41 protein-coding genes (1 of these 41 running past the window's edge) are annotated in these 57,671 nt (G+C 57.6%); 14 read left to right on the top strand and 27 right to left on the bottom strand.

All coding sequences use genetic code 11. From position 1 onward, the window contains the following. Nucleotides 1-82: NAD(P)(+) transhydrogenase (Re/Si-specific) subunit beta (locus J7380_RS20420; RefSeq protein ID WP_247742633.1), on the top strand; the 82-nt coding region annotated here is incomplete at its 5' end. Nucleotides 83-151: 69 nt separating this feature from the next. On the opposite strand, the gene J7380_RS17955 is transcribed toward J7380_RS20420, so the two are convergent. Continuing rightward, a complete protein-coding gene (locus tag J7380_RS17955) occupies nt 152-853 on the bottom strand; it encodes a response regulator (protein ID WP_209197304.1) in 702 nt (233 codons plus the stop codon). Nucleotides 854-971: 118 nt separating this feature from the next. Here J7380_RS17955 and J7380_RS17960 point away from each other — a divergent pair, with 118 nt between their 5' ends. From J7380_RS17960 to J7380_RS17975, 4 genes are all read left to right on the top strand, one after another. Further along, the gene (locus J7380_RS17960) at nt 972-2,150 is read left to right on the top strand and encodes a NapC/NirT family cytochrome c (RefSeq protein ID WP_209197313.1); all 1,179 of its coding nucleotides are present in this window, start codon (nt 972-974) and stop codon (nt 2,148-2,150) included. Further along, entirely contained in the window at nt 2,143-2,772 is a 630-nt protein-coding gene (locus J7380_RS17965; RefSeq protein WP_209197321.1) for a molecular chaperone TorD family protein, read from the top strand. The genes J7380_RS17960 and J7380_RS17965 overlap by 8 nt, the downstream gene beginning before the upstream one ends. Nucleotides 2,773-2,895: 123 nt before the next feature. Beyond that, a complete protein-coding gene (gene torA, locus J7380_RS17970; RefSeq protein WP_209197323.1) occupies nt 2,896-5,355 on the top strand; it encodes a trimethylamine-N-oxide reductase TorA in 2,460 nt (819 codons plus the stop codon). Nucleotides 5,356-5,461: 106 nt separating this feature from the next. Continuing rightward, on the top strand, nt 5,462-6,034 hold the full coding sequence (locus J7380_RS17975; RefSeq protein WP_209197325.1) for a hypothetical protein: 573 nt from the start codon (nt 5,462-5,464) through the stop codon (nt 6,032-6,034). 5 nt (nt 6,035-6,039) lie between these two features. Here the strand turns inward: J7380_RS17975 and J7380_RS17980 are convergent, their stop codons facing one another. The 5 genes from J7380_RS17980 to J7380_RS18000 all read right to left on the bottom strand — a co-directional run bounded on the left by J7380_RS17980 (nt 6,040) and on the right by J7380_RS18000 (nt 13,480). Beyond that, nucleotides 6,040-8,379, bottom strand: coding sequence for an ATP-binding protein (locus tag J7380_RS17980; RefSeq protein ID WP_209197327.1), 2,340 nt, complete (start codon nt 8,377-8,379; stop codon nt 6,040-6,042). A 442-nt stretch (nt 8,380-8,821) separates the two neighbouring features. Then, on the bottom strand, nt 8,822-9,790 hold the full coding sequence (locus J7380_RS17985; protein WP_209197335.1) for an enoyl-CoA hydratase/isomerase family protein: 969 nt from the start codon (nt 9,788-9,790) through the stop codon (nt 8,822-8,824). 18 nt (nt 9,791-9,808) lie between these two features. Continuing rightward, entirely contained in the window at nt 9,809-10,582 is a 774-nt protein-coding gene (locus J7380_RS17990; protein WP_209197823.1) for an enoyl-CoA hydratase-related protein, read from the bottom strand. Nucleotides 10,583-10,679: 97 nt separating this feature from the next. After that, nucleotides 10,680-11,957, bottom strand: coding sequence for a CoA transferase (locus tag J7380_RS17995; RefSeq protein WP_209197337.1), 1,278 nt, complete (start codon nt 11,955-11,957; stop codon nt 10,680-10,682). 23 nt (nt 11,958-11,980) lie between these two features. Continuing rightward, a complete protein-coding gene (locus tag J7380_RS18000; protein WP_209197339.1) occupies nt 11,981-13,480 on the bottom strand; it encodes a CoA-acylating methylmalonate-semialdehyde dehydrogenase in 1,500 nt (499 codons plus the stop codon). A gap of 93 nt (nt 13,481-13,573) precedes the next feature. Here J7380_RS18000 and J7380_RS18005 point away from each other — a divergent pair, with 93 nt between their 5' ends. Further along, nucleotides 13,574-14,491, top strand: coding sequence for a LysR family transcriptional regulator (locus J7380_RS18005; protein ID WP_170356418.1), 918 nt, complete (start codon nt 13,574-13,576; stop codon nt 14,489-14,491). Between the two features lie 116 nt (nt 14,492-14,607). Here the strand turns inward: J7380_RS18005 and J7380_RS18010 are convergent, their stop codons facing one another. From J7380_RS18010 to J7380_RS18035, 6 genes are all read right to left on the bottom strand, one after another. Beyond that, nucleotides 14,608-15,384 (bottom strand): enoyl-CoA hydratase, encoded by a 777-nt coding sequence (locus J7380_RS18010; RefSeq protein ID WP_209197341.1) that lies wholly within the window; start codon nt 15,382-15,384, stop codon nt 14,608-14,610. A gap of 41 nt (nt 15,385-15,425) precedes the next feature. After that, entirely contained in the window at nt 15,426-16,403 is a 978-nt protein-coding gene (locus J7380_RS18015; RefSeq protein WP_170356416.1) for a nitronate monooxygenase family protein, read from the bottom strand. 214 nt (nt 16,404-16,617) lie between these two features. After that, complete coding sequence (locus J7380_RS18020; protein WP_209197344.1) at nt 16,618-18,480, bottom strand: AMP-binding protein; 1,863 nt, start codon at nt 18,478-18,480, stop codon at nt 16,618-16,620. A 167-nt stretch (nt 18,481-18,647) separates the two neighbouring features. Further along, entirely contained in the window at nt 18,648-20,099 is a 1,452-nt protein-coding gene (locus J7380_RS18025; RefSeq protein WP_209197346.1) for a coniferyl aldehyde dehydrogenase, read from the bottom strand. Between the two features lie 314 nt (nt 20,100-20,413). Then, complete coding sequence (locus J7380_RS18030) at nt 20,414-21,700, bottom strand: Hint domain-containing protein (RefSeq protein WP_209197348.1); 1,287 nt, start codon at nt 21,698-21,700, stop codon at nt 20,414-20,416. A 271-nt stretch (nt 21,701-21,971) separates the two neighbouring features. Then, nucleotides 21,972-22,649 (bottom strand): type 1 glutamine amidotransferase domain-containing protein, encoded by a 678-nt coding sequence (locus J7380_RS18035; protein WP_209197351.1) that lies wholly within the window; start codon nt 22,647-22,649, stop codon nt 21,972-21,974. A gap of 255 nt (nt 22,650-22,904) precedes the next feature. On the opposite strand from J7380_RS18035, the gene J7380_RS18040 reads away from it, so the two are divergent. Then, nucleotides 22,905-23,486 (top strand): TetR/AcrR family transcriptional regulator, encoded by a 582-nt coding sequence (locus J7380_RS18040; RefSeq protein WP_209197353.1) that lies wholly within the window; start codon nt 22,905-22,907, stop codon nt 23,484-23,486. Between the two features lie 8 nt (nt 23,487-23,494). Here J7380_RS18040 and J7380_RS18045 read toward each other — a convergent pair whose 3' ends face one another. The 7 genes from J7380_RS18045 to J7380_RS18075 form a co-directional block, all read right to left on the bottom strand. Then, nucleotides 23,495-24,148: an NAD-dependent epimerase/dehydratase family protein gene (locus J7380_RS18045; protein WP_209197355.1), complete on the bottom strand. Its 654-nt coding sequence runs from the start codon at nt 24,146-24,148 to the stop codon at nt 23,495-23,497. A gap of 157 nt (nt 24,149-24,305) precedes the next feature. Then, nucleotides 24,306-26,819, bottom strand: coding sequence for a CoA transferase (locus tag J7380_RS18050; protein WP_209197365.1), 2,514 nt, complete (start codon nt 26,817-26,819; stop codon nt 24,306-24,308). Between the two features lie 100 nt (nt 26,820-26,919). Further along, nucleotides 26,920-28,575, bottom strand: a complete 1,656-nt coding sequence (locus J7380_RS18055; RefSeq protein ID WP_209197367.1) for a GMC family oxidoreductase N-terminal domain-containing protein — start codon at nt 28,573-28,575, stop codon at nt 26,920-26,922. Between the two features lie 16 nt (nt 28,576-28,591). Next, nucleotides 28,592-30,091, bottom strand: coding sequence for a CoA-acylating methylmalonate-semialdehyde dehydrogenase (locus tag J7380_RS18060; protein ID WP_209197370.1), 1,500 nt, complete (start codon nt 30,089-30,091; stop codon nt 28,592-28,594). A gap of 198 nt (nt 30,092-30,289) precedes the next feature. Then, complete coding sequence (locus J7380_RS18065; RefSeq protein ID WP_209197379.1) at nt 30,290-31,096, bottom strand: crotonase/enoyl-CoA hydratase family protein; 807 nt, start codon at nt 31,094-31,096, stop codon at nt 30,290-30,292. Nucleotides 31,097-31,213: 117 nt separating this feature from the next. Continuing rightward, nucleotides 31,214-32,869, bottom strand: a complete 1,656-nt coding sequence (locus tag J7380_RS18070) for a BCCT family transporter (RefSeq protein ID WP_209197382.1) — start codon at nt 32,867-32,869, stop codon at nt 31,214-31,216. Nucleotides 32,870-33,064: 195 nt separating this feature from the next. Next, a complete protein-coding gene (locus tag J7380_RS18075; protein WP_209197384.1) occupies nt 33,065-34,690 on the bottom strand; it encodes an AMP-binding protein in 1,626 nt (541 codons plus the stop codon). A 286-nt stretch (nt 34,691-34,976) separates the two neighbouring features. Here J7380_RS18075 and J7380_RS18080 point away from each other — a divergent pair, with 286 nt between their 5' ends. The 4 genes from J7380_RS18080 to J7380_RS18095 all read left to right on the top strand — a co-directional run bounded on the left by J7380_RS18080 (nt 34,977) and on the right by J7380_RS18095 (nt 38,808). Further along, entirely contained in the window at nt 34,977-35,867 is an 891-nt protein-coding gene (locus J7380_RS18080) for a LysR family transcriptional regulator (RefSeq protein WP_209197386.1), read from the top strand. A gap of 294 nt (nt 35,868-36,161) precedes the next feature. Further along, nucleotides 36,162-37,721, top strand: coding sequence for a caspase family protein (locus tag J7380_RS18085; protein WP_209197389.1), 1,560 nt, complete (start codon nt 36,162-36,164; stop codon nt 37,719-37,721). Next, on the top strand, nt 37,691-38,392 hold the full coding sequence (locus tag J7380_RS18090) for a hypothetical protein (protein WP_209197405.1): 702 nt from the start codon (nt 37,691-37,693) through the stop codon (nt 38,390-38,392). The genes J7380_RS18085 and J7380_RS18090 overlap by 31 nt, the downstream gene beginning before the upstream one ends. An 11-nt stretch (nt 38,393-38,403) precedes the next feature. Further along, the gene (locus J7380_RS18095) at nt 38,404-38,808 is read left to right on the top strand and encodes a hypothetical protein (RefSeq protein ID WP_209197408.1); all 405 of its coding nucleotides are present in this window, start codon (nt 38,404-38,406) and stop codon (nt 38,806-38,808) included. A gap of 4 nt (nt 38,809-38,812) precedes the next feature. Here J7380_RS18095 and J7380_RS18100 read toward each other — a convergent pair whose 3' ends face one another. After that, nucleotides 38,813-40,276, bottom strand: a complete 1,464-nt coding sequence (locus J7380_RS18100; protein WP_209197411.1) for a caspase domain-containing protein — start codon at nt 40,274-40,276, stop codon at nt 38,813-38,815. A 150-nt stretch (nt 40,277-40,426) separates the two neighbouring features. Between J7380_RS18100 and J7380_RS18105 the strand changes: the two genes are divergently transcribed. Further along, nucleotides 40,427-41,482, top strand: coding sequence for an OmpA family protein (locus J7380_RS18105; RefSeq protein ID WP_209197414.1), 1,056 nt, complete (start codon nt 40,427-40,429; stop codon nt 41,480-41,482). Nucleotides 41,483-41,484: 2 nt separating this feature from the next. Here the strand turns inward: J7380_RS18105 and J7380_RS18110 are convergent, their stop codons facing one another. The 4 genes from J7380_RS18110 to J7380_RS18125 form a co-directional block, all read right to left on the bottom strand. Beyond that, nucleotides 41,485-43,419, bottom strand: coding sequence for a caspase family protein (locus J7380_RS18110; RefSeq protein ID WP_209197417.1), 1,935 nt, complete (start codon nt 43,417-43,419; stop codon nt 41,485-41,487). A 19-nt stretch (nt 43,420-43,438) separates the two neighbouring features. Then, complete coding sequence (locus tag J7380_RS18115; protein WP_209197421.1) at nt 43,439-47,050, bottom strand: filamentous hemagglutinin N-terminal domain-containing protein; 3,612 nt, start codon at nt 47,048-47,050, stop codon at nt 43,439-43,441. Continuing rightward, a complete protein-coding gene (locus tag J7380_RS18120; protein ID WP_209197426.1) occupies nt 46,977-48,716 on the bottom strand; it encodes a ShlB/FhaC/HecB family hemolysin secretion/activation protein in 1,740 nt (579 codons plus the stop codon). Before J7380_RS18120 ends, J7380_RS18115 begins: the two co-directional genes overlap by 74 nt. 174 nt (nt 48,717-48,890) lie before the next feature. After that, nucleotides 48,891-49,646 (bottom strand): M15 family metallopeptidase, encoded by a 756-nt coding sequence (locus J7380_RS18125; protein ID WP_247742627.1) that lies wholly within the window; start codon nt 49,644-49,646, stop codon nt 48,891-48,893. A 250-nt stretch (nt 49,647-49,896) separates the two neighbouring features. Here J7380_RS18125 and J7380_RS18130 point away from each other — a divergent pair, with 250 nt between their 5' ends. After that, nucleotides 49,897-50,472, top strand: coding sequence for an OmpA family protein (locus J7380_RS18130; protein WP_209197444.1), 576 nt, complete (start codon nt 49,897-49,899; stop codon nt 50,470-50,472). A gap of 36 nt (nt 50,473-50,508) precedes the next feature. Further along, complete coding sequence (locus J7380_RS18135) at nt 50,509-52,692, top strand: serine/threonine protein kinase (protein WP_209197486.1); 2,184 nt, start codon at nt 50,509-50,511, stop codon at nt 52,690-52,692. Nucleotides 52,693-52,700: 8 nt separating this feature from the next. On the opposite strand, the gene J7380_RS18140 is transcribed toward J7380_RS18135, so the two are convergent. The 3 genes in view from J7380_RS18140 to tssM are tightly spaced (each overlapping or abutting the next) and all read right to left on the bottom strand, a layout consistent with a single transcriptional unit that may run on beyond the window. Next, the gene (locus J7380_RS18140; RefSeq protein ID WP_209197489.1) at nt 52,701-53,423 is read right to left on the bottom strand and encodes a protein phosphatase 2C domain-containing protein; all 723 of its coding nucleotides are present in this window, start codon (nt 53,421-53,423) and stop codon (nt 52,701-52,703) included. Next, complete coding sequence (tagF, locus tag J7380_RS18145; protein ID WP_209197508.1) at nt 53,420-54,106, bottom strand: type VI secretion system-associated protein TagF; 687 nt, start codon at nt 54,104-54,106, stop codon at nt 53,420-53,422. The genes J7380_RS18140 and tagF overlap by 4 nt, the downstream gene beginning before the upstream one ends. Next, on the bottom strand, nt 54,106-57,671 hold the 3' portion of the coding sequence (gene tssM, locus J7380_RS18150; RefSeq protein ID WP_247742628.1) for a type VI secretion system membrane subunit TssM. It continues 7 nt past the right edge of the window; only the last 3,566 of its 3,573 coding nucleotides appear in the window; its start codon lies off the right edge, out of view; its stop codon occupies nt 54,106-54,108. Before tssM ends, tagF begins: the two co-directional genes overlap by 1 nt.

Consider the following 57,671-nt stretch of genomic DNA (forward strand, 5'->3'; position numbering starts at 1 on the left):
GCTGTTCTTCAAGGAAAACACCCGCATGTTCTATGGCGACGCCAAGCAGTCGCTGGACAAGCTCCTGCCCATGATCGACTGATCCAAAGCACATAAAACACAAAAAGGCGCCCAAACGGGCGCCTTTTCGCGTTTAACGGTAGGTTAAGGGCTAAGCCCCCATGAACACGTAACCTACCCCGTGAACGGTCACCAGAATTTCGGGCGCTTTTGAATTCTCTTCAATTTTGTTCCGCAGCCGTCCAATGATCACATCTACGGTGCGATCAAAGGGTTGCCAGTCGCGACCTGATAGACAGTCCAGCAACTGATCTCGTTGCAGCACGCGTTTGGGGCGTTGGGCGAGATAGCTAAGCAGTTCAAACTCGCCGCGCGTAAGGTGAACGTCTTCTCCATTTGCTGCTGTCAACGTGCGTGCGCCGCGATCAAGAGTAAGCCCATTGAACTCGAGCACCTCATCCTGTTCCGAATGAGGAACAGCAGGCATTGCGACCCTGTGCAGTATGTTCTTTGTCCGCACCAACAATTCGCGCAGGTTGACGGGCTTGTGCAAATAGTCATCAGCACCAATCTCCAACGCGACGATCCTGTCCACGTCCTCGCCGCGCGCACTGGCGACAATTACGGGTACATCCGATTCTGCCCGCAATTCACGCAAAAGGGTCAGCCCGTCCTTTCCGGGCAGGCGAATATCCAGGACAACCAGATCAATCACATGCCGCTTAAGTTCGCGCTCCATTTCGTCGCTGTCGTGGGCACGGACGACCCGGTAGCCTTCGACTTCATAATATCCTGCCATCGCCTCAAGGCTGGTCGGATCGTCCTCGACGATCAGGATTTGCTTGGCTTGCATGTTGTTTGGCTCCGCGCGTTTACATGACGTTTACATACTTTTACCAACCGTTCAAAGACCAAAAAAACCGTGTTTACAGCCCCCGCCTATGCTGACCGCATAATCGGAGGCGAAACAGATGATTGGACGAATCTGGCGAAAATTCTGGGGCCCTGCAGGTGCCCTGTCTTTTGGCTTCATCATGATCGGCGGCTTTATTGCCGGGGTCATTTTCTGGGGCGGTTTCAACACCGCGATGGAAGCCACAAACGAAATGGAGTTCTGCATTTCGTGTCACGAAATGCGGGACAATGTATACAAGGAATACAAGGAATCCCCTCACTTTATGAACGCATCCGGCGTGGGTGCGGTCTGTTCTGACTGCCATGTGCCGAAAAAGTGGTTCCCCAAGGTGATCCGCAAAATTCAGGCATCGCAGGAGCTTTACGGCCATTTTGTAACGGGCGTTATCGACACACCTGAAAAATTCGAAGCCCACCGGGCCGAAATGGCGCAAAGCGTCTGGGCCACGATGGAGGCCAACGATTCGCTGGAATGCCGCAACTGTCACGCGGTCGAGCATATGGACTTCAAACTGCAAAGCCCCAAAGCGGCCGAGCTGATGCAGGCCGGGTTCGAACGGGGTGACACCTGTATCGACTGTCACAAAGGCATCGCGCACAAACTGCCCGACCTGTCGCAAGGGTATAAGAAGAAATTCGAAGACCTGACAGCCGAAGCTGCCCATGGCGCATCCGGTGACGATCTGTACCCGATCAAAACTGTACCGCTCTATGAAACCGCTGCGGATGCGGCCGCAGGTGAAAACGTCATCGGTCAGGTTCTGGCTGCAACCCATATGCATGTGAAAGATCGCAGCAAGGGGGCGGTTAACATCCAGGTTGAAGGTTGGCAGCAGGATGGCGTCGGACAGGTTGTCTATGCTCTGCGCGGTCAGCGGATCTTTGAGGCGACGGTGAAAAAGGCCAAGATTGACCTGGTTCAGAACCATGGCACCGAAACCGACCCGGACACCGATCTGGTCTGGCACAAGGTCAGCCTGGACGGCTGGGTGGCTGACAAGGATCTGATCTCGGACGTGGACCAGCTGTGGACATATACATCCGAGATGTATTCCGCCAGCTGCGGCACCTGCCACTCGAAACCTGATCCGGGACACTCGTTGGCGAACCAGTGGATTGGCTCTTTGAAAGCAATGAAACGGTTCATCACGCTGGACAAGGAAGAATACCGTATTCTTCAGAAATACCTCCAGCTGAACGCCAAGGACACAGGCGGAGCGGGTAGCCATGGCTGATCGTTCCGAACCCCTGCCCCGCAGCGCAGCCTATCGGTGGTTGGCACAGCTTCTGCTGTGCCCCCCGACCCGGCCCGAACTACTGGCTTATCGCAGCGACGATGGTCTGAGGTTCCTGGCAGAATGCGCCACCTATCCCGCGCTGAAGCCTCTGGTGCAGTGGATCACTGACGAGATGGCCGAAGGACAAGACCTGGACGCACTGCATGATCGGATCGTCCGCGCCTACAGCCGGATCTTCGACATGGGCGGCAAGCACGGGGCTCTGCCTTATGCCTCGATCTACCTCAGTGACAGCGGGCGGCTGTTTCAAGAACCCGCCCGCGACATGGCCGCCCTTCTGCAAGAGATGGACATGCGTCTGCCCACCGATCTGAAGGAACCCCCTGACCATCTGGGCGTTCAGCTTCAGGTCATGGCCGAGTTGCTGGACCGCGCCGATCAGGAGGACGACCTGCCACTGACACCGTCAGAGTTCCTGGACCGATACGTCCTGACCTGGCTGCCCCAATTCGCGCATCGCTGTGAGCAGCAGCGCGACCCCGCCCTGATCGCGGAAACCGCCCGCGCCGCTCTGGCGCTTGGTCGGGACGACGCACAGGCGGCCCAAACCGCAGCGTGACCCGACCTGAAGGTCGGATCAGCCACACCACACAGCGATCCCCTACACCCAAGACGGGGGGCCGCATCAGAAACCCGAAAGGCCAGTCCTTTCGACCCGTTTGACGAAGTAATGGAGGGAAGAATGTCCATTAATACATCCACCAAACTGTCACGTCGCAGTCTGCTGAAAGGGGCCACATCGCTGGGTGTCTTCAGCGCGTTTGCTCCGGCATTGTTGCGTGCAGGTGCGGCCCATGCCGCGACCTCGGGTGAAGTCCTGTCGGGCTCGCACTGGGGAGCGTTCTACGGCACCGTTGAAGACGGCGTCTGGACCAAAATCCGCCCCTGGGAACAAGACCCCCATCCCAGTGAAATGCTCGAAGGTGTCATGGACAGCGTTTATTCGCCTTCGCGCATCAAATACCCGATGGTCCGCAAGGCCTATCTGGAAGGTGGCGCAGGTGCGAACCCCGAAGGCCGCGGCAACGAAGAATTCGTGCGCGTCAGCTGGGATCAGGCGCTGGAACTGGTCACCAATGAACTCAAACGCGTCAGCGACACGTATGGTCCGACCGGCGTTTATGCGGGTTCGTATGGCTGGAAAAGCTCGGGCAAGCTGCATAACTGTCAGAACCTGCTGCGCCGTGCGCTGAACGTCGGTCTGGAAGGCAAGTTCGTAAACAGCTCGGGCGACTATTCGACCGGCGCCAGCCAGATCATCATGCCGCACGTGATGGGCACGCTGGAAGTGTACGAACAGCAAACCGTCTGGCCTGTGCTGATCGAAAGCACCGACGTGCTGGTCTTCTGGGCCGCCGACCCGGTCAAAACCAACCAGATCGGCTGGACCGTGGCCGACCACGACACCTATCCCTACTACGAAGAGTTCCGCAAAACCGGCAAGAAGGTCATCGTCATCGACCCGATCCGCACGGAAACAGCCAAGTTCTTCGATGCCGAGTGGATTCCGATCCGCCCGCATACCGACGTCGCCATGATGCTGGGTATCGCGCATGAGCTGTATGCGCAGGGCCTGCATGACGCTGACTTCCTGGACGAATACACCGCAGGCTTTGAAGACTTCCTGCCCTATCTGACCGGCGAAAGCGACGGCGTTGCCAAGACACCGGAATGGGCTGCGGAAATCTGCGAAGTCCCTGCCGAGCAGATCAAGGAACTGGCTGCCCTGTTCGCCAGCAACCGCACCATGCTGGGTTCGGGCTGGTCGATCCAGCGTCAGCACCACGGCGAACAGTCGCACTGGATGCTGGTCACTCTGGCCTCGATGCTGGGTCAGATTGGTCTGCCGGGGGGCGGCTTTGGCCTCAGCTACCACTATGCCAACGGTGGCGCACCGTCGGCGGACTCGGTTGTTCTGCCGGGTATCTCGGATGGCGGCGCAGCGGTCGAAGGCGCAGCATGGCTGACACAGGCCGGCGCAGCCTCGATCCCGGTCAGCCGGATTGTCGAGATGCTGGAACGTCCGGGCGAAGAGTTCGACTTTAACGGCACCCGCACCACCTTCCCCGAAGTGAAGATGGTCTACTGGACCGGCGGCAACCCGTTCTCGCACCAGCAGGACCGGAACCGTATGGTCGAAGCCTGGCAGAAACTGGAAACGGTTGTTGTGCAGGACTTCCAGTGGACCGCAACCGCGCGCTTTGCCGACATCGTTCTGCCCGCCACCACATCCTACGAGCGCAACGATATCGAGCATATCGGGGACTACTCGCTCAAGGCGATCCTGGGCATGAAGAAGATCGTCGATCCGGTGTTCGAATCCCGCACCGACTTTGACATCTTCACCGAGATTGCCACCCGTCTGGGTGCTGGTGACGCCTTTACCGAAGGCAAGGACGAGATGGGCTGGATCCAGAGCTTCTACGAAGACGCCGCCAAACAGGGTCCGGGCAAAGGCATTGACGTTCCCAGCTTTGACGAGTTCTGGGACGCTGGTGTGGTGGTCTTCGACATCCCCGAAAGCGCCAAGCAGTTCGTCCGCTATGCTGATTACCGCGACGATCCGCTGCTGGAGCCGCTGGGCACGCCGACCGGTAAGATCGAGATCTTCTCACGCAATATCGAGAAGATGGGCTATGACGACTGTGGTCCGCACCCGACATGGTACGAACCCGAAGAGCGTCTTGGTGGCAACGCGCCTTACCCACTGCACATTGACTCGGCCCACCCGCAATTCCGTCTGCACTCGCAGCTGTGCGGCACGGTCACCCGCGAGAAATACGTGGTTGGCGGACGTGAGCCCTGCATGATCAACACGCAGGACGCCGCCGCCCGTGGCATCGCGGATGGGGATATCGTGCGCGTCTTCAACGATCGCGGTCAGGTTCTGGTGGGGGCCATCGTCTCGGACGATATCCGCCCCAGCGTGATCCGCATCTTCGAAGGCGGCTGGTACGATCCGGTCAATGGCGGTGAGCTGGGCTCGCTGGACGCATATGGCGACGTCAACTGTCTGACTGTTGGTCGCGGTACATCCAGCCTGGCGCAGGGTAACTGCGGTCACACCGGCATGGCAGAAGTCGAGAAATACACCGGCGAACTGCCCGAGGTGAACGTCTTTACCGCCCCGGCAGAGGGCTGATCCTAACCTCCCTACTGGCGCGCGCTTTCGGGCGCGCGCCTTTTTCCCTTCAGGTGCCGAAATGTTTAGTCTGTACCGACTCCTTATTCTTTGCGCGGCTCTTGGTTTGACCGAAGTCGCACAAGCCGACCCCGATCTGCAGTATCTGGATCAGATGGGCGCCATCCACCTAACCCCTTCAACCGATGGCAAGCCCGGCCGGGTCTTTGTTGCGACACCGCTACAGGTTCTGAGCCGTCAGGACGATTGGGTACAGGTCCGTATCACCGGCTGGACCCAGTCCGGGGCTGAACGCGTGATCTATGCAGCCCCCGGCATTCGTGTGCTGTCGGCCACGGTGCCAAAATCGGCAGTGGGCGATCTGATCCTGACCGACACGCAGGAGGATCCGGAAACCGGGCTGACATGGACCCGGACCGAGTTGCGCGGGTGGCTACACGACCCCGCGCTGCAATCCGATCTGAACCAGATCTGGGCGCGCGCCGAGCCACTGTTCGCCAAGCGCTGCACCGCCTGTCATCAACGCCGCATTCCCGATCACTACACCGCGAACCAGTGGTCCAGCCACCTTAAGGTGATGGGGCCCCGAACCGGCTTGCCGAAAGACGATCAGTTCCTGATCCGCACCTATCTGCAGCATCATGCGAAGGACAGCGCACGACTGACGCAAAACCCATAATTCAGTCAGGCCCCTGCTTTCGGGGCGTTCGACAATTCCTGCACCAGCTCATGCAACGCCTTGGTTGCGCGCAGACTTTCGGTCTCGACCTCATGCAGCTTTTGCTTGATGGACGTTGCATCGTCGGTATTTTTGCTGCGTTGGTTCAGCTCTTTCGCCAATGCAACCAACCGAATGGCACCAACAAATCCTGCAGCTCCGGTCAATTGGTGGGTTAATTCGGCTATGCCCGAGTGGTCACCCGCAATCAATGCAGCATTCAATTTGGAAACCAAATCGGGACAGCTTTCAAAGAACCTGTCCGCAACCGCGCACCCCCTTTGCACACCAAGATCGGCAAAGATTTGCCTTAGATTTGCATCTGCAATCGGGTTTTGAATCGAGGCAGTTTCCGATTGCGTATCATCAGCAGCAATAGCGCCGGATAGAGCAGATCCAAGTTCAGCCTTGGTAAATGGTTTCTCCAGAAAACGGCTGATACCCGATTTACGCAACATATTCAGCCCATCTTGCGGCAAAGCTGCTGTTGCGACAATTACTGGAATGCTATGGCCGTAATTCGCACCGACAGACTTGACATGCTGCGCCACATCCAGCCCCGTATGCGAGCCCAATTGAAAGTCGGTGATTACAACATCAAAATTTGGATTCTTCAGAACGTCTCTGGCCTGAGCGAAACTGCTGGCTGTAACCACGTGATTTCCTAGCTCGCTCAGATAGCCCTCTATCACAGTGGCATTCAGCGGGTCGTCTTCGACAACAAGAACCTTACGGCCACTGGGTTGGCTGGGGGTCTTTCCCGTTAGCACCCGCATTTCAATCGCAAATGTAAAGATACTGCCGCCCGTGGGATTCGGCAAATATTCCAACCGTCCGCCCAGAAAACTCACCAATCGGTGGCTGATCGCCAGCCCCAACCCTGTCCCCGTATTCAGCCCCAATTTGTCGCCCTGCGCGATTTGCGTAAACGGCTCAAAAAGATCGGATACGGCGCTTTCCGGAACTCCGGGACCGGAATCTACAATTTTGAACATCAGGCGTGTTCTATCAGGTGCTCCGCAGCCCTCAGCCGTGACATTGAGAACCACCTCGCCCTCGCCCGCGTATTTGCGCGCATTGGACAACAGGTTCAACAAAACCTGCCGCAACTTGTGCATATCACCGTTCAAATGCCGCGATACTTCGGGAGCGATCCGCAGCTTGAACTGTGACTGCTCCGAAGGCTGATGCACCCAAACAATCTGCGCAATAGAACTGCAAAGTTCATCAAGGTCGAAATCCTGATCCACGCGTTGCAATGCGCCGTTTTCCGCCTTGGACAGACCCAGCACATTTTCAATCAGTGAGGCCAGAACCGTACCCGACGCCCGGATACTGAGTAGCTTGTCGTTGGTAGCCGGAGCCAAGTCTTCTTCCAACAGGCGGGTCAAGCCCAGAATACTGTTGATCGGAGTTCGGATTTCATGGCTGATCGTATTCAGAAACACGGTCTTGGCGCGGTCGGCCTCGCGAGCGGCATCTATGGCTTTCAGGTAGTCTGTGATGTCTTGCAGAATAATAACGCGCCCTGCAAATTTCTCACTGACATCAAGCATTTCCTGGATAGCAACATCGAAAGAGCGGGCGCCGTGTGGGGTATCAAGCACAACAGGCTCCAGCGACGGACCACGGGCGCTCAACAATTTCGCAACGATCTGCGACAAAGCCACCGACTGAATTTCGGTGTAGTATCCAGCACCGGATTGCATCTGACCCAATAGAAGACGATTGGCCGCGACATTGACATGTGTGGGTTTGTTCTCGCTGTCCAGCAAGATCGCGGGCTCAGCTATACTCTCGAACACGGTCAGGTATTTGTTCTTTTCGTTACTCAACGATCGGTTAAGCGTCTGAAGTTCTTCTAGCCGATCAGAACTGTTCGTCGCTTGCCACGTCTTGATCAGACCGGTCTCCATAGCATCAAAAAGTTCCAAAATCAGGTTGCGCAGCTCCTCGCGCTGATTGTCCGGGTTGGATTTTTCGACCACCAAATCCAGATAGGCGTTTCGGTACAGCTTCATCAGCCCGACGAAGTCCACTATGTTTATTCCACGCGCCCGATGTTTGAGCCCCTGCTGCACCCCAAACTCAGAAGCGTGATCCAGCATAGCTTCATGAGGCAGCGTTTTAGAATGAGCGGTTTCAATCAAATCGACCAGAGGTTCGCTTAGCCCGATGACCGAAATCCTCCAAGCTTCACGCAGGGTGGATGAGAACTGAGTATAGTCCCTTTTATGCGCATAGTGGATCACGCGGTCGGTCAGCCACTCGGTATGGGAATTTATCAGGTTTGAGACTTGCAGCATCACTCATTCCGGCTGTTCTTAGGCTCCGGTTTCATTGTACCTACAGACAATGCCACGGGTCCATGCGCAGGATAGTCACAGCCCATGAACTCAATCACGCGCCGTGTTTCATATCCGACAAGTAGCCGGCTCGGTGCACATCGTCCCAACCGTACTGCGGTTCGTTCAGCGCGAGCGCGATCAACCCATCCTGCCCCGGGCCCTGACGCCACAATCGGTCGGGGGACTACTCATGTAACACAAATAACCGACGAGGATTTACGTCCAGATACAGGTATTCTTGCCCACCCTTGAGCAGTACACCTTGTTCTGAGGGTTTTTCGAAGAGCGATTAGCCAAATCACATTTGGCCAAACCGTCCGCCGCGATCACGCAGTTTAAATCTTCTGAGCCTTGCGTCATCGCAGTCCTTCCTGTTGCCGGAAGGTCAGCGCCCTTAATATTAGTTACTGCGCGAATGCCAGTTCGGGCTGTGATCCTTGTCCACCAGCACTGCCCGGACACCTTCTATAAGATCGGGGTGGCGTATGGCCATCCGCATAGCTTCGAATTCCTGTTCCAGACATTCGGATAAAGTCAGGTGTTTTCCATTGCGCAACAGGTTCAGGGATTCCAGCAAGCTACGCGGAGACGCCTTTCGCAGAGCCCTAAGAGCCGCCTCTTTGCGTTTACTGGGGCGTTTTTGAAGGCATTCGGCAATGGTGCTTAGTGAAAGGGGACTGAAACAGCCGGTCGTATCGGACAACATCAATATACTTGGTTGGTTTACGTTCGTGACGCACAAATCAGTTAGGATATCGTCGATCGAGTGATCTGAATGACACAAGGCCTTCATCAGTGCAGGCAGGGATTCTGTCCCCGTCATATGGGTCGAAATCCCAAGACCGTGCGCATCAAACCCACGAACCGAGGCCCCGGTCAGGCCCATCCAGACACCGCAATGATGCGGCATACGTGACAGGAAATAGCTGCCGCCCACATCGGGAACGAACCCGATTGCGGTTTCCGGCATGGCAAACAGCGCACGCTCTGTCGCGATACGGTAAGCTCCGTGCACCGACAAGCCCATTCCGCCGCCCATGCAAATCCCATCAATCACCGAGATATAAGGTTTAGAAAACCCGGCGATCCGTTCGATCAGGGCGTACTCCTCCCGAAAGAACTGCTCGGCTTCGTCCAGCTGGTCGGCGAGAACCAGCTCGCGCACCCGGCGCATGTCGCCCCCGGCACAAAAGGCCCGGTCGCTGGAGGATGTCAGAACCACGCAGAACACGGCTGGATCGTCCTGGAACTGGTCCAGGGCCGCGTCTATCTGGCGGATCATCTCAAGATTCAGGGCGTTCATCGCCTCGGGGCGGTTCAGGCAGATGATGCCTGAACGCCCTTGTTTTTCAACATTGACCAATGACATGGCTTGTTTCGCCATGCCTCAGCGGTTGCGGAATACGGGTGCCCGCTTGGCGATAAACGCCGCCATGCCTTCTTTTTGGCCATCGGTCGCGAACGCGGCCTGGAACAGGCGGCGTTCATGCAGCACACCCGGGGTCAGCCCTGTCTCAAGCGCGTTGTTCACTGCTTCTTTGGCCATTGCCACGGCAGGGGCGTTCAGACCGGCGATCTGATGTGCAGCCTCCAGTGCAGTTTGCAGCAGATCTTCGGTAGGAACCACGCGGGCGACGATGCCCGATTCCTTGGCTTCGGCCGCGCCAATTGTCCGCCCGGTCAGGATCAGGTCCATCGCAAAGGCTTTGCCAATCGATTTGGTCAGGCGCTGAGAACCCCCAATACCCGGCAGAATGCCCAGTTTGATCTCTGGCAGACCAAATTGCGCGTCTTCGCTGGCGATGATGAAATCGCACATCAGCGCCAGTTCAAACCCGCCACCCAGCGCAAAGCCGCTGACCGCTGCAATCACCGGTTTCTTGATGAACCGCATCTGATCCCAGTCGGCAAAGATGTCATTTGCCAGCAGGTCCACCAGGTGCTTTTCGGCCATTTCCTCGATATCGGCACCCGCAGCAAAGGCGCGGGGGCTGCCGGTGATGACCACGGCACCGATGCGGTCATCGGCGTCGAATTCCTTGAGGGTTTGCATCACCTCGGCGGCCAGTTGCAGGTTCAGTGCGTTCAGGCTTTTGGGCCGGTTCAGCGTGATCAGGCCAACACTTTCGCGACGCTCGACAATGATCTCCTCCAGCGCGATGCGATCGGATTTGGCTGCGGGTGCGGCTTTTTTGGCAGTGTCGGCGGCTTTGGCCTTGGTCTTGTTGGTCGTCATGAGTTTTCTCCCGGAATCTGATTCAGTTCTTGAGACCAAAATCGGTCCAGTTGGTGCCCTCGGCGGGCGCTTCATCGCTGTGCTTGACCTTGGCCGAGCGGTTCTGATCGTAGGATTCGAAATCCGCCATCTTTTCGGCCAGAATTGCTTCGCGGTGCTGGTTCAGCCCCGGCGCGACCTGCGCCTGGTCAGGGTCCATATCCTTGTAGGCCGACAGCTTGATCGGATTGCCAGCGGTGCGGAACGGCTTTTTGCCCTTGCCCTCGACCTGCACGATCATGTTGCGCGACAGCAGTTGCGGATGGTCCAGCAGCTTGTCGATGGTGTTGACCGGGCCGCAGGGCACACCGGCCTCGTTCAGCGCGTCCAGCCAGTGTTCCATCGGCATTTTGGTGGTAACGGCTTCGATCGCCTCAACCATTTTGGGACGGTTGCGCACCCGCAGGTCGTTGGACGCAAAATCCGGGTCCATCGCCAGATCGGGCGCGTTCAGCGCATCGGCCATCAGCAGGAACAACTGGTCGTTCCCGGCGGCGATGACAAAGCGTTCATCCTTGGCCTGAAACGTCTCGAACGGGGCCAGCGAGGGGTGGCAGTCGCCGGTGCGCGTCGGCACGACGCCTTCGACATCATACCGCGCCAGCGCGGTTTCCATCAGCGCGGCCTGACAGTCCAGCATGCCGATATCGACCCGCTCGCCCTGTGCGTTCTTGGTGCGTTTATACAGCGCCGACAGGATGCCGATCACACCGAACAGGGCCGCGCCCAGATCGCCAAAGCTGGTGCCGACGCGCGCCGGGCGTTCGCCGGGCCAGCCGGTCAGGCTCATGACGCCGCCCATGGCCTGCACAACCATGTCATAGCCGGGCAGATCGGTCATCGGACCGGAATGGCCAAAGCCCGAGATCGAGGCATAGATCAGATGCGGATGCGTCTTGGCCAGCCGTTCCGCGCCATAGCCGAGGCGATCCATCACGCCGGGGCGGAAGTTTTCGACCAGAACATCGGATGTGTCCAGCAGGCGCTCCAGCAATTCACGGTCACGGGGTGATTTCACATCCAGAACGATGCTTTCCTTGCCCCGGTTGAAGCACATGAAATAGGCGCTTTCAGCGTCGATAAAGGGGGGGAAGGCGCGCGTGTCGTCGCCTGTCCCGAACTTTTCAACCTTGATCACCCGCGCGCCCAGATCGGCCAGCACCATGGTGCAATACGGCCCTGCCAGTACGCGCGAGAAGTCAAGAACGGTGATCCCCGACAGGGGACCGCCTTCCAGTTTTTCGTCTTCGGGTTTTTGCATGGTTCCTCCTCCCAACCAGACAATCAGCGCGCGACGGGCATTGTGAACTCAGCGCCTTTTGAGATGCTTTCAGGCCAGCGCTGCATGATCGACTTCTGCTTGGTGTAGAAGCGGACGCCCTCTTCGCCGTAAGCGTGGGTGTCGCCGAACAGGCTCTTCTTCCAGCCGCCAAAGCCGTGCCAGGCCATCGGCACCGGGATCGGCACGTTCACACCGACCATGCCCACCTGAATCTGACGCCCGAACTCGCGCGCGGCGTTGCCGTCGCGGGTGAAGATGCTCACACCGTTGCCGAACTCGTGGTCGTTGATCAGCTGCACGCCCTCGGCAAAGCTGTCGACGCGGATACAGGACAGAACCGGGCCAAAGATTTCCTCTTTGTAGATGGTCATGTCCTTGGTGACATTGTCGAACAGGCTGCCGCCCATCCAATAGCCATCCTCGTGACCTTCAACCGTGTAGCCACGGCCATCGACCACCAGATCAGCGCCTTCTTCGACACCTTTGGCGATGTAGCCGGTGATCCGTTCATGCGCGGCCTTGGTGACGATCGGGCCCATCTCGGCGTCCATCTCGACCCCGTTCTTGACCTTCAGCGAGGCCAGACGTTCCGCGATCATCGGCACGATCTTGTCGGCCACGTCGCCCACCAGCGTGGCCACCGAGATCGCCATGCAGCGCTCGCCGGCCGAGCCATAGGCCGCGCCCATCAGCGCGTCGACGGCTTTGTCCAGATCGGCATCGGGCATCACCAGCATGTGGTTCTTGGCCCCACCCAGCGCCTGCACGCGCTTGCCGTGACGGGCGCCGGTCTCGTAGATGTAATTCGCAATCGGGGTCGAGCCGACGAAGGAAATCGCCTGCACGTCGGGGTGCTCCAGCAGCGCGTCCACGGCCACCTTGTCGCCCTGCACCACGTTGAAGACGCCATCGGGGAAGCCGGCCTCTTTCATCAGTTCGGCATACATCAGCGACGGTGTCGGGTCGGTCGGCGAGGGCTTCAGGACAAAGGTGTTGCCTGCAGCGATGGCGACCGGGAACATCCACATCGGCACCATGACCGGGAAGTTGAACGGGGTCACGCCCGCCACCACGCCCAGCGGCTGGCGCAGGGTCCAGTTGTCGATGCCGGTCGACACCTGATCGGTGAAATCGCCCTTGAGCAGCTGCGGGATGCCGCAGGCGAACTCGACGATATCAATGCCGCGCTCAACCTCGCCGCGGGCGTCGGTGAAGACCTTGCCATGCTCGGCGGTGATGGCGCGGGCCAGCTCGTCCTTGTGCTCGTTCAGCAGGTTCAGGAACTTGTTCATCAACCGCGCGCGGCGGATCGGAGGCATGTTCGACCAGGCCGGAAACGCAGCCTTCGCCGCCGCAACCGCCTTGTCCACATCCCCAACCGAGGCCAGATCAACCTGCCCCGTCAGAGCCCCCGTCGCCGGGTTGAACACGTCCTGAGTGTTGGTGCGCGCACCACCATAAACCTCGCCATTGATATAGTGGCCAATTGCAGTCGTCGTCATGGATGCCTCCTCCTTGGGTTGACCTCAATCTGCCAAATCCAAACAAAACAAATCCAATGACTAATCATACCAAGTGATATAAGCAGAGTTAATATGAGACCAATTACCGACATCCGCATTTTGAACGCCTTCGTCGCCGTTGCGCAGGAAGGCAACATCTCGCGCGCGGCAAAGCGCCTGCACCTGACCCAGCCAGCCGTCAGCCTCCAGCTTAAAAGACTGGCCGAAGACACCGGGTTGGAATTGTTTCACCGAACCTCCAAGGGGGTTGAACTGACACGCGACGGTGAAGCGCTTGTGGCCAAGGCCGAGAAGGTTCAGAATGCGATATCGGAATTTGGCCAGACTGCGCGGCGGATCAATGGCAATGTACGCGGGTCCTTGCGTCTGGGTACAATCGTCGATCCCGATTTCATTCGCTTGGGTACGTTCCTGGCTGCCTTGGTAGATGGGTACCCTGATCTGCAGACCAAACTGGTTCACGGGATAAGCGGAGATGTGATCAATCGGCTGATCAACGATCAGCTGGATGTCGGCTTTTTTCTTGGGGAATTGGAAGAATTTGAGCCCAAGACCGAAGACCAGACCGGCTCGCTTTTTTATCAGCGAGAACTGACCAAGTTCACTTATCGCGTCATCGCGCCCGCTGGATGGCGAAACCGTATTCAGGGAAAAGATTGGTCCGAATTGGCCACAATGCCATGGATTGGGACGCCCCAGAATTCCGTACATCAACGGCTGCTTACCAGAATTTATGGTGACCTCGACACCCAACCCGAACCGGTTTGCCTTGTCGATCAGGAGCCTTCGATGCTGGCAATGGTTCGGTCCGGCATTGGCCTCAGCCTGTGCCGAGAATCCATTGCACTGGAAGAAATGCAAAACCGAGGGCTGGCCGTTTCAGATCGCGTGAGAATCGAAACCTGTCTGCGGTTTGTGACATTGTCCGCCAAGAAAAAGGACCCGAATGTCGAAGCGGCCTTCGACGCCCTTGACTCGACTTGGAGCTGACCGCTGCATCTTCACGATTGCGCGACGACATGTGCAGCCACAGATAAAGATACCCATGCGGCCGCACACGCCCGAATCGCGCGGGATACGTCGCCCGCTCCCCGGCAACGCTTGGCTTATTTGAAGACCGGTTTGCGCTTTTCTACGAACGCCGAGAAAGCTTCGCTGAATTCATCGTTTTGCAGCGCTTCTCCGAAGTCTACCAACTCTTCCGTCACCCGGCTCCAAAGGTCGCCAGTCAGAGGGCGACGCAACAGTGCTTTGGTTTTCATAACCGCATTGGGTGGCAGCTCGCCGAGTTCAGCAACAGCCGCGGCCACGGTTGTTTCCAGATCTTCCGGGCTGACGACCCGGCTAACCAGTCCTGTTTCCAACGCTTCCTGCGCCGAGAACATCCGGCCCAGCAAAAGCAACTCGGCAGCTTTAGCCTGCCCCATCAATCGCGGCACGATATAGCTGGAACCAGCTTCGGGCACCAACCCAAGGTTGACGAAGGGCATACGAAACAGAGTTTCTTCGGCCACGTAGATCAGGTCACAATGCATCAACATGGTGGTCCCGACACCGATGGCGACACCCTCGACCTGAGCAACGATCGGCTTGGGAAACTTAATCAGCGCTTCCAGAAAAGCGACGACCGGAGGATGATCGCCGGACGCAGAATTGTGGAAATCGCTCACCATGTTGCCGCTGGTAAAATCCCCATCCGCGCCCCGCAGCCAGACCACCCGGATGTCCGGGTCGTTCGCCGCGTTGGTCAGCGCGTCGGCCAAGCCAAGATACATCGCACGGTCGATCGCGTTTTTCTTGCCCGGATTCGACATGGTCACACGAAGGGCTGATCCCAGCTTTTCCGTGATTACACCTGGCTGGGTTGCGTTTTCGTCGGTCATTCTGCGCTCCTACCGCTGGTTGGTTTCTTATGCCCGGTCTATTAGGCGTTGTTATACCCGGCGAGGCGATTGGCGATGATTTGATCAGCCTCGGACATAATCCGATCCAGCAGCTCCTGACAGGATGGGATGTCATTGATCAGGCCCACAACCATGCCACAGGACCAGGCGCCAATATCCATGTCCCCGTCCTGCATGACACGCGGGTAGACACCAGCCACTTCATCAATGATGTCCTCGAATTGGATGGCATCGCCCTTTGCCTTTTCAGTGGCCAGAATACGTTCGACCGCCGGGTTGGTCAGAACCCGTTCCGTGTTGCGCAGCGGACGCATGACCAGGCGTGTGTCCAGCTCGGTCGCGGCGACGATGGCATCTTTGACGTTCTGGTGCACGGGAGCTTCTTTAGTGGCCACAAAGCGAGTGCCCAGATTGATACCCGACGCGCCCATCGCCAGCGAGGCCACCAGCGAGCGGCCATCGGCCTGACCGCCGGATGCAACAAAGGGGATTTCCAGCTCATCTGCAGCGCGGGGCAGCAGGATCATGTTGGGCACGTCATCCTCACCCGGATGGCCGCCGCATTCGAACCCGTCAACCGAGACGGCATCGCAGCCGATTTCCTGCGCTTTCAGCGCATGACGGACCGAGGTGCATTTGTGGATCACCTTGATCCCGGCATCCTTGAGATACGGCATCACCTGCGACGGGTTGCGCCCGGCGGTTTCAACCACGGTGACGCCACCTTCGATGATCGTCTTGATGATGGCCGGATAGTCCGGCGCATTAACGGTGGGCAAAAAGGTCACATTCACCGCGATGGGCTTGTCGGTCATGTCCTTGCAGCGCGCGATCTCATTGGCCAGATCGGCGGGTGTTTTCTGGGTCAGCCCAGTGATCGTGCCAAGCCCGCCCGCATTCGAGACAGCAGCAGCCAGTTCGGCAAAGCCCACATAATGCATACCGCCCTGCAGGATCGGGCGTTCGATACCAAAGAGTTCGGTGATTTCGGTTTTCATGGCCGCAGCCTCCGTGATGATTCTGGCGCTTGTTTTGGTTTGAGTGCGAGAAAACACGTGGCGTCCCGCGATAAAAGCGCCTGAAAGTTGAACGTTACGTCGAGAGGGGTATCGACTTGGGTGTTGGGGAATTCCGTTTGCGTTGTGATTTGGAACAGGTTGGGTGCTGGCATGGGGAAGGCGCCGTACGACGCCTTTCCCCGGCTGGTTTGGGTTATCCGATTTCGACCGTCGCCGAGAACAGATATTCGGCCAGGGCATCCTGAACCTTTGGGATATCCGCGCGGTTCTGCTCGGGCAGCGTCACCGTCACATGCATCCCGCGCGCGCCACCATCGGTGACGGCAATCTGCGCCTCGGGCAGATTGTGTTCATAGCGGACCAGTTCGGCCACGGCGCGTTTCGCCGCCTCAAGGCGCAGGGTGGGCTTGTAGATTTTGCCCACCGTGGTCAGCGGAACCTCATCCACGATGTAGATCTGCTTGGGCCAAGCCGGGCGCTCGTCAATATGCGCGTGGGCGTGTTCCTGCAGCTCGTCCATCGTAACCTCGGCCCCGTCGATCAGCTGCACGAAACATACCGGCAGCTCTCCGGCATAGGCGTCGGGTTTGCCCACGGCGGCGGCGATGGCCACGGCGGGGTGGTCGGTCAGGACATTTTCGATCATGGCCGGATCGATGTTGTGACCGCTGCGGATAATCAGATCCTTGGACCGGCCCGCAATGTAAATCCGCCCGTCCGCGTCCTTGTATCCCAGATCGCCCGAGTTCAGGTATCCGCCCTCAAACACGCCCGCATTCTGGCTCGCGTCGCGATAGCCGGGCGAGACATGCGCGCCTTTGATGGCGATCACGCCGATCTCACCCACGTCGCAGGTATCGCCCAACGCGCCCTCTGCTGTCAGGCGCAGGATATCCACCTGAGAATAAGGCAGCGGCCAGCCGACCGAACTGACGGCCCCGGTGCCCGACAGCGGATCAATACTGACCAGCCCCGAAGCCTCGGTCATGCCCAGAAGTTCAAACAAGGTCGCACCTGTCACCTCGCGGAAATGCGCTCCGACCGCAGGGGGCAGCAAGGCCGCCCCAGTCAGACCGGCCCGCACGCGGCTGAGGTCATACCCGTCGGCCGGAACCTGCAGAACCGCACCCAGCGCGGTCGGAACACCGCCAACCAGCGTGACCTTATGCTGTTCCACCAGACGCCAGAACCCGGACACAATCGTCGGCGTACGCAGCCCGCCCGGCGACATCACCACCAGTTCGACACCGCACATGAACGCGCTGAGCCCGGCGGCAATTGTTCCGGCCACATGGAACAGCGGCAATGTTGCGGTCAACACGTCGTCGGGGCGGTATCCGCACATGGTTGCGCCGCCAAAGGCCGCCACCAGTTGCCCGCGATGGGTATGAGCCACCAGCTTGGGCACGCCCGTCGTGCCGCCCGTATGGAAATAGGCCGCCACATCATCGCCCGAACGCGCTGCGCCAAAGGTCAGGTGATCCATGGGTTGGCCCTGGATGGCTTCAGCGAAATCCACCACACCATCGACCGGCGGCGTCCCCGGAGGCGCGATGCGCACCAGGATCAGGCCGGGGATCTGGTCCCGGATTTCCAGCGACTTTTCCCAGATATCCAGTTGCGGATGCGGCCCGAGCGTCACAAGAATTTTCGCCTCGGAGGCACGCAGCAGGTCAACGATGCTCTCGACCTGCAGCAAAAAGTTGATCGGAACCGCGTAACCGGCGGTTTCGGCGCCCCAGAGGGTCACGTAGGTCTCGATCAGCGAGGGCAGCATATAGGCAACGCCGGGCGCGGGGCCGCCAAGATCGGCAAACATATTGGCCGCGCCCCGGATCAGCCCCAGCAACTGACCATAGGTGACCCGCCGCGCCTGTTCGTCTTCGGCACCGGTCATCAGCATGGTCAGGGCGGTCTTGTCGGGATAGGCGGCGGCGCTGGCCTCGAACACCTCAAGAATACTGCGTTCGGGTAGGCGTTGATCCAGGGTCAGATCGGTTTCCAGCCGTTTGATATCCTCAAGGGTTCGAACGGGTTGATCACTGAATACAGCCATAGTCTGTGCTCCTCCAAAACACGGTGTTTTTGTCAGGCGGCGGCTTAGTGCCACCGCTATGTCTTTTGGTTGCCGCACCCTGTGACAGCGCTCAGAGCACAGCCTGACCGCGCCCCTAAACGCCTTTGATAGGGGTCAGAACATATCGCAGGGTTGGAAGGCCGCGGTTAGGGCTTTTTGAAGCGGCGCAGCTGGAAATTGACCAGCAGTTTGAACATCTTGTTGTCCCACGGCGCGCCGACAAACTGGTTACCGTCCAGCTTACCCTTACGCACAACGCCCTTGGCTTTCGAGAAGTTCAGGAACCCTTCCTTGCCGTGGTAATGCCCCATCCCCGACGGACCAACGCCGCCAAAGGGCATGTCATCAACGGCCACATGGGTGACAACCTCGTTGATGCAGACACCGCCCGAGTGGGTTTCGTTCAGAATCTTCTCGCCGCGGGCTTTGTCCCAATCGAAGTAGTACAGCGCCAGCGGGCGATCACGGTCATTCACATAGGCAATCGCGTCGTCCAACGTGTCATATGAAATGACCGGCAGGATCGGACCAAATATCTCTTCCTGCATCACACGCATGTCTTCCGTCACGTCTGTAACCAGATGCATCGGCAGTTTTCGCGTACCTTCAAAGTTGTCATTCGACGGGTTGATCGCTGTGACTGTGGCCCCTTTGGCCTTGGCGTCCTCGATATTCTCTAACAGCCGGTCGCGCTGGCGCTCGGTGATGATCGAGGTATAGTCATTGTTCGCCGCAAGCGTCGGATAACGGCGCGAAAACGCTTTGACGAACGCTGCAACAAAGGCGTCAACCTTGCCACGCGGGACCATCACATAGTCGGGGGCCACACAGATCTGACCCGCGTTCAAACCCTTGCCAAACACGACCCGCTTGGCGGCTTCCTCGATTTCAAACTCATCATGAATGATGACCGGAGACTTGCCCCCCAACTCCAGAGTAACCGGCGTCAAGTTCTCGGCTGCGGCGCGCATTACGATGCGCCCAACTGGGGTCGAGCCGGTAAAGACCAAATGGTCGAAAGGCAGCTTGGTAAATTCCGTGGCAACGCTGACATCGCCATTGATCACCACGACCTCTTCATCGGTGAAATGCTTAGAGATCATCTCGGTCAGTGTGTCAGCGGTATTAGGCGCAAATTCCGACGTCTTGATCATCGCCCGGTTGCCCGCGGCCAGCGCACCCACCAGCGGCGAGAGTCCGAGGAATACGGGGAAATTCCACGGCACCACGATGCCAACCACTCCTAACGGTTGATAGTGGACCTTGGCATGCGCCCCCATCAGCATCAACGGCAGATGGCGCTTGGACTGACCCATCAGCTTGCGCAGGTTCTTGCGGTAATATCTGATGCCTTCCAGAATTGGCAGGATTTCAGCCAGCATCGTCTCGGCATGGGCGCGGCCGTCGAAGTCCTGATCGACCGCGTCGATGATCTTGTCTTTGAATTCCATCAAACCGGCGTGCAGCCGGCTCAGTCGGTCTACCCGCTGCTCGTAGCTTGGTGCAGGATCAGCACGGTAAGCCGCCTGCAGCTTGCCAAGCACCCCAGAAAGAGCAGGTCCGACCGGTTCGATTTCAACGACGTTTTGAACAGACATGAGCTTCGTCCTCCGTTAGCACTGCCGAGATCATTTATTGAGTTTGGCCTCGTAAATATTGGGCAAACGTCGTAACTCGTTAAGAGTTCGGCAGGACAGATTGTTGTCCGCTCGGGACAAATTCACAACTAAGACCTACACCAGACGATTGTGGGAAATAGGGCATCCGTGCTTTCAGCGACCTCGGTACACGGCGTACCACACCTCGACTGTTTTCGTTTAATAGCCGATTGGTCGCATCTTTGCACAGTTCCGGCCTGAGACACTGGCAAGACAATCAGATCGCACCGACGGACCGCCAATATCCTTAGGTATCAGAACGTCAAAATAGGTTTTTCGTTCCTACCATGCCGCTCAACAATGCGCTTTTGATGCTGAGCCGACGGAATAGGAAACGCTGGCTGCCAATGACCAATCTCGAGGGACAGTTCCGGAAAGATCGTCAAGATTTCCTCACGTTGAGCAGCGGTCAGTGAAAGCATTGCTTGGGCGCCCGGCAACATCGTCTCGGTCGGTGCGCTTTCGGCAAATATCACCTCATGCCGATCGCAAAGGATATGGAAATAGCTGACCTCTTTTACGTCGTCGGCCACTTCGATACCGGGCAATTCTGTCAGTCGGAACGCCGGAATCAAGACATCCTGACTCTCAGTTACCCGCTGTGCAATCTTCGATGAGACCTTCATCCGATGCTGTCGCGATACCAAAAGGTCTTTTACGGGCAAGGCTCGCCCAAGAGCACCAGCTCGGATGCGGACCGGCAAAAGCTTGGGATTGGCCAAAAGCTCTTCCAGTTTCACGACACGTGAACCTATCCACCGGATCGCTTCGTATTCACCCGAGTCGGTCAGGACCCGATCCCCCACTGAGAGGTCCTTTATCGCTATCTGGCCTTGGTCCGTCGCAATCATCGCGTCGCCTTGAATGCAGACAAAAGTAGCCGTGAGCGTCGCATCCGAAATCTGAGTATCGCCATCAAGAAAATTACCCGAAGTCAGCCCGATAAAAACCGAACGGTCGTCAGTCAGAAAGCTGTCTAGCTCCGCCTCAGTGAATGTTCGTGAACCGACCTGTGTCCCGTCAATTGACCATGTCATTGTTCGCGAACTGGCATCCCAGCTGATAACGTATGAGTGTTCATTCCCATCATTCAGATCGACAGGCAGCGCATTGTTCGGCGCCGAAATATCACTGGAGGATTGAAAAATGTTTCCGTCTGTGTCGACGATATGGCTATGGTTATCCGAAGTTTCGTCACCTCCGGTTACGGCGTCATTTAAAAACGTGTCAAATTCGATCCCAATACCATCGTCAATTCCCCCAGTACCGATTTGCCGACCAACCCCACCCAATGCGTTCACACCGTCAGCGTCGTTGTGAAGCACAACAGCAAACCCATCTGCACCCGTTAAGGTAGCATTCAATGTGAACGTAAAATCTTCGTTCAAGGAAATCTGCTGATTGTAAAAGGCGGATCCAATAGACGGATCACCACCAGGTTCTTCAACAGAACCATCCAGCAAATCCAGATCATCACCTGCGCCCGTGGCGTCCCCGTTCAAGGTACCATTTTCAGTGTTCAAAATGATCGTCGAGGGCATGTGTTTCTCCTCACTGAAGGGCGCTGCGAAAGGCGGCTCTGAGTTTTTACAACGCAGTTTCTATCGATTACTGCGACTTGGATAAAATACAATTCTGAAAATACACTTACGCTGTACTCTAAGTGAACCGACGAACCCATGCAACTGACGAAAACGAGATTGGTGAACAGGTCGCAATCTGGCGAAAGTCCGGGCGTCATAGAATGACTTAAGAAACAGTCAGACGGAACAAAAGTATCAGGGCCGTCCGAAGGCGGCCCTGAAGAAATGGTTAGCTTACAGCAGCCAACAAAATTGCTGCCGCATCTTCCGATGACGCAGGATTTTGGCCAGTGATTAACAACCCATCTTCGACGACATGCGGCATCCAATCCTCTCCGGAAGAAAATTCAGCACCGTTTTCCTTGAGCATATCTTCAACTAAAAAGGGTACGATTTCAGTCAATTCCACAGCAGCTTCTTCAGAGTTTGTGAAGCCCGTCACAGTCTTGCCCGCGACCAGCGGCTGGCCATCAGGGCCTTTGACGTTTTTCAAGACGCCGGGGGCATGGCAAACCAACGACACAGGTTTACCAGCACCATGGAACGCTTCGATCAGGGCAATCGACTTCGCGTCTTCGGCAAGATCCCACAACGGACCGTGGCCGCCGGGATAGAAGAGCGCATCATAGTCTTCTGCATTGACGTCCGCCAGCTTTTTAGTCGTCGCCAATTGAGCCATTGCCTCTGCATCTGCCTCAAATGCCCGTGTGGCATCTGTCTGGAAACCTTCATCTGCGCTTTTGGGGTCAAGAGGCGGCACTCCGCCCTTGGGAGACGCCAGTGTGATCTGAGCTCCTGCGTTTTTGAAAACGTAATACGGAGCCGCCAGCTCTTCGAGCCAAAACCCGGTTTTCATCCCGGTATCTCCGAGTTTGTCATGCGAAGTGAGAACCATCAGGATTTTCATGATTATGATCCATAAATGTTGCTTATATGTGTGTCCGCCCTTCCCTGGCTTGCAGCAACGAGAGGAGTGAGTCGCCGCAGGGTAAGGTCGGTGAGCACTTCCACTATACTTTATTAGACCGGTCGTCTAGTCATTACTTTTTGACTCCCACCATACTGGCATAGAATATTTTGTGGCCAACTGAGACATTGCGAACAGAGAAGATTGTTATTAGACTGTTCGACTAGTGAAATCAAATTCGCCTGAAGTAAACACATGAACACACGGTCTAATATCGTTACAGCGGGCCAGACCTTGATCGGCCAAAAAGGTTTCAGCGCCGTAGGGCTTGCCGAAATCCTGAAGTCAGCTGGCGTTCCCAAGGGGTCATTCTATCATTTCTTTGCGTCTAAGGACGCATTCGGTGCCGCCGTATTAGACGATTACTTTGATGCCTATCATGCCGAAATGGACGAGATGTTTGGCATGCAAGGGCTCACGCCGGGCGAAAAACTCATGCTGTATTTTGCCAATTGGCGCGAACACCAGAGGTTTAACGACTGTCAGGGCAGATGCCTGGCCGTCAAATTGGGAGCAGAGGTTTCAGACTTCTCAGAGACCATGCGTCATGCGTTAAAGCAAGGAACTGACGGTATTATCTCGCGCCTTGCAAATGTAATCGAAACTGGAAGAGAAGACGGTTCGCTGCGCCCTCCATCGTCCAGTGAAGATGCCGCCGCCAATCTGTACGCTCTTTGGGTCGGCGCGAGCATCATGGTCAAAATCTCACGTGAGCAAGACGCCTTCGACGCGGCGCTGTTAAACACGCGGCAGATGTTGAAAATGGCTGCGAGCTGACACAGGCCTCAGATACTTTCTAGCTTGTCACTGGTGTACACGGTGACTCCGTTCGCGGCGGTATGGGCGATTGTGCCCATTGCCCGCGCGACCTGGCTGGCCTTGATAGGTCGATATTTTTTGAGTGGACCACATAGAAGAAAATTAAAGTGAGGCATAATGCGACCGGCCCATTTTTCTTTGAACCGATGGTCCAAGCGATCACCCAGCAACAAAGACGGTCTAAGTATATCGACAGCAGGATACCCAATCCTGGCGAGGTCACGTTCTGTCTCGCCTTTGACATGTGCATAGTAACTGATAGACCCGATCCTTGCTCCCATTGAAGATACTAAAAGAAACCGCGTGGCCCCCTTTCGATACGCAATTCGGGCGCATTGCAGGACATAGTCATGGTCGATCTCGCGGAATGCCTCACGACTCCCGGCCACTTTCTGAGTTGTTCCAAGGCAACAAAACACTGTGTCCGCGCAAAGGTTCGTGGCGACCGCTTCGATAGAACCCTTGTCCGCCAGAACCTGGACAACCTTATGTCCTTCGTACCTAATTGGCTTGCGATCGACACAAACAACGCGTTCCCAGCGTTCGTCACGTATTAGCAAGTCGACAAGCGCTCTGCCGACAAGTCCGGTTCCTCCAAAAACAAGAGCAGTCCCCGACATACTCGGAACCTCCAGCATCCATGGTTTGGGTTATGGCTTTCGTTCGACAGACGATCGCCGGTCAACCCAAGAAATTTGTGACGCTAAGGAATAACCGAACATCGGCGCGCGAACCTAAGCAGCACCTCGGGATCAAGGTGCCGCTTAGGTCATTTTGTTAACTGGGCAGGTATTCCCTGCTCCAGCTTTCACTGATCGTGCCATCGTTTAACATTCCGTCAATGGCCGCGTCGTCATAGCCCAGCTCCTGCAGAACCGCCCGCGTGGACGTGCCGAATTTCTCAGCCGGGTCCAGAGCATAAACCGTTCCGCGCACAGGACGGATGGCAAAGGGGTCCAGCTGCGTGACCGTGTGACCGCTGGGGTGATCTTCGCGCACCGAGAAGGAATAGCTGCCCCGGTCGATCCCCGGCGTGCCATCCGCAGGCCGCGCGTTGTAATAGCGCAGCGACTCGATGTTTTCGCAGATGGTTCCGCCCACATCCGCCGCCTGCAGACGTTCGGCCCAGTCGCTGGCGCGGGCCTGATAGAAGGCGTTGGCCAGAAAGGCGTCGCGATCTTCGGGGGCGACCTCATCAAATCCTTCCAGACCCTCGACCGAGGCCAGACGGGGCACATCGTGCTCATAGGCGCTCAGCAGGATGAAACGGTCGGACGAGGTATAGTAGAAGCGGGTCAGCGCGTCATAGCCGTTAAACTCACGTCCCGCCGGTTCATCAAACAGCCCCCGGCGTTCATGGTCATAGCAATAGGGGATCTGAGCCAGACCGGAGAGTGCCGCCAGCGAGGTGCGCGGACGCCCGACCTGACCGGTTTTCAGCTTTTGATACAGCGCCGTCGCCACACCAAGCGAGCCGCCAAAGCCGCACATGACGTCGATCGTGCCCACATGCGCGTGTTCCTCGGGCGTCTCCATCGAGCCGCCAAAGCGCAGCATGATGCCCGTGGTGGCCTGCACCAGATCGTCATAGCCCAGATAGTTCGACCGCGGGCCCCGGCGGACGCCGCCAAAGCAATCCATCTTGCAGAAGATCGCATCGGGGTTCAGTTTGGCCAGGTTTTCACGGTCCAGACCCATCGACTGCACCTGCGCGTCGGTTGCGTTCCAGACGATGACATCGACGGATTTCACCAGTTTCTCAAAAATCTTGCGACCTTCGGGCGATTTCATATCCGCCAGAACCGAGCGTTTGCCCGATCCGTGCGTCATGCTGAAGATCACCGTGTTCCAGCAGTCATAAAACGGCTTGGCCGGGTCCAGCTTGATCACCTCGGCCCCGAACCGGGCCAGATAGGACACCGAATGCGGCCCGGCAATCACGTTGCACAGGTCCAGAATGCGGACGCCGTCCAGCCAGCCGGTTTTCTCTTCTTCCGGCACCGGGTCGGGCACCACGGTTTCATGCGCGTGCAGCGAGGCCAGAGCCGTGTCGAAATCCACCCATTCCCGGCCGCGCGGTTCGAGCATTTCTTCGCCGCTTTCCTCCAGCCAGACCATCGGGCCGGGCTGGATCATGGTGCCAAACTCGGGGTCTTCGACCTCGACCATCAGACCGGCGGTTTCGGCGTGGTCATCGTGAATCCACTCCTGCAGCCACCGCTGCGGGGCACCGGGGAATTTGCCGCGGCCGAAAATCCGCTCCCATTCCTTTGAGGTGCGGGTCAGGAACACCTCTTTCATCCGCTCGGCGATCTTGTCGGCCCATTCCTTGGGCAGGGGATAGACGCCCAGCGACACGTCATTCTTCCACTCGGACATGGGCAGGTAAGTGTCTTCTTCCTCGGTCAGCCCTTCCTCGACCAGCTCATCGTAGATGCCCAGTTTCTTGAGGCAGCGCTTGGCGTGGTCCTTGTGGCTGGGGCAGACCACATAGAACATCCGCCCGTCCTTACACTTGTAGGACCGATAAAACGGGTCCAGCAATTCCTGCAGGTCTTCATAGCTGACATTCATCGGCAGACCTTCGATCCGGCGGCGCTCGATCTCAAGCTCGCGCTGGGTCTTGTAGCGGTCGGGATAGTCATCGATCTTGATCGAGTTGTAGCTGAGCCCTTCCATCACGGCCGAGGCCAGCGGCACCTCGATCTGGTCGCCGTACCCGGTACGCTCTCGCGATTGCAGCGCCAGAACGACCGAAGACGCGGCCAGCATTGTGCCATAGGCCGAGGCCAGCGGCAGGGGCGAAAAGGACGGGTTGATCCCCATCAGCACCCGGTTCAGGCCCATATCGGTGAACACGCCCGAGGACGCAGCGATGACGCTTTCATAGGCCCGCCATTCGCGGCGCAGCTCGTCATTCGAGGCAAAACCGGGGATCGACAGGGTGATCAGTTCCGGGCGGGCTTTGCGCATCTCGGCAAAATCCAGACCCATGCGGGTCATGGCGCCGGGGCGGAAGCTCTCGACCAGAACATCAGCTTCGGCGATCAACTGACGGACCTGCTCCATACCTTCGTCGGTTTTCAGGTCCAGCGTCACAATCTGTTTGTTGCGGTTCAGCGTCGCGTTGGCCGGGCTCTCCCACAACGGACCGCCGGGGATTTCCACCCGGATCACGGTCGCGCCGAAATCGGCCAGCACCATGGCGACGGCCGGACCGGCAATATATTGACCAAAATCGATCACCTTGACACCGGCAAGCGGCAGCTCCGTGGACGTGTGACGTGTCATGTGCATTATCCCTGCAAAATGTCGGACCCGCAGTCCGATATGACGTGAAAAGCCCCGGGTCCGCCCATGAACCCGAGGCCAGATGTTTCTGGGTGCGGCTTTACCGGCCCGCCTGAATCCACCGCGCTGCCTTTTCCGCGATCATCAGAGTCGGAGCGTTGGTGTTGCCGCTGGTGATCTCGGGCATGATCGAGGCATCGACCACGCGCAATCCCTTGATCCCCTTGACCTTGAGCTGAGGGTCAACCACCGCCGTCGGATCATCCGCGCTGCCCATCTTGGCGGTGCCGACGGGATGGAAGATCGTGTTGGCGATATCGCCTGCCAGCTTGGCCAGTTCCTCATCGGACTGGTACTGGGTGCCCGGTTTCCATTCCTGCGGGTTATAGCGCTTCATGGCCGGTTTCGCCATGATTTCACGCACCTGACGCAGGCTGTCGGCGGCGACCTTGCGGTCATCCTCGGTGTCCAGATAGTTCGGCGCGATCATCGGCGCGTCGGTATATTTGCCTGACCGGATGCGCACATGGCCACGGCTGGTGGGGTTCAGGTTGCACACACTGACCGTAATCGCCGGGAATTCATGCAGGTCTTCGCCAAAGGCCTCAAGGCTCAATGGCTGGACGTGATATTCCAGATTGGCGTGGGTGCGGCTGGGGTCCGACCGGGTGAAAGCACCCAGCTGGCTGGGCGACATGCTCATCGGGCCCGAGCGCTGCAGCGCGTATTGCAGGCCGATCTTGGCCTTGCCCACCAGGCTGTTGGCCAGCGTGTTCAGAGTCTTGGCCCCGTCCACTTTGAACACGGCGCGGATCTGCAGGTGATCCTGCAGGTTCTCACCCACGGCGGGCGCATCCAACACCACGTCGATACCCTGCGATTTCAGGAATTCACCATCCCCGATGCCTGACAGCTGCAGAATCTGCGGCGAGTTGATGGCCCCGGCGGACAGAATGACCTCGGCCTGCGCCTTGACGGTCACCGGCTGGCCAGAACGGCGCACAATCGCACCGGAACAGCGGGTCGCGCCGTCATCTGTGGTGTCGAAGGTCAGGCGTTCGACCTGCGCTTCGGTCCAGATAGTCAGGTTCTGACGGTCTTTTGCCGGACGCAGGAACCCTTTCGAGGTATTCCAGCGCCAGCCCGACTTCTGGTTGACGTCAAAGTAACCGACCCCGGCATTGTCGCCCGAGTTGAAATCGTCGGTCGATTCAATGCCCGCCTCATTTGCGGCCTTGGCAAAGGAATCCAGCACGTCCCATTGCAGGCGCTGCTTTTCGACGCGCCACTCGCCGCCATGACCATGCAGGTCGGAAAAGCGGCTGTTGTCGCCGGTCGCCGGGTCCGCCCCGCCATCCAGCTTGTAGTGGTTCTCATGTGCCTTGAAGTCGGGCAGAGAGTTCTGCCAGCTCCAGTCCTCTTCACCGCTCAACTTTGCCCAATTGTCAAAGTCACGCGCTTGACCCCGCATGTAGATCATGCCGTTGATCGACGAACAGCCTCCCAGCGTCTTGCCACGTGGATAGCGCAGCGTTCGACCGTTCAGGCCCTTGTCGGGCTCGGTCTGGTACAACCAGTCGGTGCGGGGGTTGCCAATGCAGTACAGATACCCGACGGGGATGTGAATCCACGGGTAATTGTCTTTCTTACCAGCTTCCAGCAGCAGGACACGTTTCGACGGGTCCTTGCTGAGACGATTGGCCAGCAGGCAGCCGGCAGTGCCGGCCCCCACGACGATATAGTCAAAGGTTTCCATGGTCAGTGCTCCGATCTCAGCGCGCGACGGGCATAGTGAACTCAGCGCCTTTTGAGATGCTTTCGGGCCAGCGCTGCATGATCGACTTCTGCTTGGTGTAGAAGCGGACGCCCTCTTCGCCGTAAGCGTGGGTGTCGCCGAACAAGCTCTTCTTCCAGCCGCCAAAACCGTGCCAGGCCATCGGCACCGGGATCGGCACGTTCACACCGACCATGCCCACCTGAATCTGACGCCCGAACTCGCGCGCGGCGTTGCCGTCGCGGGTGAAGATGCTGACGCCGTTGCCGAACTCGTGGTCGTTGATCAGTTGCACACCTTCGGCAAAGCTGTCGACGCGGATACAGGACAGAACCGGGCCAAAGATTTCCTCTTTGTAGATGGTCATGTCCTTGGTGACATTGTCGAACAGCGTGCCGCCCATCCAATAGCCATCCTCGTGACCTTCAACCGTGTAGCCACGGCCATCGACCACCAGATCAGCGCCTTCTTCGACACCTTTGGCGATGTAGCCGGTGATCCGCTCATGCGCGGCTTTGGTGACGATCGGGCCCATTTCGGCGTCCATCTCGACCCCGTTCTTGACCTTCAGCGAGGCCAGACGTTCCGCGATCATCGGCACGATCTTGTCGGCCACGTCGCCCACCAGCGTGGCCACCGAGATCGCCATGCAGCGCTCGCCGGCCGAGCCATAGGCCGCGCCCATCAGCGCGTCGACGGCTTTGTCCAGATCGGCATCGGGCATCACCAGCATGTGGTTCTTGGCCCCACCCAGCGCCTGCACGCGCTTGCCGTGACGGGCGCCGGTCTCGTAGATGTAATTCGCAATCGGGGTCGAGCCGACGAAGGAAATCGCCTGCACGTCGGGGTGCTCCAGCAGCGCGTCCACGGCCACCTTGTCGCCCTGCACCACGTTGAAGACGCCATCGGGGAAGCCGGCCTCTTTCATCAGTTCGGCATACATCAGCGACGGTGTCGGGTCGGTCGGCGAGGGCTTCAGGACAAAGGTGTTGCCTGCAGCGATGGCGACCGGGAACATCCACATCGGCACCATGACCGGGAAGTTGAACGGGGTCACGCCCGCCACCACGCCCAGCGGCTGGCGCAGGGTCCAGTTGTCGATGCCGGTCGACACCTGATCGGTGAAATCGCCCTTGAGCAGCTGCGGGATGCCGCAGGCGAACTCGACGATATCAATGCCGCGCTCAACCTCGCCGCGGGCGTCGGTGAAGACCTTGCCATGCTCGGCGGTGATGGCGCGGGCCAGCTCGTCCTTGTGCTCGTTCAGCAGGTTCAGGAACTTGTTCATCAACCGCGCGCGGCGGATCGGAGGCATGTTCGACCAGGCCGGAAACGCAGCCTTCGCCGCCGCAACCGCCTTGTCCACATCCCCAACCGAGGCCAGATCAACCTGCCCCGTCAGAGCCCCCGTCGCCGGGTTGAACACGTCCTGAGTGTTGGTGCGCGCACCACCATAAACCTCGCCATTGATATAGTGGCCAATTGCAGTCGTCGTCATGGATGCCTCCTCCTTGGGTTGACCTCAATCTGCCAAATCCAAACAAAACAAATCCAATGACTAATCATACCAAGTGATATAAGCAGAGTTAATATTTCCTCGAAACGAAACGCCTAATAAACTGTTTTTAATAAATTATTTTTCGGAAAACCGAGCAAGTTACGACTCCCTCGACGCCCAAAGCTGACATTCGATGGACTAACTGTTGGGTCGAATTCGAGCGGCCGTCTTGTTGGCAAACGCCTCAAGTCGCGCGCGGGCATCAGTCTGAGTATTCACCACACCGGCAACGACCGATTCGGCATAGGCCGCGTCCAAAGGAGACATGTTCTGCATGTGGCTGATGGCAGAGCAGATGGCAAAGTTGGTCAACGGCAGGTTCTCAGCCGCGCGGCGCGCAAGATCCAACGCTTTGTCAAAGCTGGACCCCTCGACACGGTATTGCGCGAGGCCGATTTCAACTGCCTCCTGCCCCTGATACACGCGACCTGTCAGCATCATGTCGACCATGCGGGCCTTGCCAACAAGATCAGCGACCCGAATAGTGGCCCCACCGCCGGTGAACAGCCCACGCTGACCCTCGGGTAGAGCGAAATAGGTGCTGGCGTCGGCGACACGGATATGCGCCGCACTGGCCAGTTCCAATCCGCCGCCCACAACAGCGCCAGTAAGGGCGGCGATCACGGGAACACCGCCATATTCCATTTTATTGAACGCTTCATGCCAACGCAGGCAGACATGCATGAAATCAGCAGGGCTGCGATCGGCCTGATGGTGCTCGACCAGATCGAGGCCAGCGCAAAAGTGATCGCCTTCACCCGTCAGGACAATCGCCGCGGCGCCAAGTCGAGGCGCGCTGCTGAACAGGTCAACCAGTTCATCAATCGTGGCAATATCCAACGCGTTGCGTTTGTTCGGGCGGTTCAATCGCACAATCCAGACGCCATCTTCGTGTCGCTCAACGACCAGATTCTTCAGTTCACTCAGTTGGTCGAGGGTCAGCATCGTCTATCCTATGGCTTTTTGTCTGGATCAAACTTCTAACGAATTCTGTGGCCCACGAAAGGCCGGGCACAAAAAAAGGGCGGGCGTTTTTACACACCCGCCCCGATTTTTTTGACCTTACTCGGCCGGTTCAGCGACGTGAACGCTGTTCACACCCAGCTTTTCACGACGGCTGTCTCGGATGATACCTTTGATCAAGGCAACACCCATCAGCGCCATCACCAGGCTGAACGGCAGCGCTCCGATTACCATCGCGGTCTGGATTGCGCCCAGCCCACCGATGATCAACAAGGCACCCACAACCAGCGCCAGGGCAGCGCCCCAGAAGATGATGTGCGGACGGCCTTTGGGGCCTTCGTCACCACCCGAGTTGATGGTGTTCACGATCAGAACAGCCGAGTCTGCCGAAGTGACCAGATAGGTCAGCAGCAGGATCACAACAATGACCGCCATTACCCAAGCAAAGCCAGACGACAGGATCACGTCCAGCATCGCAAACAGCTGTGCCTGCTGACCGGCACCCGAAATCGCGTCACCAGCGGTGCCGTTCAGGGTCAGGTCAATGGCGGTGCCACCAACGATGGTGAACCAGACGAAACACATCATCGAGGGGATGATGATCGCACCCAGTACGTATTCACGAACGGTCCGCCCGCGCGAGATACGCGCCAGGAACACACCCACGAATGGTGCAAATGCGATCCACCAGGCCCAGTAGAAGACGGACCATCCGCCCTGCCAGCTGGCCAGCGCATCGCCGGTTTCGGTACCATCAGCTTTCCAGACGTTGAACAGCATACCCGGCAGCGCCACGATATAGTCGAACAAGCCGACAAACAGTGCTTGCAGACCGAACAAAGCCGAGCCGAAGATCAAGAAGAACGCCAGCAGGAAGAAGCTGAGGCCCATGTTGATGTTCGACAGCCATTTGATGCCTTTGCCGACGCCCGACAGAGCAGACAAGGTGGACGCACCCATGATGACCAGCAGAGCAACAACGATGGCAGCGGTAGTGGCTTTGCCATCTTCGTTCAGCAGCCAGTCGCCAACTCCAATCCGGTGCAGACCGGCGACGAACTGTTCAACGCCAAAGCCCAGCGTCTGCGCGACGCCCAGAATGGTGGCAACAACTGCAACGATGTCGATCGCGTGACCCAGCTTACCCGACAGCGCACTGCCGAACAGCGGTGCCAGACCCGAGCGGATGGTCAGCGGCAGGTTGCGGCGGTACGAGAAATACCCCAGCGACAAGCCAACCAACGCATAGCACGCCCAAGCCGAGAAGCCCCAATGCAGGAACGACCACTTATAGGCATTACGAACGTTGTCAGCCGACGACCCTTCTGCCAGACCCTGAATAACCTCGGGGTTATTGGCAAAGTGGTACATAGGCTCTGCGGTTGCAAACGTCAGCATTCCGATGCCAATCCCCGCCCCGAACATCATCGAGAACCAGGAAAAGCTTGAAAACTCAGGTTTGTCACCGGGCAGGCCCATTTTCAGACGGCCAGTCGACGGGATCAGCGCCAGCACCACACAGACGATGATGAAGAACGCCACGACCCACGTGTACCAGGCCGCAAAGTTCGACAGCAGGAAGCTGTTCATTGCGCCCAAAACACTCGATGCATTCTCTGGGAAGGCAATCGCCCAGAAGATCAGCGCACCGACCAGGATTTTTGACGCGATGGTGACGTCTTTGCTGAAGCCATCGTAAAAGCCGCCTTCGCTGACTTCGATGGGCAACTCCATCAGTGGTGGTTCTTTTGCCATTTATGTTTCTCCTCCGTGATTTCGTAAAGCTCGCACTTAAATTAGGTGGTCATAAAGCACGATCCGCCCGGCACCTAGGTCTCCGTCTTCTGTATCGAGCGGTGTTTTGTGTTCGAGTGTCTCTCACCCTAAACCCGTTTTTCGCGTCTCAGAGCGTTGATCGCGCAAACGTGCTGCTGGTGTGACTGTATCCATCTACTCCTTTGCGGCATTGGCGGTTTCCCGCAGCTGGAATTTCTGGATCTTTCCGGTCGATGTCTTGGGCAACTCAGCGAAGATCACCGATTTTGGGGTCTTGAACCCAGCCAGATTTGCGCGACAAAAGCTGATGATTTCCGCTTCGTCAGCCTCGTGACCCGGGCGCAGTTCAACAAATGCACATGGCACTTCCCCCCATTTCGGGTCAGCCTTGGCAACAACCGCCGCTGCTTGAACTGCCGGGTGGCGGAATAACACGGCCTCAACCTCGACCGACGAGATGTTCTCGCCCCCCGAGATAATCACATCCTTCAACCGGTCGCGGATTTGGATATAGCCGTCCGGTTGAACAACGGCGGCATCACCAGACCAGAACCATCCATCCTTGAACGCCTTGGCCGTGGCTTCGGGATCTTTGTAATACCCCTTCATCACCGTGTTGCCCCGAATGGCAATCTCGCCTTGCGTTTCGCCGTCGCGCGGAACTTCTTGCCCGGTCTCGCTATCCAGAACCGTCACATCTTCGACCATTGGGAAAGCGATACCCTGCTGGGCTTGCAACTGGGCTTGCTCCTCGGGGTGTTTGTGATCCCATTCATCCTGCCACAAGCACTGCGATATATGACCATATGTTTCGGTCAGGCCGTAAACCTGCATGACGTCCAGACCCATCGCCTTGGTCTTTTCCAAGACAGAAGGTGGCGGCGGCGCACCAGCGGTAAGGACACGAATTGCCGGATCAAACGGCGCGGCATCGGTATCTTCGTGCTCAGCGATCATCTGAAGTACGATAGGCGCTGCTCCCAAATGGGTGACACCATGGGTCCGGATCGCGTCCAGAACTTTGTCTGCTGCGGGCGTCCGCGTGAAAACCTTGGTTCCGCCCAGAATAGCCATCATCCACGGATGGCCCCAACCATTACAATGGAACATCGGGACCACAGACAGATAGATCGGATAGTGCGGCATTTCCCAAGCGGCGACAGTACCCAAAGCCATCAGATACGCACCACGGTGGTGATACACGACGCCCTTCGGGCGCCCCGATGTGCCTGACGTGTAATTGAGAGCGATCGCATCCCATTCACTGGCTGGCGAGACCGACAGATCAGGATCGACAGGGGCCGCGGCGAGATCTTCGTAGTTTCTGCCACCCAACGTGTCGGACCTTGGCGCGTTCACATCGTTGATCTCGACCACTGGAATCGTGCGGCCAAGCCGCTCGAAAGCCTGCGACAGGAGGGGAACGAACTCACGATCAACAATCACCAGTTTGGTATCGGCATGATCCAGAATGTAAGCGATCGTTTCGGCTTCCAACCGTGTATTGAGCGTGTTGAGAACCGCGCCCATCAGCGGGATGGCGAAATGAAGCTCGAACAATTCCGGGATGTTCGGGCTCAGGATCGAAATCGTGTCTCCCTTGGACAAACCCAACGCCTTCAGGCCGCTTGCAACAGCACGCGCCCGAGAGGCTATATCGCTCCAATTGCGGCGAACATCCCCATAGATAACCGCGACACGGTCTCGATGGACCGAGCTTGCCCGCGACAAAAACGAAAGCGGTGAAAGCGGTACAAAGTTCGCCGCATTTTGCGCCAATGCGTCAAAGTTGTGCTGCATGGCCTTTCCTCCCAAACGACCAGATAAGTTTTTTAGTTTGCCGCCAACTGTTGGCGGCTCAGAACGTTCAGGAAGAAAGCTCAATGGCACTCTCAACGCCGAAACAGGTACCCGTCAAGCCATCAAACGCCACAAGAAGACGTAGTTAACTTTTTGGAAACCAATCCGGATCACTTCTGGCGCATTGTGTCTTTTTCTGTCTGACTAATTTCTGGTCCGCGTTGTTTAATTAGAATGCGGATTCTGTAAAATATGGAAAAATTTTTGAGGGGTATCGAATTTTTCAATGTCACGACGCACACCGACACTCAAAGGCCTGCGCGCCTTCGAAGAAGTCTACATTCTGGGTAACTTTACTAGGGCCGCCGATGCCCTGAACGTCCAGCAGCCAGCAATAAGCTATCAAATCAAACAGTTAGAAGAAGATTTGGGGACTCGTCTTTTCCTGCGAAAAAACGGCAGGCTTGAGCCCACACCGCCAGCTCATGATTTGTTTCACTCGGTTTCACGAGCTTTTGATGGAATCCGCGAGACATCTGCCCGGATTCGACGTGCCGATCAAAAGCAGGTCTGGACGATCGCAACATATGCCGGCGTAGGCGCACATTGGGTGTCACCCCGCCTACCGGCACTGTCCAAACACCTGAACGTGCGCACCAAAGTCGTAACGCTAGTAACGGATGCTGACTTGTTTCGAGAAGAGGCAAATTGCTGGATTGCCTTCGGGGACGGACACTGGCCCGGGTTCGAATCCCGCCTGTTGATCCAGGAACGTGTTTTCCCGGTCGCGTCGCCCAGCGTCGCACGACAGATTCTTAAATTGAAGGACCGGGTTGAAACCGGAGGCGTTCCCCTCATCGAACTGGAAGACACTGAGCACCGCTGGTTAGACTGGCAATCCTGGCTTGGGGCCAGTTCCGAGAACTGGAACTTCTTGGACAACCGGATCATCGTAAACGATCATGGTATGGCGCTACATCTGGCGCTGGCAGGATCAGGGGTCGCACTGGGATGGCACGGCGTTTTACAAGGCCACCTGAACGCCGGCAGTCTTGTTCAACTTTCCCAGTACGAGGCTACCTCCTCCAGTGGATATTGGCTTTTGGGTCGCAAGGGTTTTTTTCAATCTGAAGAAGGTCAGAAAATCTACGATGCCCTCGCTCCAGAAACCGACTAAGGACTGGATAGTGGTTCCCAACACTACTAACGGAAAACGTAACATTTCCGCAGGGTCAATGTCTGTACAAGTCGACCTAGTCTATGTTTAACAAGCCTGCCGCTACAGCCCTGAATGCTGGCCAATAAAATGATGCAACAGGACGCGCGCATATTATTGACGCACGGCTTTTAGCGAACTCTCTCGGCTGCTCTCAACAAACACTGCCCGGACAAAAACGCCTAGCCAAACCCCGGTGACTGAGCGTCCCAAATCAGATTGTTATCTGTTCATCTGTTGGGCTATCGTGAAATCATGAGCCAGACCCGCATGACCATCGGAATACCCATCATTCTACTGTGTTTGGTTTTGAGTGCGGCGCAATCCTACGCAGCCGATCGCGTCGCACTATTGATTGGCAATTCGGACTATGCCACGCAGGAGATGTCACTGCGCAATCCCGGCAACGATGTCGAAGCTTTGGGCAACACGTTGCAAGAACTTGGTTTCACGGTCATTCAAACCACAAACCAAAACGCACGAGCCATGCAAGAGGCAGTAGACAAGTTTGGTGCTATCTCAAAAGACGCTAAGATGGCCGTGTTCTTCTATGCCGGGCATGGGGTACAGATCGGCGGGGCAAATTACCTGATTGGTACCGATTTCAACGGAAATAGCCTGCAGGCACTGAAACGCAGTTCGATCACCTTGGACCGAGTGCGAGACGTTATGACCAAGGCCGGGCCCGATGTCGGCGTCCTGCTTTTGGATGCCTGCCGTAACAATCCGTTTTCCGATAAGGGCCTCGTCGAACATGGCCTTGTCAGAATGCGTGGCGGAGCGGGTTTGTTGATAGCCTACGCGACAGACCCAGGAAACGTGGCGTATGACGGGCAAGGAAAGAACAGCGTTTTCACCAATGGGCTACTGGACCATATTGCGACGCCGGACCTGGACGTTCGACTGATGTTGGGTCGTGTCCGCCAGCAAGTGGTTTTGGAAACCGATGGGCGCCAGATCCCTTGGGTCGAGGAATCTGTGCTGGACGAACACAGCTTTGCTCCAGGCCTGCCCAACAGTTCGCCCAAAGACGAAATCACTGCCGATCTGGAACATTGGAGACGTATTTCCTCCAGTTCGGACAGCCGAGAATTCAAAACTTACCTGAAAACCTATCCCGATGGGTTGTTTGCCTCATTTGCCCGTGAACAGCTGGCATCCCTTGAAACGCCGGCGGCGACTCCGTTGACATCGGTCAGTGCCACATTCACACAGGCCGATCCTCAGAAGCTTGCGACCGCCTTGATGGCATTGGGGCATCTCAAAGAACCGCAGTCACCTGACCTTGGACCTGCACTGGACAGCTATAGGAGGGGTTTGCCAGCTGCGGAAACAGCCACGCCGGAGCGGCTATTTGAAGACGCGGCTCAGGTTTCGGTGTATCTGGCGGTCACAACGATGCAAAGGCTGCGCACCGACATAATAGCCCTTCGTAGCGTCGAGCGCACGCTCACTATTGCCGAGGATGCTTTGGAGCAAATCGAAGACATCGCCCGTTCAAATGCAGACGCATTGCCTGTTTTGCAACAGGCACGCAGTGATATCTACGACATCTACCGGTCGCGCGGGATTATCCTGCGCCGTCTGGACCAGAGCCGCAGTTATTATGATGAGGTACTGGCCCGCGCTATTATTTTTTTCCCGCCCGACATTGATGCTTCGATTGTCAATGCCGCATCAGGGTCACGTGATCTCGATTTTGCCAATGCGCAACTGACGCAGGACGCGAGCTTGTTCCTGCGGCATGTATCGCAAGCAGATGATAGCAGAAAAGGAAGTTACCAATGGCTGGCCGATCTTATCCCTCCCGAATAGGTGCAAGCCTTGTTGTTGCCTCCTTAGTCCTGGCGGCCTGTGGCGACAGCACTCAGACGTCGGCACCAGCAACCACCCCCTCGGGCATGACACAAGCCGAGGCTGATTTGGTCAAACAGGCCGCAGCCATGCAAAAAACAATCCTGCAGGGCGCAGTCGCCGGAGGCGCGGCAGGCGGAGGGATCGGCTTTGGCCTGGGTGGTAGTGATGATGTGGGCACAGGCATCTCGGTCGGTTTTGGCGCCGGGGCTTTAGCAGGGACTTACGTCGCCTTCGTCCAGCGCAGCTATGCAGGGCGCGAGGCGCGTTTGCGACAGATCAAGAAAGACCTGGATCGCAACACAACTGAAATGCAGACGACACTAACCGTTATGAACCAGGTTCTGGCTGCACAGAAAGCCGAACTGGATTCACTGAACGCAAGCATCACCGCAGGCACGGCCGACCCATCGCAGATCGAAAGAGAATTGGCCGAGGCCAACGGAAACTTGACCCAGATGGAACTGGCCATTGACGGCGCCGCCAAACGACAGGCCGAATTCACCGAGGCCCGCTCTCTTACAATTGACCGCGGACAGGCAACTTCACCAATAGATGCGGATCTTACGGCTTTGTCGAACCAGATCACTCAGATGCGCGGGATCGCCAGTGATCTGGCGTCGTCGTTGTGAAGGGTACACGAATGATCCGCTCTGCCGCCCTAGCCTGCCTGTTTCTTACCGCGTGCCAAACCACGACTGATCCTGCAGACGGTGGGTTCTTCGCCGGTGTTTCTGGAATTACTACCGGTGCCTACGACGATCGTATCACCGCAGCCGAAGGGGATGTGGCCACGGCGCAGGCACGAAATGATGCGCTTGTTGCGCAAATTCGATCGTCGGAATCTGAACTGGCCAAGCTCAAGCTCAAAATTCTACAAAAACGCGACGCGACTGGTGGAGGCGACGCAGCAACGGCGGCTCGCATCGACCGTGTTTTGAACGACACGCCTGGGGGGGTTACGCCGGAAGCCAGACTGGCGGCCCTGCAAAAAAGCATCTCGGACGCGCGCGCACTCAGCGCCGATTTAGCTAAACTGTCGGGTTAAACATTTAGCCCTGACATCCGCCCAATGCCCAACGGCGCAGGTTGACTTTCAAACCGCCGCCAAAGGGGTGTTGCTTGGCGACATTCCCGGCCTCGGGGCGGTTGACATAGGTCTGGGCCTGATTGCACAGGTCCTCGGGCGTCCACTGGTGGCAATTCGAACAGGACTGGTCTTTCCACAACTCATCCGGCAAACCTTCGATCGGAGGGAACAGTGGCGCGCCTGCCACCAGTTGGTTAATCGTTTGCCCGCGCACATGGTCATTGCCGAAATCCAATACTGAATCGAGCGTCATCGGGGTGTTGCCCGGCGGTCCTGTTTCTGACAACTCACGATCTGCCTCGGTCTTACGGGTCACGGTTTCCTCACCGTATTTCAAGGCAGCCAAACGTTCGGCTGCTTTACCCGAGAACGCCCCTTCAGGGAAACTTTGCAGATAGACCTCATATGCATGCACAGTGTCGTCAGCCAACGCCAGTTCGTACATCAGGCGTTCGGTTTCATTTGCCTCAATCACCGTTTGCTCTGGCACTTTGGGTTGCGGCGCGGTTCCAAAGGATTCGGCTAGAACGGTCTGCAAAAGATCGCTTGCTTCGGCAGCATAAGCGCTGTCTGGATAGGCGCGCATAAACAGCATGATCTGAACCGGATCACGCGAAGTGGTTGCCTCCTGCCAAAGCTCCTCTTCGCTTTGGGTCTGGACGATGGGCGTTTGAATCTGCGGTGAGAACGCGAAATCCTGCGTCAGCGACGAAGTATCCCACGGCGTTTGTAGCCCTCGGGTCTGTTCCAGCACATCCACGCGGACTTTCTTGAACAATTGTTCGATGGCCATCCCCGGTGTTTCGATATGGCTCGCCAGACTCAGCGTGAAGGGGCTGTTGCCCTTCTCCCCGTCCAGCGCGACGCCGCCAGGGTCAGTGGCATAGGCAAGAAACGTGCCCGTGGGGGCCTTCATCTCTGCCAGACCGTTGTCATCCATATCGGCGAGGTTCTCGAACGGGTTGTTCCGGCAGGCGTCCAGAATGACGATATTGGTCTTGTTATGTGCCGAGGCCATCTGGTGCAGGACCGAGCGCGCCTCGACCGCCATCAGGTCCAGATCAGCGGGGTCGCTCAGCGAGATATCAACCGGCAGCAGGTAGTTTGACCCGAACGATTGCACGCCATGACCGGCGTAATAGAACAGGCCCACTGCATTCTCGCCCCCCTGCCGCAGATCGCGGCCAAACTGGGCAATGGCGCGCTTCATCTCGATCTGGGAACTGTCGGTCAGGTTACGAACCTCGAACCCAAGCTCTGAAAGCTTGCCGGAAATCAGCGTCGCGTCATTGACCGGATTGTCCAGCGGCGACACTGAACCATAGGCCGAATTTCCGATCACCAGCGCAATGCGCGGCTCGGCCCAGGCGAGGCTGGTCCATACCAGCGAAATCATCGCAATCAGAGGGTAGAAAATGCGAAACACATCGGATCCTTTGTCGCCGTTCTTTTATCACACCCGTGACGCCGTAGCATCATGCCAACCTGAATATATCTAAATCTATCGTTTGACTTTATTGTGGCCATCGCCTGACATATCCCGGATCGGCGATCAAGCATAGGAAGAGGGTCACACATGCCGCGTTCAAACCTGATGCGAAGCTTTTTTGCCATAGCCAGCTTGCTGCTGGCCAACGCGACATGGGCGCAAAGCGCCGATCCGTTTGAACACGGCTGGGCGCTGGATGGTGCCGCGTCCGAGTTGCAGTTTCTTTCGGTCAAGAAAAGCTCGGTCGCGGAAAACAGCGGGTTTGCCAGCCTGTCGGGCGTGATCAGTCCCCAAGGCGCGGCCGAAATTCGGGTGCAGATGGACAGCGTGGATACCAAGATCGACCTGCGCAACGTGCGGATGCGCTTTTTGTTCTTTGAAACCTTCAAATACCCCGAGGCCATCATCACCGCCCAGCTTCCCCCCGAAAAGCTGGTCGACCTGCATCAGGCGCGGCACAAGATTATCGACCTTCCCTATTCTCTGTCGCTACACGGTGTGACCAAGGACGGCGTTGCGCAGGTTGCGATCACTCTGGTCGACAACGACCGCGTGGCCGTGGCCAACACCACACCGATTGCCATCGCCCTGCCCGATTTCAACTTGGAAGAAGGTCGCGGCAAGCTGCAAGAGGCCGCGGGCGTTGATATCCTGCCCTTCGGTTTTGTCAGCTTTGGCTTCGTGTTCGACCGCGCGAAGGCGGGCACGCCCCCGCAACTGGTCGCGGCCTCGGCCACCCCCGGCGCTGCGGCGCTTGAGACCAAAGGCGATCTGGACCGCGAAGCCTGTGAAGGTCGGATGGAGATCCTGTCCCGCACCGGAAACATCTATTTCACATCGGGCAGCGCGCGCTTGTCCGAAGACTCTATCCCACTGCTGACGAACCTGCATGACATCGTGAACCGCTGCCCAGAACTGACAATCGAGATCGGCGGTCATACTGACAGCGATGGCTCAGACACCGCCAATCGTGTGCTCAGCGAACGGCGGGCGCAGGCGGTGAACGCCTATCTGGTCGATCAGGGGATTGCGCCGGAACGTCTTGTAACCGTGGGCTATGGCGAAAGCCGCCCCGTGACCTCGAACGACACGGCTGAGGGCAAACGCCGTAACCGCCGGATCGAATTTGTGCCGGTTAATTAGGGTCAGTTCGCGGCCAGAATGATCGGATCGAACCCACCGCTGCGCCATTGTTGCAGGGCCGAGATGAAATTCGGCCCCGGCACACCGTCGATGGTGCTGTTGTAGTACCCGGCCTTTTGCAGCAGCTTTTGCACTTCCATCACCGTCTCGCGCGTCCACTGGTCCGAGGCCAGCGACAGTTGGTTCACGATCGCCCCGTCATCCTCAGCCGCACCACGCAGTAACATGCGCGCGGCCTCAAGCGGATCGCGGGGCACGCCGCGCCCTTCGTCCAGCAAGATCGCCGCCGCCAGATAACCTTGATATTCGCCTTCACGTGCGGCGCGCTGGAAATAGCCAAGCGCCTGATCCGCCGAGCCTGTAATTCCATCCTGCGCCAGAACGCCCAAATTGAAGGTGGCCTTGGCTGACCCTCCGTCCGCTGCCTGTTGCAACAGCGCGATTGCGCGCGCTTCGTCCTTGGGGACGATCTGCCCTTCGAACAGAGTTACGGCCAGGTTGATCATCGCATCAAAACTGCCACCTTGGGCGGCTTGTTCGTACAGCGAAAGTGCCTTGGCTTGATCCTGCGGCACGCCTGTGCCGCCCTCATGTAGCTGTGCCAGCGAAACCATCGCCCGCAGGTCCCCCGCCTCGGCTGCCTGCTTGTAAAGCGTCACCGCCCGGTCCACATCCCCTGCCGCAATCGTAGCCCGCGCCAACAGGGCCACGTAGTGGGACAGGTCCGGCGTCTGCGCCGCTGCAGCACTGCACGCCTGAATGGCGGTCAGGGCGTTTTCCTGAAGACGGCTGAAGGGCACGCCGGGGATGCTGGCCGTGCGATCGCGCGGGTGGGTTGCCAGCCGTTCACAAATGCCTCCGGGGGTGCTGTCCTCGGGACGCGGGATGGACGCGATCAGACGCTGCGCCTGTGCCGCATGTGCGCCCTCGGGATATTGCTCAAGGTAGAACTCCAGCAGCGGGCGCATCCGGCTGCGCTGTGCCAGTTTCCAAAGACGTTCGGCCTGTTCGTCTGCGTCCTCAACCGTGACCGCGCGGGTCAGTGTCTGCCCCTGCCCGGCCCTGTCTAAAAAGGCCACGACCTCATTCACATGCGCGCCCTGCGGGTAGCGATCCATATAGAGCTGCATCAGGGACGCATCCTGCGCATTCGCTGCCACCTGCCACAGCAGCGTCTCCTCGGACGCAGTCACGGGGCTGTTGTCGAACCGGAACTGCCGCGTCAGGGACGAGTTGTCCCACGGAATCTGCCGTCCCCCTGTCGAGGCCAGCACGTCTTTGCGCACCGAGATCATCAGGTCCGAAATGTCCTGACCCGGCGTATAGATATGGCTCAGCAGCGCCTCGGTGAAAAAGCTGTTCCGGCCGGTGCCGTCATAGGCCACGTTGTCGGGCTGGGTGGCATAGGCAAACATGAAGTCCGCCGCACTGCCGACTCGTGCCAACCCCTCGCCGCCGACCTCCAAACCCGTTCCTTCGAACGGGTTGTCGCGGCAGGCATCCAGAAACACCAGACGGATGCCGTCCGAGCGTTCCATTCGGTTGACGAACTCCTCCATCTGGATGGTCTGTTCAGGGATATCTTCAGGTTTGGTGATCTGCGCATCGACAGGGACCAAATAGTTGCGTCCGTTCACCTGAAACCCGTGCCCGGCATAAAACAGCAGCGATACATCAGAATCTGCAGCAGTCGTGCCATAGGACTCTGCCAGCGACAGCATCTCGTCCCGTGTCAGGTCAGTGCCCAGAAACACCTCGAACCCCAGCCCTTCCAGCGCGATGGCCAGATCCGAGGCATCGTTGATCGGGTTGTCCAGCGGGCTGACCGACACGTAGTCGGAATTGCCGATAATCAGCGCAACCCGTTTGTCCGCCAGCGCCATAGTCGCGCTGAACAGCATCAGGATAAGCGCTGCGAAGCAACGTTTCAGAGCCAATGGTCTACTCTCCGACGTATCAAAGGCCGATGGCGCGGGTCAGTCCGATATCCGCCTGACCGACCGCTGCCACAATCGTTTCTACCTGCTGGTTCTGAACGATGGCAAGCTCGGGATCGGTTGCTCTAATCAATGTGATGGCCTTGCGGATCTCACGCTGGGCCTGACGGATTTGCCGCCGCGCCTGCTGTACCGCCTCGCGGCGGATGGCGTTGCGCTCTTCTGCGGTAGTGGCCAGCGACAGGCGGCGATTGGCTTCGTCACCTGCCTCGCGGATACCCGCGCTGGCGCCGCGAATGATGTCACCGACGGATTCGAGCCCCGGTGGCAAACCCTTCACGATACCGTCAAGTTCGGACGCGTAGTCATCCATCGCTTCGGCAAGGCAGGCCAGGTACTCACTGACATTCTCACCACTGCTGGCGCAGGATGCGATCTCGCCTCCGAATTCCTCGGATACGTTTTCAACAGTCCCAAGTGTTGCTTCAGCCTCGGCGACTGTTGTCACAGCAGTGCCACCACCTCCGCCGCCGCCGGTTATAGTGGTATCAACGGTCGGAGTAACTTCTACCTCGGGTGTGGGCGGAACGGGTATCGGCTCCACTACTGTCACAACCGAACCGGGCAAAGACACAACTTGATATCCTATTTCGGCTGAGCTGAGCAAAAACGAGGTCGACAGCGTAAATGTCGTGGTGCCATCGTCGTTTTCGATGAAGTTCAACCCCTCAAATACTGTGGACGTATCCAAAGAATCAGATGGGGGACCAAACAGGTAAACGGAAGGCCCACCGAAAATCGTGCCCGTCGTCGCATTGGGCGGCTGTTCGCCCTCAACAACCGCGATATTGTCGGGAATAGCAAACACAACCGGCGAGGTCGTGTAATTTGCCGGACCTGTCTCACCCGATCCCGGAGCCCAGGTGTTTTCAAAGTCCCAGCCTTGTGCCGAAGCAAGGTTGAAGAACGTCACTGTGTCGTTCAGTTGGAACGTGGACAGTCCCGTGCCGCCGGCGCTGGTATTCTGCCCAGAACTCTGCGTGTCCCAGAAAGATGCGGTGACAGTCCCGGAATTACTACCGATCAATCCGCCCAACATCGGAGTATCGCTGCCGGAAAAATCCACACTGCCGTTCGAATAGCTGCGTGTGACCGAACCACTGTTGTTTATTCCGACCAGACCACCGACGGCTACGGTATCCATCGGGCTGGAAAACTGGCTTACCCCCCGGACGTCCGAGTTGGAATACGAGTCAACGATCGAACCGAAGTTCTCGCCGACCAATCCGCCCATGATAAACTCGCCAAAGCCAAGTCCGGACACCGAACCACTACTGAACGAACGCTGAATGACCCCAGAATTCTCTCCAACCAAACCACCGACCAAAACGAAATCAGCCTCGATCGGATCAACCGTCACACTGGCAGTCGAAAAACTGTCACTGATTGTACCGCCATCGTTAATGCCAACCAGCCCGCCGGTCACGTCGTCACTGCCGGTGAAGCTGCCCGACACACTAACGCCCGAGATTGTCCCAAGGTTTTCACCGGCAAGTATGCCACCACCCTGAGCGGTAATATCCGCATTCCTGATACTCAGGTTACGCACGGTACCATCCAGAGTGCCGAAAAGGCCGCCGAAGGTAAAGTCGTTGTCTATGAACAGGTTGTTGATCGAAAACCTGTTACCTTCAAGCGTGCCTGAAAAATCTGCGGGGACAAAACCAAATGACCAGCTGGACGTGGGCGAGGCATCTATGTCGTTGACCAGCGCAAAGGATTGGCTAGAGCCGTTGAGACCCTGCAAACCATAAATATCGGTTAACTGGAACGGGTTCGCGCCCGACCCGTTGCCGCCTGTGGCGCGCAGGAATGTGGCGTTTGGCGAGACAATGAAATCGCCCGCGAAAAAGCTGGGCAGCGTTGCCGAAACCTGATCCCAGAACCCTGCAACCAAGTTGAACGTGGCCACACTTATGCTGCCGCCAGGGCCGGTGGTGATCCGGCCTACTCCGTCGACCGCCCCCATTGCATTCAGCAACAACCCACCGTTGACCGCGTTGATCGCACCGTTGATCGTGATCATGTTATCCGCGATCAGGAACAACGTATTTGCCGCCATCCAGTCGATATCAGCGTTGATCGTGATATTGCCGTCATCTGTGCCGGTCAAAGACGTAGTCAGAAACACATCCGCAGATTCAAGCTGGGCTTCCAGACCCGCTTCGGTAAACGTGCCCGGAATCGTTATGTTCACCGGATCGATCAACAGATCTCCGGTTTCCCCATTCGGAGCGCGCAGGTCGGTAAAACCGCGATAGACCAGATCGATCTGCCCCGAGACCTCGACAAAGCCGCCATCGCCCGCAGTATCCCCGCCACGGGCTGATATCTGGCCATGGAACTCGGTCAGGTCATCGGACCAGATAATAACGCGACCGCCATTACCTTCGTCTCCGCCGTCTGCTGAGATACTGGTGCTCGCATCTACTAAGGTTGTCTGCGCCGTCGGAAGCGTACCACCGCCCTGAAAATCGCCACCGACCAGAATGGTTCCACCATCTCCACCACCCGTCCCGTCGGATGTCAGCGTGGCCCCTGCCAGCGTGATCGCCTCACCAGTTATGGTTATAGACCCACCGTTCTGAGTACGCACCTTTGGCCGAAGCGACGTTTCGACAAGTGTTGCCTGAGCCGACGTATCGATCGTGCCACTGACCCGAACGCCGCCGCCGCTGCCACCCAAAACGACAGCTCCGGATACTCCGCCAACCGATTGAGCCTCGATCACGCCAGACATGTTGATGACCTGTCGCGCCGCATTCCGAGCACTGGCCGCTTTGAGGTGAACGGAACCGCCATTGGCTTCGATCCGCCCTGAATTGGTAATCAACGCCTCCATCATGGCGTCATCGCTATCCGAAGGAACAGCGACCTGCAAAAAGCCATCGCCGGAAATATCCAGTGTTACTTGTTCACCCGCACCAAGCCCCACCTTGCCAAGAGGCACACGGATCAAGCCCGAATTGGAAACTTGCCCACCAATTAGCGCTGCATACCCGCCCGGAACAATCGAGATTGTTCCCGCGTTTTCCACTGCGGCTGAACTTCCATTTCCGGCAAAGCGATAGCGCCCGTTAAGGAAATCTTCATCCGTTACATCAAGGGTCGAGGCCACAAAGCCACCCGCATTGACTGCGCCGTTGGGGCCAATAAAAATACCGTTAGGGTTAACCAGAAACACCTGACCATTAGCATTCAACTGGCCAAGAATTGCGCTGGTAGTATCCCCCGTCACCCGGTTCAAAATCACGCTTTCTTGCCCGGGCTGGAAGAAATTAACTGTCGAGCCAGACCCGATCGAAAACCCGTTCCAATTCACTACGGCTGCGCCCGACCCCTGCGTAATGTCCAGCTGGTTGCCGCTGGGTTGCGCAATCGTAACAGTTCCCGCCGCTACGGTTCCGCCATTAGGCAGCGTTTGTGCCAGAGCTGTCGTGCCCCATAGCGTTGCCGTGGCTGTCAAAATTGCGCCGCGGATCAATGTGGCGCGAGCGCTAAAATCTGCGGCTTGCAACAATACTGAAGCGGTTTTCGTCTGCCCCCAGGTCATCGCGTTCACCTCTCCCATATTCAACTCGTAACGAACCCGACTTGTAGGTCGAGTCTTCAATTGCAATCAAATCAGCACCGATCCCATAGGCGTAGGCCGTAGTCGTGCTTTGCTCAAAAACCGTAGGTTGTTCTATTCCCAATTCGCCGTAAGCACCAAATACATAAGGCTTCAGGATCAGCGGCAACCCAGCCACTTCGACCCGCTGCGATCGACCCACTTCGGACCGCACGACCCATCCGTCATCGCCACGCAACGAACCCGCATCAAAGGTCGACAATTCGCTGGTGCTTGCGATACTGAATTGCTCGGACGTCACCAGAGCGTCCCCGAAGCTGGTTTGAATTCGGCCGTTCAAAGCCAACGACCAGTTGGCATTCAGAGGACGCTGATACTGGCCGGACAGAACGAGTTTCGTAAATTCCGGTTCAGCGTCCTGGCGCGAGAATGGAGTTTCTCCGGGGCCGACTGAGGTCCGTGCGCCGAGGATGTCCAAACCCCTTGAAAGCACAATACTCCCGCGCAGGAAGCCACCATTATCATAGGCGCGTGTGGCATCCAAAGTGGCGCGCAGCACGCTGATATCGTCGTCAAAGACCGGAATTTCAAAGGGACCGACCAACAGGTTCTGCGTATCGCTGATACGATCCAGGATCAGTTGCGACGAAAGATTAACTTTCTTAGATCTAATCCACGGATAATAGAGCCGCAGCGAAAACCTTTCGAACTCGCTTTCGTTAGGTAAAAAATCCGTGTCGGGACGCGCTTCGCTAGAGGTCACCTCAGCGTTAATCGTAAAGCCATCATACCCGATCGGGAATACCGCACCTGCAGCCAAAATCCGATACTCAGGGTCACCCGAGAAAAACCGCGTCGGAGACCCACCCAGGTTAAAATAGAATGTCTCACCCAGATCCAGCAGGCCGTTGAACTCAAGCCCAAGGTTCAAATTCACCGGGCCGAGATCATCGGACAAAGTATTGTCGAACCCGTATGAACCGGTAAATTCCTTGAACTCTCCATCCAAGGTCAGAACGGTGCCGCCATTGCTGTCACCTGCCGACAAGGTCGACGCCAAGCGAACTCCGAACGTATCACCTGCAAGCAGCAAGGCGCGCTCGATCTGCTGCAGTTTGATGCCACGCTTGCCGATTAACGGCTGGGTAATCTTGACCACGCGGTCCCGGACCTCTTCCGGAACTTTTGTTGCGTCAATACGCTCGACGAACCCGTCGACTACAACGATCCGCAACGTTCCACCATCTCGCAAAGTTTGCTGCGGCAGAACGACCCGACTCAGAACAAAACCGGCATTGCTATACGCGCTTTCAAGGCGATTTGTGGCCGCAAAAATTTCAGAGGCAGCAACACGCTTTCCCGTCAGTCGTTCAATAAAGGCGGCATTGGCAGCCTCCATTTGCGGCAGAGCGCCTTCAATATCCACGCGCCCGACTGTCACAAACAATCTGTCCGCACCTTCGGGAACCGGCGCGCCAGGGTCTCTGGCGACAGTAACAGGGCCCGTATTGCGTTGATTTTGCGGCTGAAATGTTGACGGTGCCAAATTCGACGCGCTTTGGGCCAGCACCGCGTCCGAAAGGACAAGACTGCCACCGGTTGCAAGAGCAAATATCATGCTGAGACGCGGAATCCGCATGATCGCCTGAGGTAGAGTCTTTGGCATTCGTAACCCTTAGTGAAACCTTAAAACAGAACCTAGAAAAGCCCAGCCCGCAGGCCAAAGCAAGATTGTATTTCCCAATACAGGATACCAGTCTGGATTGAGGTTATCCATATCACGATTGGTTCCGAGACTGTCCGTGTCCTAGTTCACAGAGCGTCGTGTCATTCGACGATTTTACAAAAGTCCCTGCTCCAACCATTCTTCGATCTTGTTGCGGCTAACCTCGAAATGCATCGAGTCTTCTCGACCCCAGGCCGCACCCCATACCCAGCCCTCCTGCCGGAAGAAGTCGGCCAGAATAGTCAGGCCCAGCTGGGTTTTGCCATCGCCCAGCGTGTCCAACACCCCGTCGATATTCAAGTCAACAGCCAGGCCATAGGCATGGGCCGATGCGGATGAGGTCGCGCCACGAATCCGCCGCACACACAGGGACCCGGCCGTATTGATACGTGCATAGAGGTCGGGGTCCGTGCGACGGATGTTTTCGAAAACAACGCGCAGAGAGTCTATTGCCGGTTTCAACATGCGTACCCGAACCGGGCCGACTTCTTCTAATACAAGGTTTTCCTCTAACCGCGGGTTGGTCATGGACTGACAATTATCTGTTAAGTCTTCGCGCGGCAGCCCGAATTTCTCTTTCAGAAACGACGAACTCGCCAGTTTGAGTTCTTGATTAACGTCGTTGCGGTTGGCGATAAGGACAACCTGAGCGTAAGCATCAATGATCTCGTTTGGGCTGGTGCTGTCATATCCATAGTCGTCCGCCCCGTCTGCGCCTTGCAACACGGCCGAACCGTCGCTTTGGGATCGCGATATCTCGAGCGACAGCCTCTCAATCTCGTTGCGCATATCTTCAACTTGCTGGCTCAGCATTTCGATTTCGATCCGCGCGCCTGAATCGATTGCCGGCCCCTCAAAATCACTTTCCATTGGAACGATCAGTGGGAAAACATACCAGATAACAGGGGCCAACATAATCGAAACCCCAAGAATTACTGCCGGAACTATGCGCATCTGATGTGTTTACCTGTATCTCAATTCAATTGCGCCCAAATCTAAAAGTCGCCGCGCAAGATGTCACGTGCTCGGCTTTATTTCTTAATCACAAATGTGACTTTCTTCATTGTCGCACACCTGAGGCACGGGTACTCTTTGTCCCAAACAGGGAAGGACTCCGGTAATGATTACTTTTTCTCGACTTAAATTTTTTGGGGCTTCGGCCGTGGCCCTCGTTTGCACGACACAATTCGCTTTGGCCCAATCCAATGAACTAACAGCCGACGAAATCACCGATGCATTCAACAAGCAAAAAACGCGTGGCTTGGTGATCGTACCTTCAACATCCGCGACTGAAGCAACCGACGAAGCTGTGGAAACCACAGTTGCTGCCGCCCCGGCCGAATACCAACCGGTGGCCTCGGAAGATCAGGTTAATATCCAGGTTCGGTTCGACTTCGCCTCGGCCGCCTTGCGCGATGATCAAAAACCCAAGCTGTCCTCCTTGTGCCAAGCGATGAAAAACGTCGACGTTAACGTCTTTCAGATCATCGGCCACACTGACAGCGCAGGATCTGCGGACTACAACCAAAATCTGTCTCTGCTGCGCGCGAAAGAAGTCAAACGCTTTCTGGTCAGCGATTGCGGTATCGCCGAAGGGCGACTGGAAGTACTGGGCGTGGGTGAAGCCGAACCTCTGAACAAGGACGATCCGCGCGCCGACGAAAACCGCCGCGTTGAATTTCAGGCGCTCGGCTGATTTAGTCTCCTCATAAAACACAATTTCGAGGGCAGCATGACTGAATCCCGCGCAGGCGACCTGTTTCAGCCGGGCGATCTGGTGAACAATACATATCGGATCGAGGCAATCCTTGGGCGGGGTGGTACCTCTGACGTTTATCGTGCGCGCTCCGAGATATCGGGGCGTCTGGCAGCGCTCAAGGTGCTGAAGGCTGAATTTTCCAGCAACGACGATTACCTCGTTCTGTTGACCCGTGAGGAAGAGATCCGCGACATCCGCCATGACGCGGTGGTGCGCTATTCCGAAAACAACCGTACTGCCGACGGACATGTCTATCTGGTGATGGACTATGTCGACGGGCCGGGGCTGGACCGGAAACTGGCCGATGGCCCCATGTCGGCGGACGATATTCTGACCATCTGCAAACGCGTCTGCGAGGGGCTCGAGGCGGCGCATGCGCGCAACATCGTCCACCGTGACCTGAGCCCGGACAACATCATCCTGCGTGACGGTGATCCTGCGCAGGCGGTGATCATCGATTTTGGCATCGCCAAGGACACCAACCCCGGTGCCGAAACCATCGTGGGTGGAGAGTTCGCGGGCAAATACGCCTATGCCGCGCCCGAGCAGCTGTCGGGCAAGACTGATCGGCGCACTGATATCTACTCGCTGGGCGCGCTGCTGCTGGCGAACTTCCGGGGCGAAAAGGCCAATTCCGGGCGTAACTTGCTGGAGGTTGTGGAAAGTAAAAAACAACCACTGGACACTGCAGATGTGCCCGAGCCGCTGAAAACCGTGCTGGATAAGATGACCGCGCCGGACCCCGATGACCGGTATCAATCGGCCAGCGAAGTATTGAGGGCTTTGTCCTCGACCCGGTCGGGACAGGCGGAATCCCCCCCTGCCGAGACCGATGACGACGCAACTATAATCGTACCCAAAAGCAAACCTGCGGCCCCTGCGCAGCCTGCCCCGGCCGTCGCAGCACCCGCAGCACCTCCGGTCGAAACGCCCGAGAAATCGCGCACCAAGCTGGTTGCCGCCCTTGGCGCGCTGGTCATTGTCGGCGGTGGTGCAGGTGCCTATTTCAGCGGCGCATTCGACAGCTTTACAGGGCCCCAATATCCCGTAGCCGCACCCTATACTTTGGTGGCGGACAAGCGCGAGGGCCTGCCGCCACGCGCCGTCGGTTTTGTTCCTTCGGAAGACACACGGGACACGATGACACGCGAGATCACCGATCAGGGTGGGACGGTTGATCTGACGTTGGCGTCCGGGGAAATCTCGGAAAGCTGGGGCGCTGCGGTCAATGACGTCATCGAAACAGTGATGGAGCTGGATGAATGGCGGCTGGTCGTGAACGGAAACGATGCTCAATTGACCGGACAAACCACGGATCAGGCGCTGCATGACAAGCTGGAACAGCTTTACTCGGCAGGCTTGCCCGCCGGGCTGCAAGGCACTGTCGAACTGGAGCTTGAGCCACTGTTCCTGCCCGCCGCCGATATTCGACCGATCCTGGCCAGTCTGGCGGATTGCGGCGCGCTAAAACTGGAAAATGCCCCCACCGCCGGGTACGGCCCTGAGACCCCTGTTCAGGTCAGTGGCACTCTGGCGTCTCAGGACAGTTTGGTTGGGCTGAATACCGCTTTGACCGCACTGGTCGGTGAGCGGCCGATTGATCTGGACGGTGTGAACGTGTTGAACCCGACATTATGCCTGATCGAGAACTACCTTCCCAGTGCTCCGGCCAGCGACATCTCTATCGCGTTTTTCAACGGTGAACAAAACGACGCCCCGAACCCAACCGGAGATTTTGTCGTAGGACAGAACCCGGTGATTGACGTCGACCTACCGCAAGGTGTGCAGGACGGGTTCCTGTCTGTCTCGGTTCTCGATGTGTCTGGTAACGTGTTCCACTTACTGCCAAATGTGACACGTCAAGAAAACGGGATTGCCGCGCTGCGGGATGGAGAAAGTGGGCCAGTGTCGGTTCGTGTGGCGTATTCCATCCCCGAAAGTCAGGAAAACGGCGGCATTGCCTTTCAGGTTGATGACAGCACCTTGGGCAAAAGCAAGGTAATCGTGCTGCATACCGACAATCAACTGTTCGACACACTGCGCCCCACCACGGAATCCGCTGCCGGATATGCCGAGGCGTTGCGCGAACAGGATCGCAATGTGGAAACGCAGATTTTGTCGCTGGACAGCCGTATCCTGACCACCCTCGCGCAGTAGCGCGGGGCTTAGGGAATATCGACCACGATCACCGAGATATTGTCAGCCCCGCCCCCATCCAGCGCGATCTGGATCAACTGATCGGCGACGGTTTCAATCGGCATCTCGGACAGCGCCTTTTCCAGCATCGGGAAGGTCGCGTATTTGCTCAGCCCGTCCGAGCAGATCAGGAACCGGTCGCCCGGCTGAACCTCGCCCCGGATCTTGTCCAGCTCCAGCACATCCCCGACCCCGACCGCGCGATTGATCGCATTTGATTGGGGATGCTGTTCCGCTTCATCCCAGCTCATTTGGCCCGCCAACACCAGATCGGCCACAACCGAGTGATCGGTGGTCAGCATTTGAATCCGGTTGTCACGCAGCAAATAGATGCGGCTGTCGCCCGCCCACAAACCGACGAAATGGCCGTTGGCCAGCATCATACAGGCAACGGTCGTGCCCATGGTTTTACCGCCACGGGTCTCAGCCTCTTGACGGATTGCCGAATGCGCTTGCTGTAACACATCCCGCAACTTCACCAGTCGATCCGCTGGTGGCAGTCCCGGCGGGATTGCCGCGACCATGTCAGCGACAAGACGGCTGGCGTAATCGCCCCCTTCGTGGCCGCCCATACCGTCCGCGACCATCCAAAGGCTTTCCTCGGGCAGGGCCAAAACGGCATCTTCATTGAGCTTGCGCTTGAGGCCGACATGGCTGCGGGCGCTGTACCGAACGCGGTGACTTGAATTCATAGTGGCCTTGCCTCGGTCCAGACTGCAGCGTGAAGATTAAACAAACCTTGCATGTTTGATCCTTGCGGTAAACCTTCGCAGACCATCATCCGAGGGACGCCGCCGATGTCCGTACTCCAGATTGTCGGAGACCGATAGCGATGCGCGACCAACCCCGCCGCGAGGTCGGGCAACAGGCTGTCCGAGACCTCGCCCCGTGTCAAAACCAGCGTTTTGCCCTCGGCCCGGACCGGGGATGTGGGTTCCTGCAAGGGAACGGGCAGCGCCTCCAGCCCCTCGGCCAGCTTGTCGCGGGTCATGTCGTCCTCAAGCGCGGCCAGGGCCAAATCTTCGAGCTGGCGGTACACGGCATCCGCGCGGAAATGGGTCAGAATGGCCGAGCCTTCGTTGGACACCCCAGCGACCAGGGTCAGCGGGAACCGTCGTCCCACCCGGTCGACCGAGGGCATCAGTACACCAAGCATCTTTTGCTGCCCCGCCAGCCCTGGTGCCAGACAGAACCGCCAGATCGGAGCTGACATGTAGTGGGCGTCCCATGACGCGCCCAAAGCCTCAGACGTAGCCAACATGCTGTGCTGTATCCACGTGTCCCACGGCTGGACGAAGTCCTGCGTCACCCCCAGTCGGAAGAAATCCCCGACCGACGGCATTTTACCAAACGCACCAAATCCGCTGCGCTGCATCAGAACGATTTAGGGCAGCTGAACTTTTGCAGCGCCGGAAGAGCAAAGGGGTTGATGACCGAGCCAGATTGCAACTGGAAGATCGCAATGCGGCCGCCGACATTGAAGATCACCTTCTTGCGGTCCGACACATTGGTCCGCCGCACCTCTGCCGCGTCCAGAAGGCGAAACCACGCCCATGGCCCGTCCTTGGACAACACACTTTCGATGTTGCGCTTATCGGGCTGGAACGTTACCCGCGCCAATCCAACCTGCCCCGGCCACGTGACCGCCATCGGCGAAGGCAGCCCGCCGCGATGGCGGAATTCCAGCGATTGTCCGTCAATTTCAAGCGTGACGCCCTTTGCCTTGGGGTCCAGCGCCTCGGGCATGATCTGGAACTGAATCTGCGGTTGTGGGCCCGCGGCAAAGAAAGCCTCACGGATTTCGGCGGCGTTCTGGAATTGGGTCAGAACGGCCTGACTAATGCCGAGATCGGCCTCGTTTACGCTGCTTTTCCAACTCCACGGGCGCGTGCGCATGTCCACGTGTTTGGCGAGGTTGTCCGTAAAGAACGTGTCGATCAGACCTTGCGGCCCAAACAACCGGCTGAAATCGCCCATCGCCACATCCGCGCCTGACCTACGGCTGAAAGGATAGCGGTCAGTGACGACCTGCTCGCAGAAGGGCAACACATTGGCCTGCCAGCGCGCATTCAGCGAGGCTCGCGTGCTGTCAGACGTGATCCCCGACGATCCGTCGATGATCTGTACCGCCCAGCGTTCCATTGGGCCGGGAATGCGCGCCGCTTCCTGTTGGAATTGCTGCAACGCCTGCCCGGATTCACCACCCGAAGTGCCACTGAACGACATCTTGTTCAGTTCCTGATAGACACCCGTCAACGACCCCATCAACTGATCCAATTGCGAGGGCTGCCCCTCGGGCCGATCAACAAGCTGATGCAGCCAGGCAAACCGATCCTCGACGTATTGACCCGGCTCTTGCACCGGCTGCGATGCGGTCGCGCCGCTGGATTTGGCCAGTGCCTCCAGCAGAATTTGCGTCTGGACCGAGGTCGCCGATTGCAACTCGAGGCTGGCCGCATCGGACAACCCTTCACCAAGAGCATCCGAATTTGGCAGGACCGATCGGCTTTCCGTCAGCTTCGTCTCGTCCGAGATCGAATTCAGGATGTTGACGATCGGCGAGGTCGGCCCAGACAGCACATTGGTCACTTCGACAGCGTGGCTGAGGCTTTCCATCGGTACGATGTCGATATCGCCCAGCATCGCGTCATAGCGCGCGATATAGTCGTTGTAATACAGGTCCAGAACATCGCGGCTCAGTGCGGCCAGCGCCAATTCGGTCTGTTCCGCCTCGCCGCGCGGGCCCAGAACCCAGCTTTCCTTTTGCACCCGTTTGGCTACGCCAACAGCTTCGCCGACGAATACGTCATTGAAACCGCGATAGGTAAAGATCCCCTCAATCCCGTCATTCAATGGCTTACCTGAAGACCGCACCAAAACGCGCGCCACCGCAGGGCCGCCGACCTCAGTAATCCGCCACTCGGGCAGCGCCGTGGCCGAAGCGCTTGAGATGATGCCGTTATACACGCGCTGCGCCAGTGGCAGTTCGGACAGCAGGCCCTGTATCTGCTCGACCATGGGCCCGTTCAGCGCCACAGCCTGCATCGGCTGACTCAGCAATGCCTCAAGATGGTCGTTCAGATCAGCGCGGAATTCCTCGCGCGAGGGGCCGGGGAAAGACACCGTCCAGTCGATATTCATCCATTCCTTGACAAGGTTCTGGTTCATCGGCCCTTGCAGACCCAACATCAGATAAACCTTCAGCGCCTCGTACAGCACGTCGGGGTTGTTGATATTGGCGCTCATCTGTTCTTCGAGACGCAGCAACAGGCGCGGCAGAAGGCGCTGGTTCAGCGCCGCGCGATAGGTCTGCGCCGCCTGCGTGCCGATCACGTCGCCTTGATACAGGCCATAGGTCAGGCGCGTTTCAGGGTCCGGGTCGGACAGGGTCGGGTTCGCGGGCAGATCGCGCAGTGTGTTCAGCGCCTGCACCACCGGCACCAGATCGGTATCGCCCACCGGGCTGGGTGGCAGCGTCGCCGCTGCAGCCTGATAGGCGGATACGCCCTCTTGCGCCTCGGCAATCAGCTCGGAATTACCCGAGAAGCTGCGCACCAACAGGGCACCCACTGCAACCGCGGCGATGACCGTCGCCGCGACCGAGGCCCATTTGGTGATCTTGTACCGCCGCTCGACCTTGTCATCGGCGCTGACCAGACCGGCCTCGCGGAAGATCACCTGATCGAACAGGCGGGTCAGGAAATACGACCGGCCCGAGCCCTGACCCGAACCAATCGCCTGACGTCCGATCCCGAAGGTACGCGCCATGCCCAACATCAGTCGGTCAATGGGGGTGCCCTCTTGCGTGCCGGATGTGAAATAGACCCCACGCAACATGTGACGGTGCTGATAGCGGCTGTCCTGAAACACCTCGGTCAGGAATTCATGCGCCACCTTGCGGAATGAGGCCACCTGCATCGGGAAGCCCGCAACCAAAGCGCGGCGCTGGGGGTCGGTCTCGGTCTGCATCCGCTCCAGCGATTGGGCATTCAGACGGCCCAGCAGCAACGCGAATTCCTCGTCAAAGGCCGCAACGGGGGATTGTTCAGACCGGGACTTGTCCAATGGCAAGGTAAAACCCCAGACCTGTTCGCGGTCTTCCTTGCCCAGATTGTCATAGAACTCGGCAAACCCAGCGATCAGGTCGGCCTTGGTGAACAGGATATAGACCGGAAAGCGCACGCCCAGTTTTTCGCGCAGCTCTTCCAGACGACGGCGCACGGCTTTTGCGTGTTCTTTCTGGGTGATTTCGTCCTGCAAAGATAGATCCGACAACGAAATCGCGATCATCGCCCCGTTAATCGGCTGGCGCTTGCGGTATTTCTTGAGCAGCCCAAGGAACCCAATCCACGCCGCGTTATCGACCTGAGCGTCGCTTTCCTGCGTCGTGTATCGTCCGGCCGTATCGATCAGAACGGCGTTTTCAGTAAACCACCAATCGCAGTTGCGCGTGCCGCCCACACCGCCAATCGCGGTTTTACCAATCTCATCGGCCAGCGGAAAGTTCAGGCCGGAATTCACAATGGCTGTGGTCTTACCCGCGCCCGGCGGGCCGATCATCACGTACCACGGCAGCTCATTCAGATGCCGCCGTCCGTTTTTGGATTTGCGCAGTGCGGCCATCGCGGTTTTCAACTTGCCGCGCAGCTCCGAGATTTCGCTGTCGATCATGTCGCCGCCGTCGCTGACGGCTTCGGTGATTTCTTCGGTCAGCTTCTTTTCGCGACGACGACGAACAAAGAAGATGGTTAGCGCAATGATCAGGAAAAACGCATAAATCACACCGCACCAGATAAACCGTGCCGTCATCCCATCCAAAGGACGCCATTCATCCGAACCAATAAGTGGTCCGAAAAAATAAAGGCACAAGGACAACGCCGTCGCCGTAAAAAACAGCACGGTGTAGATCGACATGAAGATGAATCTCAGGATTCTACGGG

The sequence above is a fragment of the Ruegeria sp. R8_1 genome (assembly GCF_017743815.1).
Classification (GTDB): Bacteria; Pseudomonadota; Alphaproteobacteria; order Rhodobacterales; family Rhodobacteraceae; genus Ruegeria; species Ruegeria lacuscaerulensis_A.

Excerpts from the sequence above, each read along its gene's own strand:
- J7380_RS17955 (WP_209197304.1), bottom strand. The coding sequence starts at position 853 with ATGCAAGCCAAGCAAATCCTGATCGTCGAGGACGATCCGACCAGCCTT.
- J7380_RS17960 (WP_209197313.1), top strand. The coding sequence starts at position 972 with ATGATTGGACGAATCTGGCGAAAATTCTGGGGCCCTGCAGGTGCCCTG.
- J7380_RS17965 (WP_209197321.1), top strand. The coding sequence starts at position 2,143 with ATGGCTGATCGTTCCGAACCCCTGCCCCGCAGCGCAGCCTATCGGTGG.
- torA (WP_209197323.1), top strand. The coding sequence starts at position 2,896 with ATGTCCATTAATACATCCACCAAACTGTCACGTCGCAGTCTGCTGAAA.
- J7380_RS17980 (WP_209197327.1), bottom strand. The coding sequence starts at position 8,379 with ATGCTGCAAGTCTCAAACCTGATAAATTCCCATACCGAGTGGCTGACC.
- J7380_RS17985 (WP_209197335.1), bottom strand. The coding sequence starts at position 9,790 with ATGTCATTGGTCAATGTTGAAAAACAAGGGCGTTCAGGCATCATCTGC.
- J7380_RS17995 (WP_209197337.1), bottom strand. The coding sequence starts at position 11,957 with ATGCAAAAACCCGAAGACGAAAAACTGGAAGGCGGTCCCCTGTCGGGG.
- J7380_RS18000 (WP_209197339.1), bottom strand. The coding sequence starts at position 13,480 with ATGACGACGACTGCAATTGGCCACTATATCAATGGCGAGGTTTATGGT.
- J7380_RS18005 (WP_170356418.1), top strand. The coding sequence starts at position 13,574 with ATGAGACCAATTACCGACATCCGCATTTTGAACGCCTTCGTCGCCGTT.
- J7380_RS18010 (WP_209197341.1), bottom strand. The coding sequence starts at position 15,384 with ATGACCGACGAAAACGCAACCCAGCCAGGTGTAATCACGGAAAAGCTG.
- J7380_RS18015 (WP_170356416.1), bottom strand. The coding sequence starts at position 16,403 with ATGAAAACCGAAATCACCGAACTCTTTGGTATCGAACGCCCGATCCTG.
- J7380_RS18020 (WP_209197344.1), bottom strand. The coding sequence starts at position 18,480 with ATGGCTGTATTCAGTGATCAACCCGTTCGAACCCTTGAGGATATCAAA.
- J7380_RS18025 (WP_209197346.1), bottom strand. The coding sequence starts at position 20,099 with ATGTCTGTTCAAAACGTCGTTGAAATCGAACCGGTCGGACCTGCTCTT.
- J7380_RS18030 (WP_209197348.1), bottom strand. The coding sequence starts at position 21,700 with ATGCCCTCGACGATCATTTTGAACACTGAAAATGGTACCTTGAACGGG.
- J7380_RS18035 (WP_209197351.1), bottom strand. The coding sequence starts at position 22,649 with ATGAAAATCCTGATGGTTCTCACTTCGCATGACAAACTCGGAGATACC.
- J7380_RS18040 (WP_209197353.1), top strand. The coding sequence starts at position 22,905 with ATGAACACACGGTCTAATATCGTTACAGCGGGCCAGACCTTGATCGGC.
- J7380_RS18045 (WP_209197355.1), bottom strand. The coding sequence starts at position 24,148 with ATGTCGGGGACTGCTCTTGTTTTTGGAGGAACCGGACTTGTCGGCAGA.
- J7380_RS18050 (WP_209197365.1), bottom strand. The coding sequence starts at position 26,819 with ATGACACGTCACACGTCCACGGAGCTGCCGCTTGCCGGTGTCAAGGTG.
- J7380_RS18055 (WP_209197367.1), bottom strand. The coding sequence starts at position 28,575 with ATGGAAACCTTTGACTATATCGTCGTGGGGGCCGGCACTGCCGGCTGC.
- J7380_RS18060 (WP_209197370.1), bottom strand. The coding sequence starts at position 30,091 with ATGACGACGACTGCAATTGGCCACTATATCAATGGCGAGGTTTATGGT.
- J7380_RS18065 (WP_209197379.1), bottom strand. The coding sequence starts at position 31,096 with ATGCTGACCCTCGACCAACTGAGTGAACTGAAGAATCTGGTCGTTGAG.
- J7380_RS18070 (WP_209197382.1), bottom strand. The coding sequence starts at position 32,869 with ATGGCAAAAGAACCACCACTGATGGAGTTGCCCATCGAAGTCAGCGAA.
- J7380_RS18075 (WP_209197384.1), bottom strand. The coding sequence starts at position 34,690 with ATGCAGCACAACTTTGACGCATTGGCGCAAAATGCGGCGAACTTTGTA.
- J7380_RS18080 (WP_209197386.1), top strand. The coding sequence starts at position 34,977 with ATGTCACGACGCACACCGACACTCAAAGGCCTGCGCGCCTTCGAAGAA.
- J7380_RS18085 (WP_209197389.1), top strand. The coding sequence starts at position 36,162 with ATGAGCCAGACCCGCATGACCATCGGAATACCCATCATTCTACTGTGT.
- J7380_RS18090 (WP_209197405.1), top strand. The coding sequence starts at position 37,691 with ATGGCTGGCCGATCTTATCCCTCCCGAATAGGTGCAAGCCTTGTTGTT.
- J7380_RS18095 (WP_209197408.1), top strand. The coding sequence starts at position 38,404 with ATGATCCGCTCTGCCGCCCTAGCCTGCCTGTTTCTTACCGCGTGCCAA.
- J7380_RS18105 (WP_209197414.1), top strand. The coding sequence starts at position 40,427 with ATGCCGCGTTCAAACCTGATGCGAAGCTTTTTTGCCATAGCCAGCTTG.
- J7380_RS18115 (WP_209197421.1), bottom strand. The coding sequence starts at position 47,050 with ATGGGAGAGGTGAACGCGATGACCTGGGGGCAGACGAAAACCGCTTCA.
- J7380_RS18120 (WP_209197426.1), bottom strand. The coding sequence starts at position 48,716 with ATGCCAAAGACTCTACCTCAGGCGATCATGCGGATTCCGCGTCTCAGC.
- J7380_RS18125 (WP_247742627.1), bottom strand. The coding sequence starts at position 49,646 with ATGGAAAGTGATTTTGAGGGGCCGGCAATCGATTCAGGCGCGCGGATC.
- J7380_RS18130 (WP_209197444.1), top strand. The coding sequence starts at position 49,897 with ATGATTACTTTTTCTCGACTTAAATTTTTTGGGGCTTCGGCCGTGGCC.
- J7380_RS18135 (WP_209197486.1), top strand. The coding sequence starts at position 50,509 with ATGACTGAATCCCGCGCAGGCGACCTGTTTCAGCCGGGCGATCTGGTG.
- J7380_RS18140 (WP_209197489.1), bottom strand. The coding sequence starts at position 53,423 with ATGAATTCAAGTCACCGCGTTCGGTACAGCGCCCGCAGCCATGTCGGC.
- tagF (WP_209197508.1), bottom strand. The coding sequence starts at position 54,106 with ATGCAGCGCAGCGGATTTGGTGCGTTTGGTAAAATGCCGTCGGTCGGG.